This window comes from Pectobacterium hainanensis, assembly GCF_046237015.1.
Classification (GTDB): domain Bacteria; phylum Pseudomonadota; class Gammaproteobacteria; order Enterobacterales; family Enterobacteriaceae; genus JBJYIN01.
Genome location: NZ_JBJYIN010000001.1, coordinates 53,838 through 110,237, shown reverse-complemented (window position 1 = coordinate 110,237; position 56,400 = coordinate 53,838). Strand labels below are relative to the sequence as shown.

The window sequence follows — 56,400 nt, the reverse complement described above, 5'->3', positions numbered from 1 at the left end:
ACGTATAATACGGCAATAAAATTAGCCGAACATAAGCGCGAGTTGATGGAAGTCAGTATTCATGACGGAATGACCAATTTATTCAACCGTCATTATTGGGAGCACCTGTTGAGTAACGGGTTTGAGCTTTGCCAACGCTATCAGCGAACCGCGACGCTCGTACTGATCGATATCGATCATTTCAAAGCATTTAACGATAATTACGGTCATCACGTTGGCGATCAGGCTATTTTATTGCTGGCGAATGTGCTTAAGCATGAATTTCGTGAAACAGATATTATCGGGCGTTTTGGTGGGGATGAGTTTGCCGTTATTTTACCTGAAACGCGTGTTGCCGATGCGTTGGATAGGGTTAACCGCATTCGTCACAGTCTGGCGTTAAAATCATTAGATAGAACACCGCCGCTCCCGGTTTTTATTAGCGTGGGGATTGCTGAGTTTAAGTCTGAGATGGGGCAATATATTGACTGGTTAACGGCGGCGGATATGGCGTTGTATCGGGCAAAAAATCAAGGTCGGCGCTGTACAGAAGTCGCTTGACGTACCATTAACGTACGCCGCCGGTAATCATTGGTAAGAGATAGTAGTTGGGGTAATGATGAAAAATGCCACGCTGCTGTAGTACCCAAATAAGTTTTTCCACATCGTGTTTACGCCTGTCGAGTAATAAGCCCACCACGCTGCCGCTATGTGCGACATTCAAACCATAGACTCCCTCGTCTTCAACGATGGTGAGTAACTCATTGAAGGCCACCTTGTTTAACGTTTGCTGACTAGCGATAGCGCTCAACGTACAGGCTTCACCCAGTTTGACATGGTTGTCTTCATTGGCCGCAGTACAAAACAGCCTCCAGGCTTTCTTCAACACGTCGGCATTATTCAAGAGCGATGACTGGCGATCGAGACGGTGATAATCGGCGGTATTCAGCGTATGCGGGCTTTCCAATAGCAGGATATCTATTGACGGTTGCCAGTTACAGGCGATTTGTGTCTTGGCGGTTTGATGATCGAACAGCGTTAATTGGTGAAATAGCGTGCTATCTGTTGGTTCCAAGTGAACGCATAGCCTAGCCAGTGTTGCTTCATCCAGTGAGGTACCGAAATGGCGAGCGGTTGCCTGTGCGGTGGCGGCAATATCGGCAGTGCTGCTTGCCATACCTTTGGCGATGGGGATGGTAGAGATGTATTCGATACGTAAGGCATCTTGACTGTCGATAGGCAAGTCCAGGTAAGCAATGACGCTATTTAGCATCTGCCGCATCCGGGGACGCTCGTTAACCATCGGCGTGCCATCCGTAACGGATACGTGGCTGAACCAATTTACCGGGCAGGAAATCAGTTTTTCTCCACCAAGAATCCATCCTTGAATTAACTCACCACAGGACGCCGGACAGTAAGCGTCAGCCATGGCTGAATACCTGCTGGAGTGCTGTAACCAAACGTTGGTTATCTGCGGTACTTTTGATCGCGACCCGATAATGATTGGCTGTCAGGCCGGGGTAGTTAGCGCAAGAACGAATTAATAGCCGATGTTGCAATAACGCAGATTGAAGATTGATATCCGAGCGCAGGCAGTGCAGAAAAATATAGTTGGCTGTTGGCCGCCAGACCTGTAGCTCGGGCATGGCGTTCAATGCCTGATAAAGCCACTGTTGCGCCTCCGCCAGCCAGCGGTGGGTTGCCGTAATGTAAGGGACGTCACTCAGTATGATTTCGCCAGCCAATGCAGCAAACGCGTTGATGGTCCACGGTTCTCGCGTCTGTTTCATCGTCTGGATCGCCGTTGTATCGGCGCTGAGCAGGTAGCCTAGCCGTAAACCGGGGATCGCAAAAAATTTGGTCAGAGATCGCAGAATATATAAATGAGGCGAGTGATTAAGCTGTGGAGCCAGACCCGGTTCGCCCAGCAGGAAATCAATAAACGCTTCATCAACGATCAGCGCGGTATTCCGTTGATGACAACGTTCTACCAGCGCCTGTAAGAGCGATTGTTCCGGCATCAGGCCGGTAGGATTATTCGGGGTAGCAATAAACAGGCAGTCGTAGTGAGTGTTGTCCAGTGCTGTTAGCAAGCGCTCGTCTGGTTGGAACCCGTCCTCTGGTGACAGAACATAATCATCAATGGTGCAGCCGATGCGTACCAGTGCCCGCCGATATTCAGCAAAACCGGGTGTTAACAGCAATGCTCGGCGAGGCTGGAGATACTGAACCACCGCATAAATCAGTTCTGTTGCCCCATTGCCAGCCATTATTTGGTTGGGTTCACAGTTATGAGCATGCGCGAGAGCCGCATGAAGTGCTCGATATGTCACATCCGGATAGCATTCTGCACGTTCGAGTTGGGTGACGATTGCGGTTTTCAAGGAGGCTGGCATGCCCAGAGGATTAATATTGGCGCTGAAGTCGATAATGTCGTTGGCATCGATACCTACTTTCAGCGCCATTTCCAGCACATTGCCGCCATGTTCGCTCATGATATTTTATTGAGATCCCAGATGTTAATGGGGGTCAGCATAGCATAAGCAAAGAAATGGTCGCCATGTCCTGGATTGAGCGGCGTGGTTTTTACTCAGTGAAACTGGCTTTTAGTGAGGCCATATCGATAACAAACCGATAGTGCACGTCACTTTTTAGCATCCGCTCATAGGCCGTGTTGATATCCTGCATGTCGATCATCTCAACATCGCAACTGATACCATGTTCAGCGCAAAAATCCAGCATTTCCTGAGTCTCTTCAATACCACCGATCAGTGAACCTGCAATAGATTTACGGCCCATCACCAGCGGAGCGCTATGCACCGTCGGTTCAATCGGTTCGATCAGACCAACAAGAATCAGCGTGCCATCGCGTTTCAATGTGGTCAGATAGGGATTGAGATCGTGCTGAGTCGGAACGGTATCCAGGATAATATCGAAATGATTCGTCACTGCCGTCATTTGTGCTGGATCGGTAGATATGACCACATGATCGGCTCCCAGTCTGCGGGCTTCCTGTTCTTTGCCCGGTGAACGGGTAAAGAGCGTGACATTCGCGCCCATCGCCTTGGCAAATTTCAATCCCATATGTCCAAGCCCACCCAATCCGACAACCGCAACCGTGTCGCCAGGGCCAACATTCCAGTGTTTTAGTGGGGAATAGGTAGTAATACCCGCACACAGTAACGGCGCGGCAGATTTCATATCCAGCTTGTCTGAGAGGCTTAGCACAAATTTATCGGAGGAAATGATGCGCTCAGAGTAACCGCCAAAGGTGGTCAGACCATCATGCCGGTCAACCGAGCCATAGGTCAGGGTCATGCCTTCTTCACAATACTGCTCTAATCCTTCTTCACAGGCGTCACAGTGTTGACATGAATCCACCATACAACCGACACCAACCCAGTCACCCGTTTTAAAACGCTTGACCGCGCTACCGACGCTAACGACTTTCCCGATGATTTCATGCCCCGGCACAATTGGATAAAGGCTGTTCTTCCATTCGTTACGAGCCATATGAATATCGGAATGGCAGACACCGCAATAAATAATATCGATAACTACATCGTCTTCCCGCGGATCCCGGCGAATAAACTGATGGGGAACCAGCGGACTGGTTGAATCAAGAGCAGCAAAGCCACGTATATTTTGCATTGCGATTTTCCTCTTCATTTTATGCACAACATCAAAAGATCGACGTCAAAATTCAGTATGATGCAGTTTAACAGCTCTGCTTTAATGATTTATGGCTAAATTAGCGAGTGTAAATAAAGCACAGAACGAATAAATACAGACTGTTGTCAGGTTTGAATTGAGTACGACGCAATTCAGTATGTTGTCATGATGCATGATAACTGGGAAGGGGGTGCCAATCCCCCGCAGCCCCCGCTGCTGTGATGCTGACGAACCCGTGAAGCCACTGATCGAAAAGATTGGGAAGGGACGGGCGAGAGTGATGCTAAGCCAGAAGACCGACCTGACAATAATAAACACAACTCCTTCGGTGGGAAGCGGTTGTCATTGGATATGTACAGCGGCAATGCCGTTGTAGCGTAGCTTATGGCATAACGTCCCGACCGATGATGTCGGGATTTTTTTATGCCGTGTGTGCAGGAACACGATAATCATGCCTCTGCAGGGCAGGGACGACACAACGCCGCGTTTGTTATTGCTGGCACCAGCAGCGGTTGCGGCAAAACCACGCTTACCCTTGGGCTTTTGCGAGCACTCATGCGGCGCGGGTTAAATGTTCAACCCTTTAAGGTTGGACCGGACTATCTCGATACGAGTTGGCACAGCGCGATATGCGGCGTGACATCACGCAATCTTGACGCCTTTATGCTTCCCACGGCAACACTTAACGGCCTGTATAAACAGCGGATGCGTCATGCGGATGTAGCGGTTATCGAAGGTGTCATGGGGTTGTTTGATGGTTATGGTACGGACCCGAACTATTGCAGTACGGCAGCGATGGCAAAACAGCTTGGTTGCCCGGTCGTGCTGCTGGTGGATGGTAAAGCGATATCGACATCAATTGCGGCAACGGTAATGGGTTTTCGCCAGTTTGATCCTCATCTGACCATTGCGGGTGTGATCGTCAACCGGGTGAATTCGGCTGAGCATTATGAGTTGTTGCGCCATGCCATTGAGCATTATTGCGGCATCCCGGTACTGGGTCGCTTACCCGTCATGGATGACATTGCATTGCCATCCCGTCATCTTGGGTTGATCCCCGCCAGAGAACACCTTCAGCAAACGCCATCGCATCAGGTTTCGGAACAAGAGAAACCCCAAACCGGTGATGATGCGCGTTGGCAAAAACTGGCGCAGCAAATAGAAGAAACCATTGATGTTGATCGCTTACTGCGTTTATGCAGTGGTGTTTGCCTGCCGGAGGGGGAGATGCCAACGCTGTTTACGCCAGCATTGGCCGAAGGGCTGACGCTGGCTTTGGCGGAGGACGATGCTTTCAACTTTTACTATCAGGACAACCTCGATTTGCTGGAGCAGGCCGGTGTGCGTCTCCAGCGTTTCAGTCCGATTCATGACCGCCGTCTTCCTGATAGCCAGATGATTTATCTTGGCGGTGGATATCCCGAAATTTACGCTGAGTCCCTCGCCGCGAATACGTCGATGCACCGTGCTTTGCAAGCCGCTCACCAGCGAAATGTACCGATCTATGCGGAGTGCGGTGGACTGATGTATTTAGGTGAAGGTCTGACAGACGCCAGCGGGCAGCGGCATCGTATGAGCGCGGTGTTGCCCGGAGAGAGTCGGATGGGGAAACGACTGACACGTTTTGGCTATTGTGACGCTCAGGCCATGACGGACACGCTATTAGCCGCGCGCGGCGAGATATTGCGAGGCCATGAATTTCACTATTCCGATTTTTCCACTTCACTGCTTCCTGGTTTTAATTGCACGAAATCTCGTGATGGTTCGGTTATCAAACAGTGGCAGGGGGGATATCAGCTTCGACAGACCTGTGCCAGTTACCTTCATGTGCATTTTGCCCAGCGTTCGGGTTTGCTCGACCGTTGGTTTAGCGCCGCCAGGTGTGTAGATGAGAGGTTCATCCCGTGATCCTGTCCGCCTGGTTTGTCGCCTTTTTACTGGATTATTGGCTTGGCGATCCACCGCATTGGCCGCATCCGGTGCGCTGGATCGGCAACCTCATCTCATGGTTGCAAAACCGAATTCGTCTCTGTTGCCATCATGAGCGCTCGTTACGATGGGGAGGGGCGTTGTTGTGGCTGGTGGTAGTGGGTCTGACCTGGCTGCTGAGTTGGGGTGTGATTGCGTTGACGACCCACATTCATCCGTGGCTAGGGTGGCTGGTGGAAGTCTGGATGATTTATACCGTGCTAGCGGGTCGTTGCCTGAGTGATGCGGCGATGGCGGTTCACCAGGCGCTACAACATGGTTCATTAGACGACAGTCGTCGTCAGCTTTCGTGGATTGTTGGTCGCGATACTTCCCGGCTTGAAAAACCACAAATTACCCGTGCCGTGGTGGAAACGGTGGCGGAAAATAGCGTGGACGGCGTCATTGCTCCGCTGTTTTTTTTGCTGCTTGGTGGCCCGCCGTTGGCGATGGCTTACAAAGCAGTGAATACGCTGGATTCGATGGTGGGTTACAAGAACCTGAAATATCGTGCCATCGGCTATGTATCCGCTCGGATGGATGATGTGGCGAATCTTATCCCTGCACGACTGAGCTGGCTTTTATTAAGTACGGCAGCATGGCTGTTGAAAGCGGATTATCGGCAGGCGTTGCGCATCGGTTGGCGTGACCGCTATCAGCATGCCAGTCCAAACTGTGGCTGGTCAGAAGCAACAGTCGCGGGGGCGCTAGGCGTACGTCTTGGTGGTCCGAATGATTATTTTGGTGAGCGGGTAGAAAAACCGTGGCTTGGTGATGATTGTCGGGAAATCGCGTTAAGCGATATCCCCCGTAGTATTCAGTTGATGATGGTGGCTTCACTTTTGGCACTGTTGCTGTTTGCACTGATATCGCTGCTGCTGTCTGCCGTTGTTATCGCATAGCGTGCCTGGTTTTATAACGTAAGGAAAATGAATGAACTATCTCCAGCAACCACAGCAAATTGAGCAACGCAGCTTTGAGATTATCAGCGATATTATCGCCAGTGATTACCCGAATTACCGCTTTGCCGATCGCGATCGGGAAGCGGTGATTAAGCGCGTTATCCACACGACGGCGGATTTTGACTGGCTGGATGTGCTGTGGTTTTCTGATGACGTTCTGGCGCGGATTACCGATGGATTACGAGCAGGTTGCATCATTTATACCGACACCACGATGGCGCTATCGGGCATTAATAAAACGCAGCTGGCTCAACTGGGGAGTGAATGCCGTTGTTTTATCAGCGATCCTCGCGTAGTCGAACGAGCCAGGGAAGAAAATATTACACGTTCAATGGCGGCAGTGGATATTGCGTTACAGGAAGACGGTAAAAAGCTGTTTGTATTTGGTAACGCGCCTACTGCACTGTTTCGGCTCCTTGAACGCTCACAGGGTGGACAGACACCGCCGTTGGCGGTCATCGGCGTTCCCGTTGGTTTTGTCGGCGCCGCCGAGTCAAAAGAGGCGTTAATTCAAAGCGATTTTCCCTGTATCGCGGCAAAAGGACGCAAAGGTGGCAGCAATGTTGCTGCCGCCATCGTGAACGCCATTCTATATCGAATGCGGGAGTCGCGGTGAGCCTCGATACGCAGATGGATACCGTCTGGCATAACGGAAAACAATACCGTAAGGGCTATACCACGGGGTCGTGCGCGACGGCAGCCGCGAAAGTCGCTGCACTGATGATACTGCGTCAGCAGGTGATTGATCAGGTGTCGATTGTCACACCGTCAGGCGTCACATTGTATCTCAACGTAGAACAACCGCTGATCGAAGGACAGCAAGCGACGGCGGCAATTCGTAAAGATGGCGGAGATGATGTAGACGCCACACACGGTATGTTGATTTTTGCTCGCGTCACGCTCTGTGACCACGGTGAGATTCACATCACGGGGGGTGAGGGCGTCGGCAGAGTGACGCGAAAAGGGATTGGTTTACCTATCGGTCATGCAGCAATTAACCGCACGCCGCTACACACCATTGAAGCCGCAGTCCGTGAGGTTATCGGGCCGGCACGCGGTGCAAATATCACGATTTTCGCGCCTGAGGGCGAAGCGCGAGCCAAAAAAACCTATAACGGACGACTAGGGATACTCGGTGGTATTTCCATCATTGGCACAACCGGCATTGTGACGCCGATGTCGGAAGAGAGCTGGAAACGCTCGCTGGCGCTTGAGCTAGAGATGAAGCGGGCTGCTGGGCAAGATAAGGTGATTCTGGTTCCTGGCAACCACGGAGAACGTTTTGTGCGTGAACAACTGGGATTGGACAGTCAACTGGTTGTCACCATGAGCAATTTCGTCGGCTACATGTTGCAGGAAACGGTGCGACTCCAGTTCCGGCATGTCGTACTGATTGGTCATCCCGGCAAGTTGGTCAAAGTAGCCGCCGGGATTTTTCACACCCACAGCCATATCGCAGATGGTCGAATGGAAACCCTGATCGCCAATCTGGCGCTACTCGGTGCGCCGCATGATTTACTGCTGGCGGTGAATCAGTGTGATACCACCGAGGCTGCGATGGAATTGATCGCTGAACAGGGCTTTCAACGGGTCTATGAACGCATTGCCCAACGCATTTGCGAACGTATTAACGACATGTGGCGCTTTTCTGACGAGGCTCCTCGCGTCGATGCAATCATGTTTGCGTTTGATAACCAGGTTATTGGGGCTAATCGCCCGGTGAGCGAGATCGTGGAGGCATTGCGATGATTACGGTTGTCGGCATCGGGCCGGGGACATTTATGCACATGACGCCAGAAGCTCAGCATTGTATCGCCATGGCCGACATTCTGGTCGGTGGTGCTCGGCATCTTGCGCTATTTCCTGATTTCCATGGCACAACCCGCAAGTTGGATGCCGATCTTGCCGGATTGGTTTCCTGGCTTGCCGGACAATGTCAGCAGAATGTCGTGGTACTGGCATCGGGCGATCCTCTGTTATTCGGTATTGGTAAATTGCTCTCTGCTCATTTCGGTTCTGAATGGCTACGAATTATTCCCGGCATCAGCGCCATTCAGTATCTGTGTGCCCGTCTTGCACTGGATATGAACGATATCTACCTCACCAGCAGCCACGGGCGTGAACCGGATTTTGACTGGATCTTGCAACATGACAAAGTGGGCATGGTTACGGATGGGCGTATTGGACCACGCGCGATCGCTGACGCTATTTTGCAACGCCAACTCACCCGAACGCTGATTATCGGTGAAAATTTGTCCTTGCCGAATGAACGATTCTACCGTCTTCAACCAGATAACGTCGCGCAGCACTATGACATGAATGTGGTGGTAATTCTCAATGAGAGATGATGAGTTTTTACGTGGTCAACGCGTACCCATGACCAAAGAACCAGTACGCTTGCTGGCGCTGGAAAGGTTAGCGCTGAACGGGGCGCAGCACATGATTGACGTTGGCGCAGGAACGGGGAGCGTCGCGCTGGAGGCGGCATTACGTTTCCCCTCGCTACGGGTTACGGCCATCGAGCGTAATCCGGCAGCACTCTCGCTGATCGCGGAGAACTGCCAGCGTCTGGCGTGTCGTAACATCGATATCATTGCGGGAGAAGCGCCGTTAGCGCTGACGGGAACCGCGGACGCTATTTTTATTGGCGGAAGCGGTGGGCAACTGACTGCGCTTATTGATTGGGCGTTGGCACGACTGGTGCCCGGTGGTCGTTTGGTACTGACGTTTATTTTGCTGGATAACCTGCAAATTGCACTGTCGTACCTGCAATCACGGCATGTTGCGTTGTTGGAGTGCTCGCAATTACAAACGTCCATCCTGACATCGCTGGGCAGCGGGCATTACTTTAAACCCGGTAACCCCACCTACCTGATTTCCTGCTGCAAGGAGAAAGAACATGGCTGAGCAGGCTGATGTATGCCGCGAAAATAATCCGGGAAAAACATTTGATACGCAAAAAGTCTGGTTTGTTGGAGCTGGGCCGGGCGATCGCGAGCTGATTACGTTGAAAGGCTATCGCTTACTGCAACAAGCGGATGTGGTGATTTACGCCGGTTCGCTGATTAATCCTGAATTGCTCAGCTATTGTCGACCGGGGACGGCCTGCCACGATAGCGCAAGTCTGACGCTCGAACAGATCATCGAACGGATGGTAAACGGCGTGCGTAGCGGGAAATTGGTGGTTCGGCTGCAAACTGGCGATCTTTCGCTATATGGATCGATTCGTGAGCAAGGCGAAGCCTTAACGGCGCAGGGCATTGGCTTTGTTTCGGTGCCAGGGGTCAGTGCGTTTTTAGGGGCGGCTGCACAACTTGGGGTGGAGTACACCGTTCCGGAAGTGTCGCAAAGTTTGATTATTACCCGTATTGAAGGCCGAACGCCAATGCCGCCGCTGGAGCAGCTTGAGGCGTTTGCCGAGCATCAGACCTCTATGGCGATCTTTCTGTCGGTACAGGATATCCACGGTGTCGTTGCGCGATTGCTTGCAGGCGGATATCCGGTAACGACCCCCGTCGCCGTGGTGTACAAAGCAACCTGGCCGGAAAGTCGAACGATACGCGGCACGTTGGCTGATATCGCCGAACAGGTTAACGCCGCGGCCATTCGTAAGACGGCGTTGATTCTGGTCGGGGCTTTTCTGGGGGACGAATACCACTACTCCCGACTCTATGACGCAGGGTTCAGCCATGAATATCGCCAGATCTGATGAGGTCGCGGTGTTTTGTCTGACGCCCGGTGGTGTTCGTCTGGCTCAGCGGTTGCGTGCGCACATGCCGCTGACCTGCTTCACTAGCGAAAAGTTGCTGGCTCCTGGTTTTATCGCCTTTGACGGGAGTTTCGGTGAGACGTTGCATGAAGCGTTTGGGCACTATCGTGCGTTGGTCGTAATTGGTGCTGTGGGCATAACGGTACGAACGATTGCGCCGCTGCTTAACGACAAACTGACCGATCCAGCCGTGGTGGTGATTGATGAGCGTGGTCAACACGTGATCAGTCTGTTGTCTGGCCATGTCGGCGGGGCCAATGCCTTAACGTGCCATCTGGCGGGGCTACTGGGAGCCGATCCGGTGATTACGACAGCAACGGATGTTAACCAGATGGCTGCACTGGATATGCTGACGACGCAGTTGGATGCCACCATGCAGGATTTCCGCCATACGGTAAAAACCGTGAACCAAATGCTGATTAGCGATCGGAAGGTAGGGCTGTGGTGGGATGCGCCTTTTCATCACGACCGTGAGCGCTGTGATGTGCGTGGTTTTATTCCGTTGGACTCGCTGGATACGCGACCCGAACTGGATGCGCTAGTTTGCGTCAGCCTGCGCGATAGTTTGCCCGAGTGTCTCTCGGAATGGGCGTTGCCGGTTTACAAGCTGGTGCCGCGCCGCGCGATCGCAGGTATTGGTTGTCGCCGGAATACAACCTTGCCGGTGTTGATGACGCTTTTAACGCAACAGTTGGCAGAAAACCACCTTGATCCGCTGGCGTTACGGGCTATCGGTAGTGTCGACATCAAAAAGGACGAGCCAGCGTTACAGCAGCTCGCACTTCGCTGGCACATCCCTTTTGAATTATTCAGCGTTGAAACGCTGCGTCGCCATGAGTCGCGTTTTCCCGCATCTGAATTTGTTCGTCAAACCCTTGGTGTCGGTAGCGTATCGCAACCTGTCGCCTGGCTGATGAGTGAAGGCCAACTGGTGGGCACGACGCTGCGCCAGCAAGGCGTCACGATTACTTTGGGAGTATTGCATTAATGTTAACCGTGATAGGCATTGGGCCGGGTAGTGAGGCCATGATGACGCAGGAGGCGATTGATGCCATTCGTGAAGCGGAGATCGTGGTGGGTTACAAAACCTATACCCATCTGGTGAAACCGTTGACCGGTGACAAGCAGGTCATCAAAACCGGGATGTGTAAAGAGATTGAACGGTGTCAAACCGCTATCGATCTGGCGATGACCGGACAAAAAGTGGCGCTGATTAGCAGCGGCGACGCCGGTATTTATGGCATGGCAGGATTGGTGTTAGAGCTGGTTAGCCAGCAAAAACGGGATCTGGAAGTTCGTCTGGTGGCGGGCATCACGGCCAGTATTGCCGCCGCATCGCTGCTGGGCGCGCCGCTGATGCATGATTTTTGCCATATCAGCCTGAGTGATTTGCTGACGCCGTGGCCAGTCATCGAAAAGCGCATTATTGCTGCCGCACAGGCGGATTTTGTGGTGTGTTTTTATAATCCGCGCAGTCGTGGCAGGGAAGGGCATTTAGCGCGAGCGTTTGAACTTATGCAGCCATGGGTTGCACCTGACAGACCAGTGGGCGTGGTGAAAGCAGCAGGTCGGAAGAAAGAAGAGAAGTGGATCACCACCTTTGGCAACATGGATTTTACGCCAGTGGATATGACCAGCCTGGTGATCGTTGGTAATCAAACGACCTACTGCCGTAATGGTTTGATGATCACTCCGCGAGGTTACGAACTTTGAACCAGCCGGTCATTCATGTTTTTGGCGGAACTCGCGATGCACGGCTGGTTTGTCAGACGTTGGATGCTGCGGGAGAACGCTATCGGCTATCGGTTGCGACGGATACGGGTAGCCAACTGGCGGGAAAGATTACCGGTAAGGTCGTTGTGGGGCGTATGGACGCGGACGAGATGGAGAGTTACCTGACGGCGCATCCGGTACGCTGGGTGATTGATGCCTCTCACCCCTATGCTGACGTCTTACACCGTAATGTGGTGGAGGTTTGTCGCCGTTTGCACATACCGCTCACACGTTACCAGCGACCGAGCGATATTGATGTTATCGAACATCCTCTGCTGCATAAAGTACCGAGCCTGGAGGCGGCCTGTGCGGTTGCCCGTACCCTTGGCCCAAGAGTGTTACTGACGACGGGCAGTAAAGAACTGGCGGAATACCAGCAAAAGCTGCCGGGTAAACATTTACTGGTACGCGTCTTACCAACGGCGGCGGTATTGGCCCAGTGTGAAGCATTGGGGCTGGGGGTAGAGCAGATAATTGCTCACTGTGGACCCTTTAGCGCAGGGTTTAATCAGGCACTGTATGAGCTATGCCAACCCGATGTGGTGATCACCAAAGAATCAGGCGCGGAGGGGGGCTACCAGCAAAAGGTGGCGCCAAGCCTGGCGTTGAATATTCCCTGCATTGTCGTATGCCGCCCGACGGTGGTAGCGGAAAACGCAGTTCAGGATCGTGTGGTTTCCATTGAGGCGTTTGCTCATCGTCTGGCCTGCTGGCAGGCGCAACGAGGATAAGAAATGAAGAAAGCACTTTTGATCATCAGTTTTGGTACCAGCTATCAGGATACCCGTCAGAAAAACATTGATGCCTGTGAGCAGCATCTTGCAGCGAACTGTCGCGATCGCGACCTATTTCGTGCGTTTACCTCTGAGATGATTATTCGCAAATTGCGTAACCGTGATGGCTTGTTGATTGATAATCCCTCTCAGGCGTTGCAACGACTGTTGGATGAAGGCTATCAGGATGTGGCGATCCAGTCTTTGCACGTTATTAACGGTGACGAGTATGAAAAAGTTGTGAGTGAGGTCAGAGCCTTCCGTGGGCGGTTTGAGCGCCTGGTACTGGGCACACCGCTGTTAAGCTGTTTTGATGATTATCAACAACTCATGACGGCACTAGAGGCACAGATGCCGCCGCTAAAGGCGGACGAAAGAGTGGTTTTTATGGGCCATGGTGCCAGCCATCATGCCTTCTCGGCCTACGCCTGTCTCGATCATCTGATGACCGCTCGGCATTTTCCGGCACTGGTGGGGGCGGTAGAAAGTTATCCTGAAATTGAACACATCATTGCGCGATTGCAATTACAACGAGTGCGTAAGGTACACCTGATGCCATTGATGCTGGTTGCAGGCGATCACGCGACTAACGATATGGCATCGGATGATGAAGATTCGTGGAAATCCCAGCTTGAGGCGGTTGGGATTGCGACGCAAAGCTGGCTGCAAGGTCTGGGAGAAAACCCGCTGATCCGCGATATGTTCTCTCAACATCTGGCTACAGCTCTGCGTCAGGAAAAGACTGAGGTGATGGCATGACCGGTCGACTTTATGCGTTAGGTGTTGGGCCCGGTGCCAGTGATTTGATCACCGTGCGTGCCGCCCGGTTGCTCGGCACGTTGGATATTCTGTACGCCCCGGCCGGACGTAAAGGAGGGGACAGCCTGGCCTTATCCATCGTGCGCGAGTACCTCTCACCGGCGACGCAGATTTGTACCCGCCACTTTCCTATGCGAGCTGAAAATGATGAAAAAGAGGCCGTTTGGGACGAGATGGCCCGGCAGTTGACAGACGATGTTGCTAACGGCAAACGAGTCGGCTTTATCACGCTGGGCGATTCGATGCTGTTTAGTACCTGGGTGTTTTTGCTGGCTCGTATAGGACAACCGCCATGGCTGGAGATTGTGCCGGGCGTGACGTCATTTGCGGCCATCGCTTCACTGGCAGCTTTCCCGCTGGCCATGGAGCAACAGTCACTGGCAATCATGCCTTGCACTGCGCCAGAAGCTGAGCTGGAACACGCATTACTTACCCATGATTGCGTGGTGTTGATGAAGGTTTATGGACGTTTCGCCAAGGTGCGTGCGCTACTGACAAAACTCGACCTGTTGGACCACGCATTGATGATGTCTGATGCCTCGTTACCAAGTGAACAGTGTTGGCGGCATCTGGAGTCGATCGATGACGAACAGAAACTGCCGTATTTTTCCACCATCCTGGTGAACAAGAAAATCGCGGTATGAGACGCAGTATGAAAGATGGATTCGATAAATCATGTGTCATGTGTATTGAGGAACAACAAATGGAACAACAGCTAAAAAAGCTCTCGTTATCAGGGCTGGCTATGGGACTACTCATGATGTTGGCACCGCAGGATGCGTTTGCCATGCATATTATGGAAGGTTTTTTGCCTCCGCTGTGGGCGCTGGCATGGTGGGTGTTGTTTCTGCCCTGTCTGTTTATGGGGCTGGTTCGGCTACGAGCCATTGTCAGCGAAGACAGTAATCAGAAAGTGTTGCTGGCGTTGTGTGGCGCTTTCATTTTTGTGCTGTCAGCGTTGAAAATTCCCTCGGTGACCGGTAGTTGTTCTCACCCAACGGGGGTGGGATTGGCGGTAATCCTGTTTGGTCCATCCGTCGTTGCCATATTGGGGGCCATCGTGTTGCTGTTTCAGGCATTGCTGCTGGCGCATGGCGGATTAACGACGTTAGGTGCTAACGGCATGTCGATGGCGGTCATCGGGCCGATGGTTGGCTATCTGGTATGGAAACTGGCTTGTAAATTCGGTATCCGGCGTGATGTCGGCGTGTTTCTATGTGCCATGTTAGCCGATCTGGTGACCTACTTTGTGACGTCGGTTCAACTGGGCGTGGCGTTTCCCGATCCTCAATTGGGAGCGATGGCCTCCGTGATCAAATTTATGGGGGTATTTTGTCTGACGCAGGTGCCGATTGCGATTGCTGAAGGGCTACTTACCGTCATGATTTATGACCAATTAACCAAACGTCAACTTATCCACGCAGGGAGTCACTGATATGAAAAAAACGATCATTTTGCTGGCGTTGGTTATTGCGCTGGTGATCCTGCCATTCTTTATCAATCACGGTGGTGAATATGGTGGATCGGATGGCGAAGCTGAAGCGCTGATTACACAGACCGCACCGGATTATGAGCCCTGGTTTGAACCACTTTATGAACCGGCCAGCGGTGAAATTGAAAGTCTGTTGTTTACGCTGCAAGGTTCGCTGGGCGCGGCGGTAATTTTTTATATCCTCGGTTATTACCGTGGGAAACGTCGCGACCATGTTGGGCATTGATAAACTGAGTTACCAGAGTCGGTGGCGGCAGGTCGATCCTATGCGCAAGCTGGCGCTTTATGGACTTTTCCTGCTGCTGGCGATGGTCAGTTCCCCCACCTATCAAGCTTTATTGTTATGCGGCATTGCCATCCTGACCTGCTGGCTGTTGCGTGTTGGGCCTATTCGTTATTTGAAGTGGTTATCTGTGCCATTGGGATTTCTGGCGATCGGACTGGTAGCCATTATTTTGTCGATATCCCGCCAGCCGGATGCCTTACTGTGGAGTATTCCTCTCGGTGCCTATCGATTGGGCATTGATCCACAAGGTTTGATTATGGCTAACCAGACATTTTGGCGAAGTTTGGCGGCATTGGCTGCGACGTTCTGGTTTGTTTTGAATACGCCGTTTCCGCAATTGATCCAGATATTACAGCGCTGTCGCGTACCGACGCTATTGACGGAACAGATCCTACTGACCTGGCGATTTATCTTTATTTTCCTTGATGAGGCGATGGCGATTTATCGTGCACAATCGCTGCGTTTTGGCTATATCTCGCTGAGGTGTAGCTATCGCTCACTCGCGATGCTGATCGGTATGTTGTTCATGCGCGTGATGATTCGCTATCAACAGATGGTGACGTCGCTGGACATCAAGCTCTATCAGGGAAAATTTCACCTGTGAGAACCTAAAATCCATGTTATCGACTCGACAGCTAAATTTTTGTTATCAGGATGAACCGATCCTGCACGACCTTTCGCTGGATTTTGGTCAATATGCGGTGACCGGCGTGATTGGGGCCAACGGCTGTGGGAAATCGACGCTGTTTATGAATCTCACCGGTGTGTTACGTCCGCAACATGGTGCTGTTTTGTGGCAAGGACAGCCGATTGATTACAGTAAATCGGGATTGCGTAAGCTACGTCTGCAGATTGCTACGGTTTTTCAGGATCCCGATCAGCAGATTTTCTATACCGATATCGACAGTGATATTGCGTTTAGCCTGCGTAATTTAGGCGTGGATGAAACGATTATCGCTGAGCGAGTGGATCGGGCGTTAACACTGGTGGATGCACAAAGCTTTCGGTGTAAGCCGATCCAATACCTGAGCCACGGTCAGAAAAAACGCGTGGCGATCGCGGGGGCGCTGGTGATGGAAGCCCCTTATCTGCTATTGGATGAACCGACAGCCGGGCTCGATCCCTCTGGTCGGGAACATATGATTGATATTATTGAACGTATTGTCGCTCAGGGGAAACACGTCATTATTTCCAGTCATGATATCGATTTGATTTACCGAGTGTGTGATTACCTGTATGTGCTTTCTCAGGGGAAGCAAGTTTGTGCGGGGGAGACGGAAGCGGTCTTCTTACAACGCGAACCATTACATCAGGCCGGACTGGTCCAGCCTTGGTTAGTCAAATTGCACAGTGAGCTGGGGTTGCCCTTGTGTAAAACCGAACAACAATTGTTTGCGCTATTGCGTCAGCGCCATGAAGGAGAAACGGCATGACGTTATCCATTATGTTACAGGGCACGGCGTCGGACGTGGGGAAAAGCGTGTTGGTCGCGGGGCTATGCCGTATCTTTGCTCAAGATGGTTATCGCTGTGCGCCGTTTAAATCGCAGAATATGGCGCTGAATTCTGGTATTACGCAGAACGGTGAGGAAATGGGGCGGGCACAGATCTTTCAGGCTGAAGCCGCTGGTATTGAACCAGATGTACGCATGAATCCGGTATTGCTTAAGCCAACCAGCGATCGACGTTCACAAGTTGTGTTGATGGGCAAGGTTGCTTGCAATATGGATGCCGTAACGTATCACCAATATAAACCGCAGCTACAGCAGCAAATTAATGAGGTCTACCACAGTCTTGCCAGCGAATATGACGTCATGGTGTTGGAAGGCGCGGGCAGCCCGGCGGAAATCAATTTGCGTGACCGAGATATCGTCAATATGGGGATGGCGGTGATGGCGGATGCACCTGTGTTATTGGTCGCGGATATCGATCGTGGCGGTGTCTTTGCGTCGATCTACGGTACGCTGGCGCTTTTGCCGCCGGAAGAAAAAGCCCGGGTGAAAGGGGTCATTATCAACAAATTCCGCGGTGATGTGGCGTTGCTAAAACCGGGATTAGTGCAGATAGAAGCGCTAACGGGCGTCCCAGTGATTGGCGTGATGCCGTGGTTAAATATTGAGTTGGAAGATGAAGATGGCGTGGCGTTGCAGACGGGAAAGTATATGAAGACGTCGCAAAAAGCGTTGGATATTGCCGTTGTCCAACTGCCACATATCGCAAACTTTACCGATTTCAATGCGTTGGCAGCCCAACCTGACGTGTGTTTGCGTTATGTCACGACCCTATCTGCGCTGGAAGGGGCAGATTTAATCATTTTGCCTGGCAGTAAAAATACATTAGGTGATTTGCAGTGGCTGCAACAAAGTGGTTTTGCGAATACGCTACATGCCCGCCATCAGGCGGGTGTCCCCATCATCGGCATTTGTGGTGGTTATCAGATGTTGGGAAAAGAAATCATTGATGGCGTGGAGTCAGGCGTCGCTCGCATGGAAGGTCTGGGGTTGCTGGATGTGGCAACGGTGTTTGCCGAGGAAAAGGTGACTACGCGGATGAAAGGGCGCTGTCTTCCCCATTTGCCGGGGTTACTGGCGGATTGCAGCGAACTCTCCGTTGATGGCTATGAGATTCACATGGGGCGATCGGATCTTGGTGCAGAGGCGACGCCGTTTGCTAGCCTGACTCAGCGTAATGGGCTGGCTGTCTCGTGTTATGACGGTGCCGTGAGTGTGGATGGTAGCGTAATGGGCAGTTATCTCCATGGCTTGTTCAATAACGGTGAGTTTACGCGTGCGTTGCTCAATGGCTTACGCCAGCGCAAAGGATTGCCCGTGTTTGAAGGGGAAGTATTGGATTACGTTCACTATAAGCAACAGCAGTTCGATGTTTTAGCCGATGCGATGCGGGAGCATATTGATATCGGCGCGATATATCGGTTTATGAAAAAGCAATAGAAGCTTGTTCTGTACCTTCTGGCGTAAAAGGGGCTGAGCGGTGAGATGCCTTTAGGATGAGACGCATGGATGCGTCTCAAGCCAGTGCCGCGTAGGGAACGCGTCACTGTCGGTCCGTCAGAAGGCATCTCTCAGCGAAGGTATCGCGTAGCGACCCCGTTTCGCCAAAAGCCAAGGTCAAGGAGCGCGGCGATTGAGCGCTCCTTGTCGGGCGCGTGTGACTACGTCGCATGAGAATACTTTTATTTTGGCGCACGAAATGTTCACTGAATTTTTATATTTCATTATCCATGACTCGGTGATTAAACAACCATAGAAACGAGTTTCAGGGCTGGTAAACCCAGCAGGTTTGAAGGAATTTATCACGTGATTTTAATAACGGGTGGTGCTCGTAGCGGCAAGAGTGCGCTGGCGGAAAAGCTGGCTGCGCACGCTGGTAAACGGGTGCTGTATATTGCCACCTCGATGGTGACCGACAGCGAAATGGCTGAACGTGTGCGATTACATCGTGAAGCCCGTCCGACACACTGGCGGACGTGGGAAGGTTACCGCGATGTGAGTAAGATAATCGCAGAACAGCCCGAGGATGAGGTCATTATTCTTGAGTGCATCACCACCATGATTGCCAATCTGCTATTCGAACAGGCAGGCGATACATTACCGGAACAGATGGATTTTGTGGCGATAGAGGCCGACATTCAACAGCAGATTGAAGCATTAATTACCGCCTGTAAACCACGCTTGTCGCCGATTTATCTGGTGACCAATGAACTGGGGATGGGCATCGTACCTGAGAATCGTCTTGCCCGACATTTCCGCGATATCGCCGGACGTGTCAACCAGCGTCTGGCCGCGGCTGCGGATGCCGTCTATCTGGTGGTGTCAGGGATTGAGGTAAAAATTAAATGAGCCTGCGGTTGTTTCTCGCCACGTTGCAATTTATGACGCGCATTCCTGTGCCTGAACGCTGGACGCAAGGATTGGTGATGTCGCAATACGCGCGCGGTGTTGTCTATTTTCCATTAATCGGATTGATTGTTGGGGGGATAGCTGGCGGCGTGTTTACGTTGCTTGCGCCGTGGTGCGGATTACCGCTGGCCGCGTTAGCCTATGTTCTGACACTCGCGTTGATTACTGGCGCATTTCACCTTGATGGATTAGCGGATACCTGCGATGGCGTCTTTTCTGCTTGCAAGCGTGAGCGAATGCTAGAGATCATGCGGGACAGTCGCCTTGGCACAAATGGCGGATTAGCATTGATTTTTATTGTCGTCGCTAAAGTCCTGGTCGTGAGTGAACTGGCACAACGTGGTGTGTCGATGCTGGCGGTGCTTTCGGCTGCATCTGTGGTTGGGCGTACTGCGATTGTGCTGTTGATGTATCGGCAACACTATGCCCGAGAAGGCCAGGGATTGGGCAATGTATATATTGGACAGGTGGGAAAATGGGCAACAGGGGGGACCTTGCTTATTGGTGCGTTGCTGACGGGGGGATTGGGCTACGATAAAGCATTATTGGCCCTGATAATAACGCTGGCCACTGTCTGGCTAATGGGCATGTATTTACGACGTCGATTGGGTGGGCAAACGGGGGATACACTGGGCGCGTCGGTAGAGATCGGGGAGCTTGTATTCCTGCTGACGCTGTTACCAAGCGCGACATGAATGTAACGATGGAGGAATAACATGCGACTGTTTCTTGTCAGGCACGGCCAGACAGAAGCAAACCTTAGCGGTGTTTTTTGTGGCACGACCGATGTTCACCTGACGGAAACTGGCATTGAGCAGGCCAAGCAGGTTGCTCAATGGTTGCAGTATATCGATTTTTCATCAGCGACTCACAGCGGTTTGGCGCGAGCCAGACAGACTGCTGACATCATTCTTCAGCCTCATACGCTGACTGCCGTTGTCGATATGAACTTGAACGAAATGCATTTTGGCGATTGGGAAATGCGCCATCATCGTGATTTACAGCAGGAAGATTCAGAAAATTGGGCTCGATGGGTGGCTGATTGGCAGAGGGCTCGTCCAACGGCGGGAGAATCCTTTCCTGAGTTCTCAGGACGTATCGCGCGTGTTGTCCAAACATTGCTGGCATCGGATGCTCAGGGTAACCATCTGTGGGTCGCGCATCAGGGCGTACTGAGCTTGTTGTTGGCACAGTTATTCGCTATGCCAGCGGTGGGAATGTGGCATTTTCATTTTGAACAGGATGCCTACAGCGTGCTGGATATTCAGGATGGTTTTGCCACGCTGCGGGCTTTTAATCATCAGACGAATTGGCCAAAGGAGCCACAAAAGTAACCCATGTATACACATTCAGACCTCACACTTTCAGGATTGGTTGATGCCATTATTCCGCTGGATAATGATGCGATGAGACAAGCTTCGGCTAAAATTGATGGATTACTAAAACCATTAGGGAGCCTTGGTCGTCTGGAAGCACTGGCGATCCAATTGGCAGGTATGCGCGGTTTTACTGCCAACCCAGCGGGACGTAAGCAGATCATTGTGATGGCTGCCGATCATGGTGTGTATGACGAGAAGGTGACGATCTCACCGCGGGCGGTGACGGCTATTCAGGCCGCCAATATGGTTAAGGGAAACACGGGGGTTTGTGTTCTTGCCGCTTGTGCGGATACTGATGTTAAGATTGTGGATGTGGGGATCGATAGTGAACCCTTACCCGGCGTGTTGAATATGCGTGTTCAGCGGGGAAGTGGCAATATTGCCCACGAAGCTGCCATGACACGTCAGCAGGCAGAAGACTTACTTTGTGCCAGTGCACAACTGGCGTTAGAGCAGGCTGCTGGCGGCGTTTGCGTATTTGGTGTCGGTGAACTCGGCATGGCGAACACTACGCCTGCTGCGGCAATCATCAGCACTATCACCGATAGTGATCCAGATAAAGTTGTGGGGATTGGTGCTAATTTTCCCAGTGATTGTCTGCATCATAAAGTAGCGGTTGTGCGCCGGGCGATTTCGGTTAATCAACCCAATCCTGAGGACGGTGTTGATGTTTTGGCTAAAGTGGGGGGATTTGATCTTGTGGGCATGTCGGGCGTGATGCTCGGAGCGGCTGCATCGGGGAGACCTATTGTGCTGGATGGTTTCTTGTCCTATGCGTCCGCGATGGCTGCTTGCTTGATCGCGCCAGCAGTGCGCCACTACCTTATCCCTTCCCATATCTCAGCGGAAAAAGGAGCCACTATCGCCTTGAAACATTTGCAACTTGAGCCCTATTTGCAACTAGGTATGAGGCTTGGGGAAGGCAGCGGCGCGGCTATCGCGATGCATTTAATCGATGCCGCTTGTGCCATGTATAACAATATGGGCGCGTTGGTGGACGATGATATCGTTCTGCCTGACTAATTTGAAATAAATTACTTTTTAATAAGTAGCAAACTAATTTATTTTATTTAAATAGGTGTAATGGAAAGTTATTTAGCTTATTAATTATGCTTAGTTTGCTATCTTTATTATTTTGTTAAATTTCAATGCATTGGATGTTTCAATCTGTTCGGTGAGATGATTTTTTTGTGATTTTGAATTTATTTCATGAAAAACAGGAAATTTATTGTTGCAAACACAACATGTTTGTAATTTACTGTAGTGGCTGAGTCATATGAGGTCTATATGGATTTCTCTAAGCTGGTTGGTCAACATTTTTCGAGCCTGACGCCGTCACAAAAAGTTATTGCGCGTTACATTGAACGTAATAAAGAGCGTGTCGCGTTTATGTCGGCCAAGCAGTTGGCGAATGCCATCAGCATCAGTGATGCGGCGGTTGTGCGGTTTTCTCGTGCGTTAGGTTATCGCGGTTATGCTCATTTACGCGAAGACTTGGGCGAGGCATTAATTGAAAATGTTGGGTTAAGCGGCGTATACCAACAGATTCAGATGTCATCAAGCGATGTTGAACTAAAAGAACATGTTTTTGCCAATGGCAGTTTGTTAATGAGCCAAACATCGGCGTTGAACCAACCTCAAACGGTGGTTCGTATTGCGGAGAGGATGGTTGCTGCCAGACGCATATGGGTGACCGGCCACGGTACAACGCACGCACTGGCTTCCTATATGGCAATGCAGCTCAATGTGTTAAAGGATGCCGAAGTTTTTGATATAGGGCGTGGTGATATCGCCGATCGCATGCGGCATATCAAAGAAGAGGACGTGTTCATTGGTATTGGGTATGAACGTTATATTCCTTATACCATTGAGATGATGCAACTTGCTCGCAACCGAGGCGCGTATATTGTTGCTCTGACCGATCGTCCTTCTTCCCCGTTGGCGGCTGAGGCGTCGGACGTTCTGTATATTGCTCGCACTGTGTCACAGGTCGGGCGCTGGTCCCAGATTGGCACCATGATTGCTATCGACTGGTTGATTTCGCAAATGGTTGTAATGGATAGGGAAAATATAAAGAAAAGAACACAAGAATCAGACAAGATATGGGAATTGCTCGGTCATTGGAAAATGACAACACCAGGGAAACACCAATAAAAAAATATAATACTTAATAAAAAGTATTAAAAAATAGTAGTAATTTTTTGATAAAACTTGTACCCGCCGTACTTTGAGTTGCAGATAAATTGATATATGCGGCTTGAAGTATGGCGGAGTATATTAACAACACCAGAAAGGAGCGCTCTTCGTCATATATACATCAGAGGATGGTGAGTATGAGTAGTAAAAAAGAAAGCCTGCTTTCCGCTACACCAGTTTTAATGGGGGATGATGTTAATACCTCCAGACGTAATTTAATCAAGAAAGGTTCGATCCTCGGCGCAGGTATGGCGCTAGGTGCTTTCTCTATACCTTCCGCTTTTGCGAAGGGTGATAAGGAAGTGATCGTAAGAGGGCTAGGGGGGGCTTATCAGGACGCAATGGATATTGCGGTTCATAAGCCTTTTACCGCAGCCACCGGTATTAATGTCAGAGTGGTACCTGCAACGGGATCACAAATACTGGCGATGTCAAAAACCGGTAAAATGGGTATTGATGTTCTGGATCTAAGCGATATTACGCAGTTTAATTTTAATAATGCGGGAATACTCGCGCCAATTAATTATTCCGCGATGAAGTTTAGCAATCCTGATGACATTATGCCGGAACTACGTCATCCCAATTTAGTCGGTAATCTGCTTTATGCATCAGTGATGGTTTATAATACAGATGTATTCAGTAAAGAATCTCATCCTAAAAACTGGGTAGAATTCTGGGATGCCAAACAATTTCCGGGGGCGCGAACCTTAGCGGATATGCGAACCAGCTCGACTGAGTTAGAGTTTGCATTATTAGCCGATGGGGTGGATAAAGACCAACTGTATCCGATTAATCTTGAACGTGCATTTGCTTCTCTGAGTAGGATCAAACCACATGTTTCAAAATGGTGGGATACTGGCGCACTGTCTGCTGAGTTACTGGAGCGCAAAGATGCGGTACTTGGCGGGGTGTGGAATGGACGCGTTCAGACGTTGATTGATCAGGGTGCACCATTGGCGATTGAATGGAACCAGGCAAAACAGCAGGTGCAGTACTGGAGTGTGGTTAAAGGTGCGCCAAACCCGGAAAACGCCCAGCTGTTTATTGATTTTGCCTTACAGCCAGAAGTACAAGCCAAGATTACCCAGCATATTGCTTATGGCCCGACAAATAGAAAAGCTTTTGAATTTGTTCGCCCCGAAGATTTGGTTAAATTACCGTCAAATCCGGAATATTATTCGAAGACGTTTGTGCGAAACGCACAGTGGTGGGCTGATAATATAGAACAAGTAGGTAAAACTTGGCAGCAATGGTTTTTGGGCACGGCTTAATGAGTATTGCCAATCTGTCATTCCGTTCCCCGTCTGTGGGAACGGAAATTCGTTTACAAGGTATTACCCGGCATTTTGGTCAGTCTGTGGCTGTCGACAATATTGATTTGACCATCGAACCGGGTGAATTTGTTACCTTGCTGGGGGCGAGTGGATCGGGTAAAACCACGACGCTCATGATGGTAGGCGGATTTACCGCGCCTTCTTCGGGGCAAATTCTGTTAGGTGGAAAAAATGTCACCAATATGCCGCCTGCGAAGCGGAATTTAGGCGTGGTTTTTCAGAACTATTCGCTATTTCCCCACCTCACTGTCGCCCGTAATCTCGCCTTTCCGCTAGAGATGCGGGGAGTATCGCGAGCAGCGATCGGGAAGAAAGTCGCCGATGCGTTAGACATGGTACAACTCGCTGATAAAAAACATCAATTTCCACGTGAGCTTTCCGGTGGTCAACAGCAACGAATTGCGCTGGCACGTGCGCTGATTTTTGAACCGCAGGCGTTATTAATGGATGAGCCGTTGGGGGCTCTGGATAAAAAGCTGCGCGAACATATGCAGTTGGAAATTAAACGATTGCATACCTCTTCTGGCTCTACTGTTTTGTTTGTTACCCACGATCAGGAAGAAGCACTCACGCTTTCCGATCGCGTTGCGGTCATGCAGGATGGCAGAATTGCACAGATAGCTTCTCCCCAATTTTTATATGAGCAGCCGGCTAATCGCTGGGTTGCCGAATTTATTGGGCAATCTAATTTTATCAGTGGCCGAGTGCATGCGATTAAGGCTGATGGCTACGATGTCATATTAGATAGTGGCGAATCAATAACGGGTCGTGGGGTAAAACATCTTATTTGTGGTCAACGAGTTCTGGCAGTATTACGGCCAGAGAAAATCCGTTTGGCTGCGCCAGAGATATTGCCTGTGAAGGCCGTCGTTACAGACGTACTCTATTTGGGGCATACGGTAAAAGCGACGTTACGGCTCAACGATGGCTCGGTACTATTGGTTCAGACTCAGAATAACCATTTGGAAAAAACGTTAGTACCAGGAATGGATCTTTCTCTTGGCTGGCAGCCGGAAGATTTATGGTTTGTTTCTGGAGAACAGGCGTAGTGAAGATCTCACTGGTGCATAGAAATTGGAAGCTTTGGCTGTTATTGGCGCCGTCACTTCTGGCTCTGTTAGCATTTTTTCTTTACCCATTGATAAATATGCTGAGCTTTAGCCTCTATAGTCCGACTTTTACCTGGAAACACTACCTGCGTATTGTGCATGAACCTGTCTGGCTCAACGTCTTGTGGATTACCCTGCGTATTTCGGTATGGGTGACGTTTATCACGTTGTTATTGGGGTATCCGCTTGCCTGGTTTTTAGCGAGATTAAAACCCCGGATCGCGAATATCTTTCTGATTATTGTCATCATTCCTTATTTTACTAGTGTGCTGGTTCGAACCTATGCCTGGATGGTTCTGCTGGGGGCGCAAGGTCTTGTCAACCGCAGTTTGATTGCGATGGGGTTAGTGGATGAACCGCTCAAATTAATGTATACCTCAACGGGTGTGCTGATTGGCATGACGTATATTTTGTTGCCTTATATGGTGCTAGCGCTCTATAGCGTGATGCGCGGTATCGATCTGACTTTACTTTGTGTGGCTGAGAGTTTGGGCGCTTCACGTATTCGTGCTTTTTGGCGGGTGATTGTGCCGCTCTCACTACCTGGCGCCGCGGCTGGTGGGTTACTGGTATTTATTATGGCACTTGGTTTTTTTATCACCCCGGCGTTGATGGGGGGGCCACAGCAGACCATGATTTCCATGGTTATTGAAAGCCAGATCGAAACGTATTTTGACTGGGGGTTTGGTTCTGCGCTGTCATCGTTATTATTAGCCTGTACTTTACTCTTGTTCTGGTTATATCAACGACTGGTTGGATTAGAACAGTTGTTTGAGGCAAAACGATGAATCAGAACAAACTCGGTTTTTTTTCGGTCACATTATCAATATTGGTGCTTTTATTTTTGGCTTTACCCATCATTATCGTTTTCCCGTTGGCGTTTAATGATGCGAACTATCTGGCTTTTCCCCCTCAAAGTTTTTCCTTTCGTTGGATGGAGAAGGTATTAGGCAGCACAGATTGGCTGAGTTCTCTGTGGTTAAGCTTTCGTATCGCAGTTGTTTCAACCCTTGTGGCAATGGTTTTAAGTATTTTGATGGCAATGGCATTAGTAAGATTCCGCTTTAGGGGAAAGGCGGTTATCTATGCGTTAATATTACTTCCCATGATTGTTCCGAATGTTATTTCGGCACTTTCATTGTTTTTCTTTTTTTCCTCTGTAGATATTATTGATAGCGTCAGTGCGATCATCATTGGACATGCCATCATCTCATTCCCGATCGCCACTATTATCATTTCTTCAACATTACAGGGTATTGATAGCCAGCTTGAATATGCAGCGATGAGCTTAGGTGCGAATGATTTTACCGTATTGACGCGTATTACATTTCCACTTGCAGCACCAGGCATGATATCCGCTGCGATATTTTCTTTTCTTAGCTCATTTGATGAATTACTGATTTCCATGTTTATGGCTGGACATGATGTTCAGACACTCTCTGTTCGGATATGGAATAATATTCAATTTGAGTTGGAACCTTCTATTGCTGCGGTAAGCGTATTATTAATTTTGGTGACAGTTAGTATGCTGTTGCTCGCAAATCTAATAACAAAACGATAATTATTAACAAAGAATTAATGGGGATAAAATGATAAATCATAATGAAATAGTTTTTGCACCAGGGGAATATCGTCAGCGTGTTGAAATCACCCGTTCTTATATGAAAGAAAAGGGGATTGAATTATTAATCATTGATCAGGCAGAGTTCTTATATTATCTGACTGGGTTCGGTATTTCTGAGAATTTGTATCGTGCGTGTTTGCTGACATTACAAGACGATCCCGTCATGGTCTTCCGTGCTATGGATGCCCATACTTTTCATGAAAATAGCTGGGTAACGGATACGGTGACTTTCGCGGACTGGCAGGATCCGGTTGATGTTCTTGTCGACACTATCGTCGCGCGTGGGTGGGATCGACTAAACATCGGGATGGATTTTGATTCATATAATATGTCAGTAAAACGTTTTCATCGCTTACAGCACCGTTTTCCTGAACATGTTTTTCGGGATTTTTCTGGCGTATTGGAATGCTTGAGGGAATGTAAAACATCTCAGGAAATTGCTCATCTTGCTACTGCGGCAAAGGCGTGCGATTTGGCATTATCTGCTGCTGTGATTGAAGCGGGTGAGGGGAAAACAGGGCGTGATGTCGCTAATATTGTTCATCAAGTCTTTATGCGCAATGGTGTAGACTCCAATCGCTGCGGCATCCTTACCCAAGGGGTGGGAAACAGCTTTCTGCATGGAAGCTTATATGATCATCCATTAGTGACCGGTGATATTTTGCATATGGAGCTTGTAGCCTTCAAACATGGTTATAGCTCCCGACTTATGCGCCCTGTCGTGATTGGACATGCCACACCAGAACAAAAGCGTTTGGCTGAGCAGCTTATTGCTATTCAGGATAAACAATTTGCAGCAATGAAGCCCGGTATGGTTGCGAAAGAGATTGATGCGTTGGCTCGCGATGCCGTCATTGCCGCTGGTTTGCGAAAAGATTATGCCGGTATTACCGGTTATGCATTAGGCTATTATCCGCGTTTTTCACCAAAGACCAGTGATTTCAGCCGTGTCTTTCTTCCTAATGCTGAGTGGCGTTTGAAAGCGGGAATGGTGTTCCATATGTATATTTATGCGGAAGGATTGGCGTTTAGTGAAACTATCGTTGTGACTGAACAGGGTCATGAACGTCTGACTCAGGCACCGCGTCAGTTGTTTATTGCTGGCTGATGTTTATAGCTTCCGTTTCTGCGTAAGAACCCGTCGAGAGACGGGTTGCTTGATTTGTCCCGTCTGGATTAGTGCTGCTCTGTACCAGCAACAGGATCCATCAATAGCACATCGCACGCCTGTCGTTGATGGTGATTGATCATAGGAACCAGACGTCGAAAATGCTCGGTCTGACAGTGCTTATCCAATGCCGCCTGATTTGGCCAGCTCTCAACAAAAATAAAATGCCCGGGATCTTTTTGATCGATAAAAAGCTCGTATGAAATGCATAAGGGTTCCTGTTTGGTTTTTTCAACCAATTCGCGATAAAGCGGCATAACGATATCGATGCTTTCGGGTTTGATAAAATCCTGAGCGATGACTTTTAGCATGAATGGAGCTCCCTGAATGGTGGAGGTGGTGGGGATAACGAGTAGCATAATAACCTTGTTTAGACTCAATGCTATTTTCTTTCGCGTTTTCGAGCGGTATGCATTGAGGTGTTCTCAGACGATTGTTCTATTATTAATCAGTTATCCCTTCGTTATGGAACCGCTTGCTGTAGAGGACGGGTCTGAACGTTATGTTGCCACCTCGGGTATTCTTGTTTGCCGCTAATTCGTCGTTGATTCCCCGATAATGCAAATTTATTAATGTGTCCGGGGTCATGAAATGGTCGTTCGCTGCCGATAACAGAAAGTGATCAACGTTGAAATACGCGGTGATCAATTTACGCGATTATCCATGTAAAACGGTATCGCAATTATCTAACTGATTTGTAAAGTGATTGAACATCTGGCTGTGGGTCATGTGCCTCACATCTACTTTGTTTTGTGGCGGTGGATAAGATTTGAAGGGAGCTATTGATCGCGTACAGTGGGGGAGTCGATGACCATCCTTATTTGATCGCATCGCGAATGTCGCCTTGTTACCGTATATCTATAATTATTCGTATTGAGGAAAGCATGGATAATTTTCAAAAAGAGATTGAGGAGAGAACTAACCTCACCTCAGCTAACAAGTTTGAACTTTTGTTGTTCCGGTTAGGTTCTGCCCCCTCTGCGTCAAATGACGAACAATCTGAATTGTTCGGTATCAATGTGTTCAAGCTTCGCGAAATTGTTCCTATGCCCTCGTTGACCAAGGCTGCGGGTATGAAACCGCCCATGCTTGGTATGGTCAATATTCGTGGTCAGGTCATTCCCGTCATTGATCTTCCCGCTGTGGCTGGCTGTGTACCAGAAACCGGCCTGAATATCCTTCTTGTGACAGAATATGCGCGCAGCACACAGGCTTTTGCTGTGGAGTCGGTCGACGACATTGTACGTCTTGAGTGGAGTCAGGTTCTCACGGCAGAAGCTAGTGTGAGCAGCAGCTATATCACGAGTATTGCTCGCCTTGATAGTGATAGCGCAAGTAACCGTTTGGCCCTGGTATTGGATGTTGAACAGATTCTGCATGACATCATTCCGGTCGATCGCGATATTCGGATCGATAACGTGGAAACGAAAAAATTTCCTATGAAGCCAGGTGCCGTTGCGATTGTTGCGGAAGATTCAAAAGTTGCCCGTTCGCTGCTTGAGCAGGGGTTGAACATGATGTCTATCCCTTACAGTATGCACATTACTGGGTTAGAGGCCTGGAATAAAATCAAGGCGATGGCTCAAGCTGCGCAAACGGAAGGTGTGCCTATTTCGGATAAGATCGGATTTGTGTTAACCGATTTAGAAATGCCGGAAATGGATGGTTTTACGCTGACACGTAATATCAAACGCGATGAGTTTCTGAAAAATATCCCGGTTATTATCCATTCTTCGCTGTCAGGCAGTGCGAACGAGGATCATGTTCGTAATGTCGGGGCGGATGCTTATGTGGCGAAGTTTGAAATTAATGAGTTGGCTGCGGCTATTCAGGGTGTATTAGATAAAGTATCCCGTTAACGATAGCTACCTGAATGTTTTCTACATTTTTCGCCTTATGTTTTAAATCGACACGGCGTTGACTGTAATGGTGAAGCAGCGATCTGTCCATTCAAGATGTGAAGCGCTTTTGTATTCTTAATCCCCCAGATAATTGGGGGATTAAGTCAATGCGGGGAAATACAGCAGGGAATAATTTCCCTGATATTAAAATGAAGTCGTCACTCCAGCGTAATAGGCACGACCGGGTTCGTTATAAGTTGATGCGCCTTCTGCTGCACGATAAAGCGTTTTGTTCAGCAGATTGCTGATGCCAGCGTTAACGCGCAGATTTTTATTAAGCTGATAGTTTACACCAGCACCGAATACCGAGTAGCTGCCTACTTCACGAGAAGAAAGCCCACCGCCGTTCGAAACCGGTGTCTCCGACCAGTTTGTCGCGTATTGACGTGGCTTTTGCTTACCGTACATCGTCCAATTTATATTGGCGGAAAAGCGATCTGTGGCCTGCCAGTCCAGCATGGTGTTAATCGTGTATTTCGGGATAATAGATAACGGATTACCGGTATCCTTATTTTTCGACTCAATCATATAGGTAGCATTGGTGCTCCAGTCCAGCGAGTCTTCAATCACGGGTACGAGTAGGTTGGCTTCCAGCCCTTCCACTAGCGCTTTACCACCATTTTCCCAACGTAATACGGCAGGCCTTTGTCCTGGATTTAGCACCTCCGTTCCGGAAACGATCTTGTTTTTATAGTCATTACGAAAATAGGTTACCCCGGCTCGCCAGCCTGAGTGTTTGAATTCCAGACCGATCTCTTTATTAACACTGATTTCGGGATCCAAATTGTCATTGCCAGCCAGATAGCAGCCACCACCGTTATTATAATCCACGCCAAACGGGCAGCCGTTACCACGTGAATAGAGCAAATAGCCCGCAGAGGATTGATACAGGTTTGGTGCTTTAAAGGCGCGTGCGATACCGGCTTTCACGCTGAACATTTCACTCAATTCCTGTTGGATGTTCAGGCTGGGGCTGTAATTACCGCCAAATTTGTCATGGTAATCGAAGCGCAGACCGGGAATGACTTTGGTGCCAGGGGTAACTTCGATATTATTTTCAAAATAGAGTGCGCTGAGTTCGGCGCTGTTTTTACTGCTGCGCTGGGAAGGATCGGGGGAGGTGCCGGGGATGATATCACCGGGAGTTCCCGCGTAACTGCTAGATGCCGGGTCGTTTAGCTGTTCACGACTCCATTCTGCGCCCAGCGTGACGGTTTGTTCTACCCAGAGTTCAAATGGAATGTTTAATTCGCCACTGAGACGATAGTTTTTCAGTCGACTGGTATTATATTTTCCTGCCGAAGTAATACTTCCTTCATTACGACCATATAGTCCTTCTTCTAAACGGGTATTGTTAGTCTGATCGTAAGCAAAATTAAAACGTGATTGTCCCCAATCCCAGATACCATTATGTGTGATGGCATAATTCTGTCGATATAGTCTATTGGTTTCCGCACCGCTCTTTGCCAGATTTTCAGGGATAGCACCACCGCCGCTAAACTGTGTATCACCGGTGTAGATATTTCCCTGACGGCTATAGCCTGCTTCGATATCAATAATTTGCTGTGGTGAGAGTTTCCAGGATAATAATGTATTGAGGTCTTTATTGCGCACGCCTTCGCGCCCGGCAGCGGAAGAACCGTTCTGGTTACGGTTGATATCCCAACTGTCGGCATCGGTTTTATTCATATTGCCATACAGGCGCATCGTAAGTGCATCACCCGCTAATGGGCCACTTAGATTAAAATTGGCCCGACGCGTAGCACCTTCTTTACTATTTTCCGGCTGGTTGCCATAGAGTGAGAATGAACCCGTCCAGGTGTTGGACGGACGTTTAGTGATGATATTCACCACGCCACCTGCCGCGCCAGAACCATAGCGGGCCGCTGCTGGGCCGCGTAACACTTCAATGCGTTCTACTTCTTCTACTGGTACCCAGTTGGTATCGCCTCGAGTATCGCGCTCACCGTCCCATGCATAACGAATTGCGTTTCGTGAGGTAACCGGGCGACCATCAATGAGGATCAGTGTATTTTCCGGTCCCATACCGCGCAGGTCGATCTGACGATTGTTTCCTCTCGCTCCCGTTGCACTGTTTCCGGTGAGATTGACTCCTGGCATTTTACGAATGATCTCTGACAAATCATTGACCGGTGGCGTTTTTTTGATGTCTTCCGCGGTAATGATAGACACGCCAGGCTGCTGTTTTAATTCTTGCTCAGCCGTAGTGCGGACCGTGATGGTGTCTTCATCTGCTGCGTAAGCGATACATGCTTGAGTACTGATGAATCCCGCGATAATCAGCGCCAGCGGTTTTATTGTTAATTTTTGCGGCTTATACATTTTTTCATTCTCATCCCATAGCAATACATATTCAGGTGAATGCAAACGATATCTATTTGCGTTTGGTAATTTGGCAAAAAATAGTACATATGTACAGTTTTTTGTTGTGGGATGAAATAATAGTTATCAGATAATACGAAAGGTTGAGAGGTGTCTTTGTCAGGAGAGCATATCTTGATTATTGGAAAGCGTCGTACAAAGCGGCTATAGCCTGATAGACTTGCTCACGGGGGAGTGTTCGCTCATGTTTTTCCAGCATAGCCCGGATAAAAAAACCATTCATCAATGTGCCCAGTGGCAAGGCGGCGGCGTCAGGAACCACCATCTTGAGTATAGCCACCACGGTATTTGACCATTCTAATGCAATCGGTCGTAATGAGGGGCGTGAAATAGCTGCCGTAAATAGAGTGTATTCGCGTGCCAAGTCATCAATATCTTCTGCACCGCGCATGACGAAATCGGTTAAAACATCACGCGGATCGGTGTGACGACGCTGGTAGAACCAGCAGAACATATCATCTCGAAAAAGTGCAATAGCATGGCGCATGACGGCATTTAGCATATCGTCCATACTATTGAAATGATAAGTCGTCGACCCTAGCGGTACGTTGGCCTCCATCGCGACGGCTCGGTGTGTTAGCGCCTCAATCCCTTCACGTTTGATGATAGTTGTCGCCGTATCGACAATGTGAGCAGCACGTGCATGAATTTTTTCTTGTCCTGTTTCATCCGAAATTACACCTTTCTCGACTAGCCATGAAATCACACTTTTAGAGCCAATTGGGTTATCAGCTAATGGCGTCATGTTCTGACGAGACGTTGCTAACGATTGAAATGAGACATTATCTGGTGAGGGGAGGAGAGGTGCGCCATCATCCTGATTAGACTGACACAATGCATGGGCGTCAGCCAATATGGTGTGTTGTTCTTCTCGGCTCATTACTGAGAACCCCATCCCGTGTAACAGGAAAACCCCCTCAGTGGCGAGGAAGGCTAACCGAATACGTCGTGTTATCAAGGTATTATCACTGAGTCGATCTAATTTATCGCGGTAAAATTTGCGTATGGGTGCTAGCATCTCGGGTGAATGGATCAGCGCGGTTAGCAGACCTATCGCGTGAGACGTCGTTTCTTCATCCTCCTGACGAATAGCCGCGATATGGCCCAATACATCGGCATATTCTCGATCGGTGTATTGGGTTGAACGATACTGAACTTCCTGTTCGAAACGAGTGAGTTCACGGCATAAAATGGCCTGAATCAGTTGGTCTTTACTGGGGAAACGGTATACGAGCCCGCCTTTGCTGATACCCGCTTGAGCTGCGACGGCATCCAGTGTGAAATGATGTACCCCATCTTGCAGTAACACCTTTTCAGCAGCATCCAGAATCAGGCCATTATCAATTGTTTTCTTACGTGCCATCACATCGCCTTGTATTTCCGACTGAGCAGTCTTATATTGCGCCTAGCAATATGCATCTTAGCCGATTAGCCATTTTTTTGCCGTCGGTTATTCATCACCCAATGTTTGGTCGAGGTTTTACAGATGTCTGATTCACCGCTGCTGGCTTCACGCAGCTTTCTTCTGATCGGCATTTTAGGGATTTTGTGTGCCTTTGATGCAATGTCTATCGATATGTACCTTCCCGCGTTTCCGTCAATCCAGCAGTATATTGGCACGGATGCGGCTGGGATGCAGACATCGTTATCTGTCTTCCTAATCGGTCTGGCGCTCGGGCAATTGATTTACGGTCCGCTGACGGATCGCTATGGTAGGAAGGGGCCGTTGCTGGTAGGAATAATATTATTTGCTTTGTCTTCAATGCTGCTCGCTCATACTTCCACATTTTTCGGGTTTGTTTCTTTTCGCTTGCTACAGGGAATCGGAGGAGCAGCAGGATTGGTTATTCCACGCGCGATCGTGGCAGATTTATACGCAGAACGCGATGCTGCTAAAGTATTCTCATTGTTGATGCAGGTGATGGCTATCGCGCCGATCGTGGCCCCCCCATTCGGGAGCATTTTGTTGGTGGCTTTCGGTTGGCCATCAATTTTTTGGGTACTCACGATAGTAGCAGTACTGATGTTGTTGGCGACATGGAAGTGGGTACCGGAAAGCCTTTCTCGTCGTCAACGAACACATGGCGGTATATTGTCGGCACTAACGGATTATATGTCGTTGTTACGGCAGCGGGAATTTATGGGGTATACCTTCTCTGGCTCGTTTATTATGGGAGGGCTATTTACCTATATCGGATCTTCCGCCTTTATTTTTATAGAATATTTCCAACTATCCCCGACAGCCTATAGTTATATTTTTGCCACGAATGCGTTTGGTATGGTTGTTCTCGGGCAGATTAATATCTTCTTACTTAACCGCTGGCGTGAGTATCGAATCTTACCGGTTGGCATTGCTATGCATGTTGTGGGAACGCTGATCTTGCTGGGCATACTAATGGCTGGCATCACCTCACTGTGGACAATTGCAACGTTGATTTTTTTAATGATGAGTTGTCTGAGTCTGGTGTTTGGCAATGTGGTGGCGGTAGCCATGGCCTCGGTCTCAAAAAGTCAGACTGGCGTGGCATCATCACTGTTTGGCGTACTGCAATACGTTTTTGGTGGTGTTGCGGGTGTGATTATGGGGGTAATCCATAATGGAACTTTGTTCCCGCCAGCACTCTTACTGGTATGTTGTGCCTTGGGCGCGTTGTTGTGCTGGTGGTATGCGGCCCGGCAGATGAACGATCGTGGATCGGTTAATTTTGATAGTAATTGCGCTCAGACAGAGTGCGAGCGCTGACATCAATTTGAGAATAAAAAAGAAGAAAGACCACCCGACTTCCCGATAGTCGGGTGGTCTAGGAGGGTTAATCCAGATCGGATGCCTGATGGCGCTCTGCGGCTTGTTCTGATTCCTCACCCCAGGTTCGATTGACTTTACGGCCTCTTATGACGGCTGGGCGAACCGCAATTTCATCTGCCCAGCGTAATACATGTGTATATTCATGCGCTGAAAGAAATTCTGCCGCCGAGTACACGTTGTTCTGTACCAGTGCGCCGTACCAGGGCCAGACGGCAATATCCGCAATGGTATAGGTGTCACCCGCCAGATAGCGATGTTCGGCCAGTCGGCGATTCAAAACATCTAATTGACGTTTTGTTTCCATTGTAAAACGGTTGATAGGGTATTCGTATTTCTCAGGTGCATAGGCATAGAAATGACCAAATCCACCGCCGACATAAGGGGCTGAACCCATCTGCCAGAAAAGCCAGTTCAGGGTTTCTGTGCGTTTAGCGATATCATCTGACAGCAAAGCACCGAACTTTTCAGCCAGGTATAAAAGAATTGAACCGGATTCAAAGACGCGGATCGGTTTCTCCGTGCTCTGATCGAGCAACGCCGGGATTTTGGAATTTGGGTTAACGTCAACAAATCCGCTGGAGAATTGATCTCCCTCGCTTATCCGTATCAGCCAGGCGTCATACTCTGCTCCCGTATGCCCGAGCGCTAATAATTCCTCAAGCATAATCGTGACTTTCACACCGTTAGGTGTTGCCAGCGAATAAAGCTGGAGCGGGTGTTTACCAATAGGGAGTGTTTTATCGTGCGTTGGGCCAGCAATCGGCCGGTTAATATTCGCGAAGGCGCCACCTGAAGAGGCAGGTTGCCATACTTTAGGTGGTACGTAGGTTGGGGAATTGGCCATTCAACATCTCCACGTAGGATAGTAATAAGTCGACTCGAACTTTTTACTGTTGAGTAAAATCGTCATAGAGTCAACTATTGCTATGGCGTGAGTGAGCTCACGAAACGGGTGAATGTCAGTATTGCACTGTAATATAAGATTTTTTAGCCTTGCGATTCTCCACCGAGCAGCGCTTTTTTCGCGGCATCAAGAAATTCATCGGACAACGTATCGCCAGCGGTAGCGCGGGCTAATGTTAACGCGCCGGACAAAAGAGCGAATTGTGCCAGAACGTGTTGCCTGCGTTGCTCGGCATCTTCTATATCGGATAGGGATGCTAATTTGTCCAGCATCGTGCTGACACCATTAAGATATACGTCGTGCACGGGTTTATCCTCAGCTTCGCGAGCAACATCGCTGGCTAATGCAGTAATTGCACATCCGTCTTTCATATTGTCTCGATGTGCGGGGGATAGATAGCGCTCAACCAGCGCCCGTAAGCCATGCTTATCGGGCTGGTTGCTGATCTCTTGCCAGAGGGCGCAAGAATCTTCCAGTGCTTTGTCGCTAGCAATCGCAGCTAATTCATCTTTGGACGCAAAATGTCCATAAAACCCGCCGTGGGTCAGGCCAACAGCCGCCATTAAATCGTTGACGCTGACACCGTTTAAACCTCGAGCACGAAAGAGTTGTGAAGAAGTCTGCACTATCGCTTCGCGATTGAGCGCCATCTGTTGCTTTGATACACGAGCCATGCGTTTTTCCTTAATTGAACTGGCGGCATCATAAAGTATAGAACGCGGGCACTTCAATAGATGTTACCTTTCATCAATACATTGCGTTACGCACGTGGTAACCACGGAGCAAAAATGTTAGCGCTATTCCCTCCTTGAGCACGAGCCAGACTGCTTGCAATCTGGTTGTGCGGTGTTCCCAGAGAGATTGCGCTGACTTTATCAAGGCGAGCCATTTGCTCATCGCTTAATACCACATCTAGTGCCGTCAGCGTGTCATTCAATTGAGCCAGCGTGCGTGGGCCCAGAATAGGGATCAGACTGGTACTCGAACGCGCCGCCTTGTGGCGTAACCAGGCAATGGCAATGTGTAATGGTTTCACCTGATGTTCTTGTGACACGCTAATGACCTCATCCAACAACGAGGTGTCCTGTTCGGTATGCACCAATCTACCTGCAAACCCAAGTAGACGGCCTTCGTTGCTTTGTCGATACTTACCTGTCAACAGGCCCCCCCCTAGTGGAGACCACAATGTAGCCGCTAGGCCCAGCGCTTCAGCCATTGGCAGTAATTCTCGTTCGGCGGTACGTTGCACCAAACTATATTCGACCTGGATTCCGACAATTCGAGACCAGCCACGCAACTCTGCCAGTATGTCAGCCCGAGCGATGCGCCAGGCTGGGAAATTGGAAAGCCCGGCATACTGGATCTTGCCAGCACGGATCAGATCGTCAAAAGCGCGAACAACCTCTTCGAGCGGAGTGAGTTGGTCGTCAACATGTGCCCACAGTAAATCGATACGGTCGGTATTTAACCGCTTAAGACTACTTTCTACCGAGGCGATCATATTCCGGCGGCTGTTTCCTGTTCGGGCAATGTCGGGAGTCGGAAAGGCACCAAGCGTATATTTGGTGGCAACCACAAAACGATCGCGTTCCGCCGCAATGCATTCTCCAACGATCTGCTCTGATTGACCAAACTGGTAAGCATCGGCGGTATCGATGAAGTTGCCACCAGCCTCGGCATAGCGATCAAATACCTGCCTCGCTTCTTCTTTTTCCGAACCATATCCCCAACCAGTACCGAAGTTGCCAGTACCAAGTGCCAGCTCGGAGATGCGTAGGCCGCTGTTTCGGCCAAATAGGGTGTATTTCATAGAAAATCTCCTGCCTGTGATTATGGATGATCGGTAAAACGCATGATAAATGATGATAATAATTTATGATCTTACAACTGCTCTCCATCATCTCATTCCGCGTGTTGACACTTAGATGATGATGGTCATAATATTTCATAATAAATGATGGTTGTCATTTATAAATTAACCATAAGAGAGCTAAGCTATGAATTCACACACTTCCGTGCTTATTACTGGCGCTTCATCTGGCATTGGTGCGACTTATGCTGAAAGATTCGCCCAGCGTGGTCACGATCTGGTACTGGTTGCTCGTGACGTTACACGAATGACTGCGTTGGCAGCGCGTTTGCGACAGGACTATGGTGTCGCTGTTGATATTCAGCAGGCCGACCTCACCAGACCCGATGAACTTGCTGTCATTGAGGCTCGGTTACGTGACGATCCTCGAATCTCTATCCTCGTAAATAATGCGGGTATGAATATCGGTGGGCATTTTATTGAACAATCAACGGATGATATTGGTCAGCTTATTGCTCTCAACACGACCTCACTGGTCCGGCTTGCCAGCGCTATCGCTCCACGTTTAGCGGCGGCTGGTCATGGAGCGATCGTTAATATCAGTTCAGTCGTCGGCCTGGCTCCAGAATTGGGTCTGACCGTTTATGGCGCGACAAAGGCATTCGTACTGTTTCTTTCTCAGGGGCTCAGCCTCGAACTTGCCCCTAAGGGAGTTTACGTCCAGGCGGTGCTACCCGCCGCGACGCGGACGGAAATTTGGGCGCGTTCAGGTATGGATATCAATACGCTTCCTGCGATGATGGAGGTAGACGAATTAGTCGATGCTGCGTTAGTGGGATTTGATCGCCGTGAGCCCGTTACCATTCCACCACTCCATGATGTTGAGCAATGGAATACTTATCAGATGGCGCGTCAGGCTATGTTGCCTGGTTTCTCGCAGATGCATGCCGCAGAGCGTTATCATAAGGTGTGATCGCTGACGCTGTGATGACATCAATATCAAAAAATATCAAAAAAGGAAAAATCTATGTCTGACAATATCCTGTTTAGCCCCTTCACGTTGAAAGGTTTGACACTAGCTAATCGCATCGTCATGGCGCCGATGACAAGGGGCATGGCTGAAAATGGGATCCCAGGGCCTGCGAATGCTGAATATTATCGACGCCGTGCTGAGGGTGGTGTGGGATTAATTCTGACGGAAGGCACGGTGATCGATCGTCCTGCTTCGCGCAATATGGCGGGGATTCCTTTTTTTCACGGTGAGGCGGCTTTAGCGGGGTGGGAGACGGTGAGCCAAGCGGTTCACGATGCCGGTGGGCGTATTGGTCCGCAAATCTGGCACACGGGTTCAACGTATGGGCAAGGTTGGGAACCGGACGCACCAGTAGAAAGCCCTTCAGGTTTGGTTGGGCCTGATGAACCTCGTGGTGTGACGATGACGGAGGAAGATATCGCTGATACTGTGGTTGCTTTCGCCCGCGCGGCATCTGAGGCCCAGCGGTTGGGATTTGATACGGTAGAATTACATGGTGCGCATGGCTATTTGATCGACCAATTCTTTTGGTCGGGCACCAACAAGCGTACGGATGCTTTCGGTGGTGCAACGATTCGTGAACGTTCGCGCTTTGCTGCTGAGATTATCCGCGCCGTTCGTCAGGCTATTGGTCCAGATTTGCCACTTATTCTGCGCGTCAGCCAGTGGAAGCAGCAGGATTACCAGGCTCGTCTCGCCACCTCTCCACGGGAGATGACAGAATGGTTAGCACCGTTGGTTGAGGCGGGTGTCGATATCCTCCATTGTTCCCAGCGTCGTTTCTGGGAGCCGGAGTTCCCTGAAATTGATGGAACTGGAGGACTGAATTTTGCTGGTTGGGCAAAAAAATTGACAGGGGCAGCGACGATCAGTGTTGGTTCTGTGGGGCTGAACTCGGACTTCTTCACCGCATTTGGCGGGGAAGGTGCTGGTACAGCAGCGTTAGACAATCTCTATGCTCGGATGGAACGAGAAGAGTTTGATTTGATTGCCGTGGGGCGAGCGCTGATCTCTGATCCACAATGGGTGAAAAACGTTAGAATGGGACAGACACAGGCGCTAAGAGGTTTTAACGCTGCGGATCTGGCGGTACTGGCGTAATGCCTGATGAGAATATTGCCTATTTTTCGGTATAGGTATGGGGACATGATGGAATGTATCCTACATCGATTCCAGATGATTAGGTATTTTCATTTGGTATAACGCAGTGAACTTGATGTTAACAGGTTCGGAGAGCACCGAGCCTGTTAGCTAACTATCTGTTTAGCGCTAGTAATTTTTCGTTTTTCCCAACGTAATGACAATATGTGAACTCACTCAGTGGTGGTCTATAACCAGAGAAATGATTTGTGCATTTTATTTGATGAGACTGTTTTAACTAAGGCTGCGATTGGCTATTCGTATCGCGCATGTCAGCACATCAATACTGAAGTTATTTCTCATGATTACCACAGCTTCAATACATGATTTTTCAAAATGCCAGTAAAAATATCCAGTGCGTCCTCTTTTTCCGGTATACCGCTTTCTTGCCCATTATAGTGGTGGAATAACCAGTAGATAATCATACCGAATATACGACGTGTTTTCAGCACAGGTAACGGAATGGCTTGTGAAACTCCATCTGACAATTGGTTGGTAAGTTGCCAAAAAATCTCGGTATAACATGGCATTGCATTGCTAAGTATGTGTGCATATTCATGCTGAAAATGACCTGATGTTGATTCCACGAGATAAAGGTAAAACAGTTGGGCCGGATCTTTCTTTTTATGATGGATAAACCAAGATATAGTGTGTTTTTTAAGCATATCGACGGACTTATCGGGCTCCTCGGTAATCATTGCTTGGGTCATCATTTTCTCCTGTCCATTTTCCTTCTACTACACCGCCCAACATTGCATCTTCATGTTAGGTTCATTCTCTATGATTCTTACTCTGGCTCAGACATCGTCGAGCAGTTAGTCTTGTCTAAGGTGTGTTGCTGTACTCTTTAGGTACACACACTGTGAGCCTGAGTGTGTATTATAGATATGAGTACACTATGATATATTGTGATTGATTGTGCAATATTGTGTTTATTTGAGGGCGTAATGTGACAGATTATGATGCATTGCCGGATCAGCGGCAGTCTCTGATTCAGCAGATTCTCATTGAGACAGGACGAGTTATTGGTACTGACCTGGCAAGTAAGTTAGGTGTCTCAGAACACACTATTCGCAGGGATTTACAAGAGTTAGCAAGGCGGGGAGTGTGTAAAAAAGTGTATGGTGGAGCCGTAAGTCAGATTAAACAATCGGCCAGTTTTGAGGTCAGGATGTCTCAGAACCCTACGGAGAAATCTCATGTTGCGAGAAGATGCGCACAAATGATTAAGGCTGGCACCTGCATTTTTATTGATGCGGGCTCAACCTATCTAGCGATGGTGGAATTTATTCCAGAAGAAATGGAACTGACTGTCGTCACGAATTCACCTCAGATAGCCGCGGCGATGAGTAGCCGTCATAAAGGTGAACTGATTATGCTTGGGGGGAAAGTAAACCCACTAACGGGGAGCACATTGGGCTCAGATACGGTTAATCAAATTAGAGACATGGTTTTCGATCAGACATTTATTGGCGTTTGTGGACTGGATCCTCAGGCTGGCCTTAGCGCTGTTTATTATGAAGATGCTTGCTTTAAAAAGGAGGTGCTTAGTCAAAGCAATGAAGTTATTGCAGCTGTCACGGCGGATAAAATGCCCCAGATTGCCAGATACAAAGTCGCTTCTTGTGAAGATATTGATGTTGCAGTAGTGAGTAGGAACACGAATATTTCAGATTTTCGCCATGTAAGCATGCGAATTGAGGTGGTTGAATAGTGGGTGTGCTTTAATGTATTGAGTTTTATTGTTTTTTTAATGTGATTTCTTGCGTATGCCGTTATCGACTATATCTATCCAGGTAGATTCGGGCGTGATGATGTAGACTTCATTCTCACCCGGAACCTGATGCGTTCTGACACTTTTCTTTACCCACGTTTTTACCGGTTAATACTTTCATGCTCGGTTATGCTCTTTTTTGCTGAGTTAGGAAATCGTTCAGAATGGTTTGTATTGTGGAGATGTGTGCTCGCCCCGTTTTAGATGAGGGTCACCCCGTTATCGAACCAACGTGACCCCAAATCTGACCACCAAATTCTCTTGATGCGGAGGGTAAACTGAAAATGCATCGGAGATATTTTTTCACGTGAACGCATTGAATAAAATGATAAAAACAAAAATCCCGCTTAAGTTGCCTTAAGCGGGATTTTCTAAATTTGGCTCCTCTGACTGGACTCGAACCAGTGACATACGGATTAACAGTCCGCCGTTCTACCGACTGAACTACAGAGGAATCGGTTAAGTGCGATGGATGATAGCGGGAGCGTTTCAGGTTGTCAAAGGCTGTTATCGCTTGGCGCGCTTGATTGCCGAACTAATAACCAACGTATTGAAATTATTGCTCAAGTTGAACACAAAAAAGTCATGAAGGGCACGGATTATCGGGCAGGGCCGCACCTTAAAATAGCAGGCTTTGCTTTAGGATGGTGCAGATGAGCCTTGGCCTGGTCACTGATTTCTCATGCTAAATCAGGTGTTTTGGTTAGCAGAATCATTGCTTTTCCTTATTTTACCTGTGGCTTATCAATGAGGTATCACTTTTTCTTAGGCATGAAAACATAATATGGCGCGCTTTTTGCTACCTCTTTAGAGTAACTACTCAGGAGGCAGACATGAATCTTAGACGGCTCAAGTATTTTGTGAAAATCGTTGATATCGGTAGCCTGACGCAGGCTGCTGAGTTGTTGCATATTGCACAACCCGCGCTGAGCCAACAGGTTGCTACGCTGGAGAGTGAACTTGAAAAGCAGTTACTGGTACGCAGCAGACGTGGAGTTACCCCAACAGAAGCGGGGCGGATTCTTTATTCGCATGCACAGACTATTTTGTCTCAGTGTGAGCAAGCGAAAAGTGCGGTCAATGGGGTACGATAATCTGTAAACATATAGATCTAATAGCCAGTCATGATGTCAATGACTGGCTATGTGAAATGGTGTTTTAATAATTATAATCAATGAGGGCTTTTTTTTATTTATTTCATTTTAATTACTGTAGCTTGAATAGATACTCTTAAAATTGTGATATGTGCTAGCAGTACAAGAGGTTCCAGTGTTACATTAATCCTCGTTATGTTTTCTCTACCTCTTTGTGTCAACTCAATGTTGGCGATTTGTGGTGTGTATGACGATGGTTTTTTAACCAAGGAGTTAAAATGAATAATATTCTGTCTCACCTTCTAATAAAGTTGGCAGAAAAGGAAATTAAAGAAAAAGAGCTTGATGCTAAAATTAAGTCATTGGAAACATTAGTTTTTACGATTGTTTCGACATTGGACGATGATAAACTGAGTGCGCTGGCAAAGAGGATGAAAAGTGAGTTAGGGAAAGATACTCAGTGTGCAATGGATCATGGCTACTTAGCCGACGAATTATTAAGTCGCAACATAAACCTGAGCACAACACTTTCATTAAGAGATTAATTTAATTATATCGTTGGTATGGAGAGTTGCAGCATAGCAATATTTTCTCTTTATCATTTATTGATGATAACCATCTTTTATAAAATAATCGGATACTTTTTTGATTAATATGACTTTTAAATAAAAGACGCCGATTATTAACCAGCGTCTTTGTTGAGTGATGTTTATTCTTGTGTTCTTATAAGATGTGCTTCTTTCTGCGAATAAACTGATATGTTATTGCTAAAATAACAAACCAGATCGGTGTGACGAGTAGCGCTTGTAGCGTATCTGGCTGTAGTGTAAGTAAGACAATAACAAAGGCAAAAAATGCCAGGCAAATCCAACACATGAAAATACCCCATGGCATCTTATATTGTGAGCTGGCATGTAAATGAGGTCGTTTCTTGCGATACGCCAGATAAGCACTGAGGATAATGCTCCAGATAAACATGAATAAAATGGCCGAGACCGTAGTGACCAAAGTAAAGACCGTCATTACATTTGGGATCAGATAAATTAATACAACCCCAGACAATAAACAGATGCATGAGAATAGCAGGCCAGCGGAAGGGACTGCTCGTTTGGATAACATACCAAAGCGTTTTGGTGCATCCCCTTGTTTTGCCAAGCCAAAAAGCATTCGGCTGGTAGAGAAAACCCCACTGTTGGCTGACGATGCTGCTGAAGTGAGCACGACAAAGTTAATGACGCTGGCCGCTGCTGGTAAACCCACTAAGACAAACATTTCAACAAATGGACTACGATCGGGGGCGATGGATCTCCAAGGCGTGACCGACATAATCATCACGAGTGAAAATACGTAAAACATAATGATTCGAATAGGAATGGCGTTGATAGCTCTTGGGAGTACGACGCGCGGGTTCTTTGTCTCTGCCGCAGTAGTGCCGACAAGTTCAATACCGACAAAAGCAAATACGGCTATCTGAAAACCGGCAAAAAAGCCACTGAGCCCCTTGGGAAACATTCCCCCGTCATTCCATAAATGACTAAATGATGCGGTTGAGCCCGAGGGGGAAGGAAAATGCATCATCACTAACACTGCGCCAACAATAATGAGTGCCACGATCGCCACGATTTTTATCATAGCAAACCAGAACTCCATCTCGCCAAACAACTTCACGGTGGCGAGATTCAGTGTGAGTAACAAGAGAACGCACAGTAGTGAGGATATCCACTGGGAAAGATCAGGGAACCAGAACTGGGCATAAGCACTAATAGCGACGACATCTGCAATGCCAGTGACAACCCAGCAAAACCAATAGGTCCAGCCAGTGAAAAAACCAGCCCAGGGACCAAGCAGGTCGGCTGCGAAATCACTAAATGATTTGTAATTTAAGTCTGATAGCAACAGTTCGCCCATTGCTCTCATGACAAAAAACAACACGAAGCCAATAATCATATAAACGAAAATGATTGAAGGACCCGCAAGACTGATAGTTTTTCCCGACCCCATAAATAGCCCAGTGCCGATAGCACCGCCGATGGCAATCAATTGAATATGTCGGTTGGTTAAGTTGCGCCTCAACCCTTCATCTTTGCTTGTGTCGGCAAGGCTTGATGCCTCTTTTGGTTGGTCTGTCATTTATTACCATTTCCTGTTTTTATTTGTGATGTTGTCGCGAGCTCTTGAGTGGCTCTCGTTAGTATCGTCATAGGTAAGATAACGTAATCGCAGCATTCATTATAGAGAATGCTTTACATTGATAGTGTGAACAATTGAATTGCACGACATAATTCTGTCTGTTTTTTGCCCTGAATAAACGGAATATTGAATATGAGGGAGAGTTAGGGGTATTCGGCGCGTAGACTATCAAAGTCAGGCATGGCTCACAATGTAATTTGTAGCAATAATAAGCTAAGAAAAAAATTAGAATGAACTATTTGACAGTTGCCTCTAAGAAGAGAATAATCCGTCCCCGTTGGGTCGTTAGCTCAGTCGGTAGAGCAGTTGACTCTTAATCAATTGGTCCGGGGTTCGAACCCCCGACGACCCACCAACAATTCTAGTGTTTTTTTATTTTAATGAATTATTTCCTCTCTGTTATTCGTTGTCGTTTTTTATTCACATTATTTTTGCATAAATTCTTTATTCTATTCTCATCGCGGTATTAAAAAACATTCTGACATAAAATGTTTTTTAACTATTCTGATGTTTTTCCAAATTAAAATTACTACTGTTGAGCAAATGGCAAAAGGACAATTTTACCTGTCAATTCATTTTGGTAAGAAACTGAGATCGGAAGTATAACACGATAGCCTTATTTCAATCGTATTGAAATTAATGAGTGTCCATATCGTTTCGGCATGATCATTGAACCAGTCTGAGAACTTATGCTTGGATAACCGCTTCCTTTCTACCGCTTTACATTGATAGCGAAGTGCTATACTCAATGTGGTTTAATCTTCACCATGCATCTTGGTTGTAAATATTACCGATCGGATTTGAAATAATTGACGGTTATGAATCTGGAGGCTACATGGGATTTGACAGATTGCTAGCTATCGTGGAAAAAAGTCATCAGGATCCAAACTCCATCATCTCATTGTCTGAACTGAGCCAGGCAATCCATGAGATTATTTGCTCGGAGAAAGCCAAAGAGTACAAGATCAATGAATGTTTCACTGAACTAAGGCATCTGGTGGATGAAAGGAAAGCGATTGCCCGAAGACAGTTTATGGATAAGGCTCTGGTAAGTGAATTGACGCAATATAAGAAAATGGAAAGAGAGCTCTTAATCAAGTTGCAGTATTTGAAAGATCAGATGTAACACAAACGTTACTGTGTTGTGTATCTATCACCAGCTACTGATTTGTGTCGTTTTCTGGCAAGGGCATGCTGTTTTATGGCCTTGCCGTACATAAAGATACAGCTGACGGTAAGAAAAAATGCCAGCAGATTATAAATGGGTCACTTATTGACGATAAGCATGTTTGATCTGTTTGATCGTGTTATCAAATACAGCTGCTTGCTCGGCATCTTCCAATTGAGTGATGTATTTTTCCATATTGATGATGACTTTTCCTGCATCTGCTTGACCTATGGCTTTGAGCAACAGTGTTACGGTTGCTTTCAGGCAGGTTACTTCGTGTGACAAGGTTTCTACGGAAGCCGTAGTAGAAAAATCGATGTCGCTCATGTTCTCTCCTCAACAATAAATAGCGCAAAGTACGGTGCTGGTTGCTAGTCTGGCAAATCTACCTGGAGCAGATTTGAACGCTGCGAGCAGCGGCCCCAACGGGCGAGTAACGAACGTAGCCAACGCACAGGCAGCTTGAAGTATGGCGGGTATAAATGGATGCTGGCGAGTATAGCATAGTGCATATTCCTAGCGGTGATTATTAACTCATGAACATATGTAGTGGCGGTTTTTTATACGCTTAACTTAAATTTAATCACATTTAATGGTTCATTTTTATAGATTAAATCAATGATGAAATTTTCTTTGAGAAATATGCGGAAATTTCAACATGCATGTTTTTTAAAGATATGTTATTCATATAACGTAAGCATGATTGGTATAAGTTGTTGATGAATAATACGATTACAATAATGTTTTTTTATTGACATATGAGAACCAATGCCAATTGTATGCCACTGTTTGGCATCAGTTTTTTGTCAATGATATGAGTTATAAACGACATAGGGTTAACAAACTTAAAGTTATCATCCGAATGTTAAGAATGTGATCAATATACACGTTGAACATAACCGTATATTGTTATCATTATGCTGTAGTATCGGTCCTTTATTACTTCATGGCATATTTAAAAATACATATTCATATAAATCAGTGTTCATTATTTTTTAAAACCAACGTAGTATCACCTGCAAGCAACTCTTTATGTAAGTGTTACTCTCTTTTTTGGAGAATTATTCTTTGATTAGCGTTTTTCTTGTTGATGACCACGAACTGGTGCGGGCAGGGATACGGCGCATTCTTGACGATATCAAAGGTCTTAAGGTTGTTGGTGAAGCGTCATGCGGAGAAGATGCCGTAAAATGGTGCCGTAGCAACACGGCTGATGTTGTCTTGATGGACATGAACATGCCGGGAATTGGAGGTCTTGAGGCAACCCGAAAAATTTTGCGATTTTCTCCTGATATAAAAGTTATCATGCTAACTATTTATACAGAGAACCCTTTACCTGCTAAAGTCATGCAAGCGGGCGCTGCGGGATATGTGAGTAAAGCTGCTGCTCCGCAGGAGGTGATCTGTGCTATTCGTGCAGTGCATGCCGGTAAGCGCTATATAGCTTCAGATATTGCTCAGCAAATGGCGTTAAGCCAGTTGGAACCACAGGCAGAAACACCGTTGGAATGTTTGTCTGAGCGCGAATTGCAGATTATGCTAATGATCACCAAAGGGCAGAAAGTGACTGAGATTTCGGACCAGTTAAACCTTAGCCCTAAAACGGTGAACAGCTATCGCTACCGGATGTTCAGTAAGTTGAATATCAGCGGCGATGTTGAACTTACGCACCTGGCAATTCGCCATGGTTTGTTTAATGCGGAGACATTGTTAATTAGTGAGTAATAGCTTTGACGCTTCTGCGTTTCTAAAAACCGTAACTAGCCAGCCTGGTGTCTATCGGATGTATGGTGCAGATGACACAGTTATCTATGTTGGCAAAGCGAAAGACTTAAAAAAACGACTTTCCAGCTATTTCCGCATCAATGTTGCCAGCCGTAAAACGGAGGCTTTAGTCAAAAGTATTCAGCAGATTGATGTGACTATCACACATACTGAGACTGAAGCCTTACTGCTGGAACACAACTACATCAAGCTCTATCAACCACGTTACAATGTCTTGCTGCGTGATGATAAATCATATCCCATGATCTTTCTCAGTGCCGATCTTCATCCCAGATTGGCTGTGCATCGTGGTGCTAAACATGCCAAAGGCGAATATTTTGGACCATTCCCAAATGGGAACGCTGTCCGTGAAACGCTAATGCTGTTGCAGAAGCTTTTCCCTGTTCGCCAATGTGAAAACAGCGTCTATCGTAACCGTTCTCGTCCTTGTTTACAGTACCAAATCGGCCGATGCCTTGGGCCGTGTGTGTCTGGATTAGTCAGTGAGGAGGACTATCAACAGCAGGTGGACTATGTTCGTCTGTTTTTATCTGGAAAAGATCAGCAAGTTCTTAATCAACTGATATCTAAAATGGAAGTGGCTAGCCGGGAATTGAAATTTGAGGATGCAGCACGTATTCGCGATCAAATTCAGGCTGTTCGACGCGTGACGGAAAAACAGTTCGTCTCGGGTGATGGCGAAGATCTTGATGTTATCGGCGTTGCCTTTGACGCGGGTACTGCGTGTGTATATGTGCTATTTATTCGTCAAGGGAAAGTGTTGGGCAGCCGTAGCTATTTTCCCAAAGTGCCTGGCGGGACAGAATTAGGTGAAGTGGTCCAAACGTTTGTTGGGCAGTTTTACCTGCAAGGAAATCTGGCTCGGACCTTACCAGCAGAAATTTTGCTTGATTTCACACTTCCCGATAAAGATCTGTTAACGGAGTCATTAACTGAAGTTGCAGGTAGGAAAGTGCAAATTCAGAGCAAACCGCGCGGCGATAGAGCCAGATACTTAAAGCTTGCCCGTACTAATGCTGCGACGGCTCTGGTGACGAAGTTATCGCAGCAATCTACTATCCATCAGCGATTGAGTGAGCTAGCCCGCGTTTTACAGTTACCCGAAATTAAGCGTATGGAGTGTTTTGATATCAGTCATACTATGGGGGAGCAGACTGTGGCATCCTGTGTCGTGTTTGATGAAAACGGTCCGCTTCGTTCTGAGTATCGTCGCTATAATATTAGCGGTATTACGCCTGGCGATGATTATGCTGCGATGTCGCAGGTACTCAAACGTCGATATGGGAAAGCATTGGATGACAGTAAAATCCCAGATGTGATTGTTATCGACGGTGGTAAAGGGCAGTTAGGGCAAGCGCAGTCCGTATTTGATTCGCTTCAGGTTCCATGGGATAAGAATAAACCTTTGTTGCTCGGTGTTGCAAAGGGGAGCGATCGTAAAGCCGGGCTTGAAACGCTATTCTTTGAGGCGACAGGAATAGGTGTAGCCTTGCCCCCAGATTCACCTGCTTTGCATGTTATTCAACATATTCGTGATGATTCTCATGATCATGCCATTGGCGGACATCGTAAGAAGAGAGCAAAAGTTAAGAGCACCAGTACATTAGAGCTCATTGAAGGGGTTGGTCCCAAACGTCGGCAGGTTCTGCTGAAATATATGGGAGGGCTACAGCCTTTGATGAATGCCAGCGTTGAGGAAATTGCAAATGTACCTGGTATTTCACTCGCATTGGCAGAAAAGATCTTCCATGCATTGAAACACTAGGGACAATGTAGCAACATACTCGTAATATTCACTCCAGCCAAATAGTTACCTAAGCACTATGCAATTTAATATACCGACGTTGCTTACCCTGTTTCGTGTTGCTTTGATCCCGTTTTTTGTGCTGGCGTTTTATCTTCCATTCGTCTGGGCGCCGCTAGTATGTGCATCGATTTTTGTCTTCGCTGCCGTGACCGATTGGTTTGATGGATTCCTGGCTCGTCGCTGGAAGCAAACTACGCGATTCGGCGCTTTTCTCGATCCGGTTGCGGATAAGGTAATGGTCGCTGTTGCGTTAGTTTTGGTGGCGGAACATTATCATTCATGGTGGATTACGTTACCAGCAGCAACCATGATTGCCCGTGAAATTATTATTTCTGCACTGCGAGAATGGATGGCTGAGATTGGTAAGCGTAGCAGTGTGGCGGTTTCATGGATTGGAAAAGTGAAAACTACAGCACAGATGCTTGCGTTGGTAGCCTTGTTATGGCGACCAGAGCGTTTGGTTGAAGGGGCTGGCGTTATTGCTTTGTATATCGCTGCCGTTCTGACTTTTTGGTCAATGTTTCAATATTTGAACGCTGCTCGGCATGATTTGCTTGAACCTTGATCGAAGCGTCTTAAAAACCAGCAAACGAACGAGTTTCGTTGATAATTTTATTGACTCATTCCGCCATGTCAGTAGAATGCACCGCATCAACAGCGGCACTGGTTTGCTGAAAGTTAGCAAAAAAATCAGCGTGTTCTGTGTAAAGCGGGAATAGCTCAGTTGGTAGAGCACGACCTTGCCAAGGTCGGGGTCGCGAGTTCGAGTCTCGTTTCCCGCTCCAAGATTTATCAGTTAAAGTAAGGCGCGTTGGCAGAGTGGCCATGCAGCGGATTGCAAATCCGCCTACCTCGGTTCGACTCCGGGACGCGCCTCCAAGATTCAAGCCCGGGTGGTGGAATCGGTAGACACAAGGGATTTAAAATCCCTCGGCGTACGCGCTGTGCGGGTTCAAGTCCCGCCCCGGGCACCATTGATTTAAGTTAGTAAAAACAACTAGTTATCTAGTGACATCAAACCACCTCGCGGTGGTTTTTTTGTGTCTGAAAAATGACAAGTGGCGGCAAAATGGCGGCAGAGTGGCGCCAGCTTTTTTGAATGATTGGTTTTTTAGGGGCTTAAGGATTGGACGTTCGTAGCGGCCGCATTAAAAATGCGGCATATTTATTCAGGTTGGATAATTAAATCCACATTTGATATTGCTTATCGACGGTAGGATGTGGTGTTACTGGGGTTATCTTTCCTGGCTCAACAATAGAACGCGTAACACTCTCCAGTGTCACAAAGGTATGACCGCAATTTATATTGGTACATTGGTGATAGCGTTCTTTGGTTGACTCACTTAGGTAACGACTGGAACGTGCATGTGCGGCGTGGCGGCAAATCGGACAGTGCATCATAAAAGTACCTCCTATTTTTCGCTTTATTGTATCACTTAATTCAAATATTTGAATTTTGTTGTTATTGACTCTCATATTCCACATTGGACAACAACACTTCCAGCTCTAACTTCGTGGTATAGCCGCCATTACTCAGGGAATGCGTCACTTTTGAGATAGTCCACGGCTGTTCGTCGATCACCTGTTTAAAGCCGCTGACCTGAACGGGGGTTTCTGGGAACAGGTCAGCACGCCCCATCGCCAGTGTGATAGAGAACTCGGCGACACCGCGCTGTAACTTGTCCCATTCTGCCGTTGCCTTACGAATGGCCTGTTCTTTGGTCGCAAAAACCGTGGTGAGTGCCAGTACGTTTTCATCCGTGCCGACCAGATAATCCCCCTCGCGGGATTCTGGCTCCTTCTTGGCCTTTTTCGCTTTAGGGTGTGGCTGTTGGGGTTGTACCCCTTGATGCAATAGCACTTTTTTCTGGCGTTTTACCGTTACCGTTTTCGGCTTTTCAGGCTTTGGCTCTTTGGTATGCAGCCAGCTTGCCGTGACGCCTGTGTACGCGCCCCGGTCAACCAGACTAAAGCTATGCTGATCGCCGTCGCTGCGCTCAATCATCTGCTCCGGGATAGGCTTGCCGCTGGCCGTCTTTCCCGTTCCGGGACGGATAAACAATAAACGCCCGGCCTTGATTGCCACAATTGCCCCGTTTAACTCAGCCAACCGCTTAATAAATACCGCGTCGGTTTCCTGCGTCTGGTCGATATGGGGAATTTTTATCCCTGCGAACCCGTCGGCCAGCATCGGGGCAAGATTGTTACGCTTCGCTACTTGCTCAACAATCGCCCCCAGCGTGGTATCGTGGTAGGACAGCTCACGCCGCGAGTTCAGTGACCCGCGAAAATCAGCACTCCGCGCCCGGATAGTAAGCGTATCCGGCGTGCCACGATGTTCTATTTCATCCACTGTAAAATCACCTTTGCCGATCAGCGCTTCTCCTTCCCAGCCTAAAAACACCGACAGCACCGCGCCCCGGCGAGGTAACTGCAACTGTCCGTCACTGTCGTCCAGCTCAATGTCGAGTTGGTCGGCTTCAAAGCCCCGGTTATCCGCCAGGCTCAATGACAGCAGGCGTGGGCTGATAACGGTTGTGATGTCTTGCTCATTGAGTCGCAGCAGGTACGCGGGAGCGGTTTTACTGCCAGCGCGAACATTCAGCGGGTTAATCATGCGAATAATCCCCCGATGGCGGATTGCGCCTTGTTCGCTATTTCCCCGGCGCTGCCGATCAAGCCCTCCGCCTGCTGGCGTAAATCACCCAGCATCGCAGACAGTGACGAGTCAACGCGGGTCAGCGTGATGGTGAATTCAATTCGTCGGGCGCGACCGTCAGGAAAAAAATCGGTTTTCGTCTGGCTGATACTGTTCACCACGAATACGCCGTAAATGGTGCCGCTGCCTTCAATCAGCGGCCATGCACGCCCCTGATCGGCCATTGTTTCCAGCATCAGCAACGACAGCGTGCCGCCAGTGATTTCCGGCAGCAGTTCCCCCGATAACGTGATTTTCTCTTCTTCAATGCCTAAGAACTGCAACGCGGGGCGCTGACCGACTCGACTGTTTGACGGCCAGCGGTAATCAACGTTGCGCTGCATGTTCTGGTACGGCAGGGTCTGGAGATGGAACACAAACAGCCCTAATGTGAGCATCATCGGGTTAGCCTCCCTGATAACTGTATTGACTGAATGCGCGTGACCGTGCCGCCCGTTCCCGTTGCTCGAGCTGGCGCGTCACTTCCTGCGCGATGTCCTGCGCACTCTGGCCGGGCTGGGCAACGATACTGATGGGTGCGTGAATGCTGATCGGGGATGATGACGTGTTGGCCTGAACCGTCGGCGCGATGGGACGATAAGCCGACATATTCATCGCAGCGGACGCCATCGCCGCCGTGTTCCGGCGACTGGTGACATTGACCGGACCTTCAACGATTTCCGGGCCATGTTCACCGACGACAGCAAATTTCCCCAGCGGGATGCGTCCGCCGTTGTCATACGCGCCGCTGTATCGGGCAGCAATGGCTTTAGCATCATTGCCTTGTGGTGTCGGGGCGTTAATCACGCCCACCTGCAATGCAGCCGCTTCTTTGGGAACCTTATCACTGAGTCCGTCTGATTTTTTATCAATGACGCCCAGTTTTTCCAGTACCCAATCAATGCCGCCCCGTAACAGATTCAATGCCTTTACAGGCATGGTCAGCGCATTTGCCAGCATCTCACCGAATGCCACCCCGGCATTACGGCAACTGTCTAACGTTTCCTGTGTCGATTTAACCGGAGCGACCAACTGTTTAAACCACTCCCATGCCGCTTTTAATTTTTCACCCAACCAATCAAATACGGGTTTCAACGGGGCAAATAGCTCGGCAATTGGCACAAACGCAATTTTCAGCCCTTCCAACACGCCGCCAAAAAATGCGCTAATGGGCTCCCAATACTTACGGATCAGCAATGCCCCGGCGACGATAGCGGCCACAACGGCGACGATAGGCCATGTCAACGCCCCGATAGCGGTAGCCATCGCTCCTCCCGCAATGCTGAATCCGGTACTCAGCAGCCCGGCTCCTGCAATCAGAGCATTAATACCAGTCATGACAGGCCAGACGACCAGCCCGATCCCGCCGAGCACCGCTATTAATGCCGTCGTCGCACCTGCAACATTTACAATCTGGCGCGTCAGCTCCGGGTTAGCCTTGACCCATTCATTGACGCGGGTTAACCATGCCGCCGCAGCCTGCGTGAGTTTACGCAGAGCGCCGTCATCGTCATTGAATAGGTTAAAACGCAGGCTTGCCATTGCGCCCTGTAACCGCCCGATATCGCCTTCGAGGTTATCGCGCAGGGTATCGCCCATGCGATCAGCCGCCCCGGACACATCACCCAGCTTGTTTTCGGTTCCGGCCAGCGCTGACAGAAATTTCGGTATCTGGTCAATCGACAGGTCTTCAATCGGCGTACCAAACAGGGCGATAGCGGCATTTGCCCGTTCCGCCGGATCTTTGATTTTCAACAGCCCGTTGGCGGTTTTCTGCATGGCGACCCGCGCTTTGTCGCCCCCGCTGGCAATCGCATTCGACATTTTGGCGGCGTTGAGTCCGGCGGCGTCATAGGCTTCAATGCTGGCCTTTGACATGTCCGACCCGCGAATACTGAACTCCTTCACCGCGTCGCCTGTCTTGTCCAGTGCAAACTTGCCTTGCTGCGCCATCTCTACTAACAGCGTCATGGCTTCCGAACCGCTGAACCCCATATTGCGGAAGTGGGTCGAATACTCATGCAGGATTTCCGGCAGTTCGCCGCGCATCTGCGCCGACACGCGCTGCATCCCGGATACCATCAAATCAAACGCCTCATCGCTGTTTTTAGCGAGGCCGTTTTTCATCATGATGGCGGCTATCTGTATACTCTCCGACGCGTCACCGCCGAGCGCCGTTTGCACGTCCAGCGCTTTACGCGATATCCGCGCCAGTTCGTTTTCGCCCACATCCCCTAACGCACCTAACGTGCTGCGTGCGGCGGCAACCGCATCGGCTATCTGGTTGATGTCATTGCTGACACCTGACGCGTTAACCGCTTTGATAACGCGAGTGTACTGCTGCCCGTCTGCCGTATTCCCGCCCGTTTGCGCGGCGATGCGTGCACCGTGTCCGTCCGCTTGCACCGACGGTGCAATCAGTTGGCTTCCGGCATACAGTGCTGCTGAACCCAGACCAAACGCCGCCGCGCTGGTATTACGTACCCCGGCAGTAATGGCCTTCCCCCGTTCATAGCGTTGATTCACCCGATTTAGCCGCTCTTGCTGCTGGCTTACACGTGCCAGCGCCGCCCGTTGACGGTTTAGCGTATCGTTTGTGGCAGCAATATCCGTTCTGAGTCGGCGCTCTGCGCCCGCCAGATTGCGCGTATCGATACCCGCATCACGCAATGCGCCGCGCTGCTGTTGAACCGATAACCTCAGTCGGTTTTGTTGCACCTGTAATTCAGCCGCTTTTTTACGGGCATCTTCCAGCGCTTTAGTCTGGGCGCGGGTCGGGTTGGCGGTATTGCGAAACGCAACGGCCAACGCGGCGGCGTCTGCTTTTGCCTTTTCCAGTGCCCGGCCTGTACTCGCCAGTTGGGCGCTGGTTTTCCTGAATCCCTCAATGCGCCCAGCCTGTGCCTCAAGTTTTTTCAACTGCTCCTGTGAACCGTTAATTTCACCCGACAGTGTGCGTGCCGCATCCTGCACCGCCCGAAAGGGACGGGTTGCCTGATCAACGGCGCGCAGTAATACACTGAGTTGTAGACTGTTACTCATTGGCATGTCCGCTGCGTTTGAGCGCCTTGTCGCGCCACAGGATTAACTCGGTTAATGTCATGGGGTACATGTCTGACGGCGACCAGTGAAAAATTACCGCGATATCTGCCATCAGCTCATCGACCGTCAGGCTTCGGGGGAGGTCGCTTGCGGTGATTTCGGCGTCAAAAAACCGATCACCTTGCCAGCAACGGCAATCATATCCGGCAATTCCATGCGGGTGATTTCGGTTTCTGTCAGTGCCGGGACAGTCATACGCGGTAGCACTTTAATCATCGCGTCCACGTCCGAATTCGCCACTGCCGCCAGACTGACGCCGCGCAGCGTTCCGGTATTCGGTTTAATCAGGGTGATAGTGTCGATGACGGTTTCGCCACGTTGAATCGGGGTTTCCAGTGTGACCACGTTGTCGTTTTTGTTCATGATAATTCTCTGTATTTAATGTGAAGAATGTCGGCCAGCGTCGGGCTGGCCTGATAGGGTTACGCCAGACCGATTGCCCGACGCTGCTGCTCCAGACGATCAACGCCGTTGACACGCTCAATCATGTTGATGGTGTCAATCTCGATCATTTCTTTGCCGTCAATGGTCAGCTTGTAATACGTGCATTGAGTGGAAATTTT

The 56,400-nt window shown here is 48.7% G+C and carries 57 protein-coding genes, 5 tRNA genes, 1 pseudogene and 1 riboswitch (2 of these 64 running past the window's edge); of the genes and pseudogenes, 43 read left to right on the top strand and 20 right to left on the bottom strand.

Annotated features, from left to right (window positions below; genetic code table 11):
- On the top strand, positions 1-540 hold the 3' portion of the coding sequence (locus tag ACKPVM_RS00660; protein WP_409306225.1) for a diguanylate cyclase. 534 nt of this gene lie to the left of the window's left edge; 540 of the gene's 1,074 nt are visible here — the last part of the coding sequence; its start codon lies beyond the left edge, outside the window; it ends in the stop codon at positions 538-540.
- 7 nt (positions 541-547) lie between these two features.
- On the opposite strand, the gene ACKPVM_RS00655 is transcribed toward ACKPVM_RS00660, so the two are convergent.
- The 3 genes from ACKPVM_RS00655 to ACKPVM_RS00645 form a co-directional block, all read right to left on the bottom strand.
- Complete coding sequence (locus tag ACKPVM_RS00655; RefSeq protein WP_409306224.1) at positions 548-1,408, bottom strand: GHMP family kinase ATP-binding protein; 861 nt, start codon at positions 1,406-1,408, stop codon at positions 548-550.
- Positions 1,401-2,474, bottom strand: a complete 1,074-nt coding sequence (cobD, locus tag ACKPVM_RS00650) for a threonine-phosphate decarboxylase CobD (RefSeq protein WP_409306223.1) — start codon at positions 2,472-2,474, stop codon at positions 1,401-1,403. Before cobD ends, ACKPVM_RS00655 begins: the two co-directional genes overlap by 8 nt.
- Before the next feature lie 91 nt (positions 2,475-2,565).
- Complete coding sequence (locus tag ACKPVM_RS00645) at positions 2,566-3,630, bottom strand: NAD(P)-dependent alcohol dehydrogenase (RefSeq protein WP_409306222.1); 1,065 nt, start codon at positions 3,628-3,630, stop codon at positions 2,566-2,568.
- 136 nt (positions 3,631-3,766) lie between these two features.
- Positions 3,767-3,970, top strand: a riboswitch (cobalamin riboswitch).
- Between the two features lie 104 nt (positions 3,971-4,074).
- On the opposite strand from ACKPVM_RS00645, the gene ACKPVM_RS00640 reads away from it, so the two are divergent.
- The 27 genes from ACKPVM_RS00640 to ACKPVM_RS00510 all read left to right on the top strand — a co-directional run bounded on the left by ACKPVM_RS00640 (position 4,075) and on the right by ACKPVM_RS00510 (position 28,162).
- Positions 4,075-5,559, top strand: coding sequence for a cobyrinic acid a,c-diamide synthase CobB (locus tag ACKPVM_RS00640; protein WP_409306221.1), 1,485 nt, complete (start codon positions 4,075-4,077; stop codon positions 5,557-5,559).
- A complete protein-coding gene (gene cbiB, locus ACKPVM_RS00635; protein WP_409306220.1) occupies positions 5,556-6,521 on the top strand; it encodes an adenosylcobinamide-phosphate synthase CbiB in 966 nt (321 codons plus the stop codon). Before ACKPVM_RS00640 ends, cbiB begins: the two co-directional genes overlap by 4 nt.
- A 31-nt stretch (positions 6,522-6,552) precedes the next feature.
- A complete protein-coding gene (locus ACKPVM_RS00630; protein WP_409306219.1) occupies positions 6,553-7,197 on the top strand; it encodes a cobalt-precorrin-8 methylmutase in 645 nt (214 codons plus the stop codon).
- Positions 7,198-7,211: 14 nt separating this feature from the next.
- Complete coding sequence (gene cbiD / locus ACKPVM_RS00625) at positions 7,212-8,330, top strand: cobalt-precorrin-5B (C(1))-methyltransferase CbiD (protein ID WP_409306488.1); 1,119 nt, start codon at positions 7,212-7,214, stop codon at positions 8,328-8,330.
- Positions 8,327-8,929 carry a cobalt-precorrin-7 (C(5))-methyltransferase gene (locus tag ACKPVM_RS00620; RefSeq protein ID WP_409306218.1) on the top strand — a complete coding sequence of 201 codons (603 nt, stop codon included), beginning with the start codon at positions 8,327-8,329 and terminating at the stop codon, positions 8,927-8,929. The genes cbiD and ACKPVM_RS00620 overlap by 4 nt, the downstream gene beginning before the upstream one ends.
- Positions 8,919-9,488, top strand: coding sequence for a decarboxylating cobalt-precorrin-6B (C(15))-methyltransferase (locus tag ACKPVM_RS00615; RefSeq protein ID WP_409306217.1), 570 nt, complete (start codon positions 8,919-8,921; stop codon positions 9,486-9,488). Before ACKPVM_RS00620 ends, ACKPVM_RS00615 begins: the two co-directional genes overlap by 11 nt.
- Positions 9,481-10,290, top strand: a complete 810-nt coding sequence (locus ACKPVM_RS00610; protein WP_409306216.1) for a cobalt-precorrin-4 methyltransferase — start codon at positions 9,481-9,483, stop codon at positions 10,288-10,290. The genes ACKPVM_RS00615 and ACKPVM_RS00610 overlap by 8 nt, the downstream gene beginning before the upstream one ends.
- A complete protein-coding gene (gene cbiG, locus ACKPVM_RS00605; RefSeq protein ID WP_409306215.1) occupies positions 10,271-11,338 on the top strand; it encodes a cobalt-precorrin 5A hydrolase in 1,068 nt (355 codons plus the stop codon). The genes ACKPVM_RS00610 and cbiG overlap by 20 nt, the downstream gene beginning before the upstream one ends.
- Complete coding sequence (locus ACKPVM_RS00600) at positions 11,338-12,063, top strand: precorrin-3B C(17)-methyltransferase (RefSeq protein ID WP_409306214.1); 726 nt, start codon at positions 11,338-11,340, stop codon at positions 12,061-12,063. Before cbiG ends, ACKPVM_RS00600 begins: the two co-directional genes overlap by 1 nt.
- Complete coding sequence (locus ACKPVM_RS00595) at positions 12,060-12,854, top strand: cobalt-precorrin-6A reductase (RefSeq protein ID WP_409306213.1); 795 nt, start codon at positions 12,060-12,062, stop codon at positions 12,852-12,854. The genes ACKPVM_RS00600 and ACKPVM_RS00595 overlap by 4 nt, the downstream gene beginning before the upstream one ends.
- A 3-nt stretch (positions 12,855-12,857) precedes the next feature.
- A complete protein-coding gene (cbiK, locus tag ACKPVM_RS00590) occupies positions 12,858-13,655 on the top strand; it encodes a sirohydrochlorin cobaltochelatase (protein WP_409306212.1) in 798 nt (265 codons plus the stop codon).
- On the top strand, positions 13,652-14,359 hold the full coding sequence (locus ACKPVM_RS00585) for a cobalt-factor II C(20)-methyltransferase (RefSeq protein ID WP_409306211.1): 708 nt from the start codon (positions 13,652-13,654) through the stop codon (positions 14,357-14,359). Before cbiK ends, ACKPVM_RS00585 begins: the two co-directional genes overlap by 4 nt.
- 59 nt (positions 14,360-14,418) lie before the next feature.
- Entirely contained in the window at positions 14,419-15,150 is a 732-nt protein-coding gene (cbiM, locus tag ACKPVM_RS00580; RefSeq protein ID WP_409306210.1) for a cobalt ECF transporter S component CbiM, read from the top strand.
- A gap of 1 nt (position 15,151) precedes the next feature.
- On the top strand, positions 15,152-15,433 hold the full coding sequence (locus ACKPVM_RS00575; RefSeq protein ID WP_409306209.1) for an energy-coupling factor ABC transporter substrate-binding protein: 282 nt from the start codon (positions 15,152-15,154) through the stop codon (positions 15,431-15,433).
- Entirely contained in the window at positions 15,420-16,097 is a 678-nt protein-coding gene (locus tag ACKPVM_RS00570) for an energy-coupling factor ABC transporter transmembrane protein (RefSeq protein WP_409306487.1), read from the top strand. The genes ACKPVM_RS00575 and ACKPVM_RS00570 overlap by 14 nt, the downstream gene beginning before the upstream one ends.
- Positions 16,098-16,110: 13 nt before the next feature.
- Complete coding sequence (locus ACKPVM_RS00565) at positions 16,111-16,926, top strand: ATP-binding cassette domain-containing protein (RefSeq protein ID WP_409306208.1); 816 nt, start codon at positions 16,111-16,113, stop codon at positions 16,924-16,926.
- Positions 16,923-18,443, top strand: coding sequence for a cobyric acid synthase (locus ACKPVM_RS00560; RefSeq protein ID WP_409306207.1), 1,521 nt, complete (start codon positions 16,923-16,925; stop codon positions 18,441-18,443). The genes ACKPVM_RS00565 and ACKPVM_RS00560 overlap by 4 nt, the downstream gene beginning before the upstream one ends.
- Before the next feature lie 366 nt (positions 18,444-18,809).
- The gene (gene cobU, locus ACKPVM_RS00555) at positions 18,810-19,352 is read left to right on the top strand and encodes a bifunctional adenosylcobinamide kinase/adenosylcobinamide-phosphate guanylyltransferase (RefSeq protein ID WP_409306206.1); all 543 of its coding nucleotides are present in this window, start codon (positions 18,810-18,812) and stop codon (positions 19,350-19,352) included.
- A complete protein-coding gene (cobS, locus tag ACKPVM_RS00550) occupies positions 19,349-20,107 on the top strand; it encodes an adenosylcobinamide-GDP ribazoletransferase (protein ID WP_409306205.1) in 759 nt (252 codons plus the stop codon). Before cobU ends, cobS begins: the two co-directional genes overlap by 4 nt.
- A gap of 21 nt (positions 20,108-20,128) precedes the next feature.
- Positions 20,129-20,746 carry an adenosylcobalamin/alpha-ribazole phosphatase gene (locus ACKPVM_RS00545; RefSeq protein ID WP_409306204.1) on the top strand — a complete coding sequence of 206 codons (618 nt, stop codon included), beginning with the start codon at positions 20,129-20,131 and terminating at the stop codon, positions 20,744-20,746.
- Between the two features lie 3 nt (positions 20,747-20,749).
- Positions 20,750-21,814 carry a nicotinate-nucleotide--dimethylbenzimidazole phosphoribosyltransferase gene (cobT, locus tag ACKPVM_RS00540; RefSeq protein WP_409306203.1) on the top strand — a complete coding sequence of 355 codons (1,065 nt, stop codon included), beginning with the start codon at positions 20,750-20,752 and terminating at the stop codon, positions 21,812-21,814.
- Positions 21,815-22,078: 264 nt separating this feature from the next.
- A complete protein-coding gene (locus tag ACKPVM_RS00535; protein ID WP_409306202.1) occupies positions 22,079-22,945 on the top strand; it encodes a MurR/RpiR family transcriptional regulator in 867 nt (288 codons plus the stop codon).
- A gap of 179 nt (positions 22,946-23,124) precedes the next feature.
- Positions 23,125-24,258, top strand: coding sequence for a polyamine ABC transporter substrate-binding protein (locus ACKPVM_RS00530; RefSeq protein WP_409306201.1), 1,134 nt, complete (start codon positions 23,125-23,127; stop codon positions 24,256-24,258).
- On the top strand, positions 24,258-25,370 hold the full coding sequence (locus ACKPVM_RS00525; protein WP_409306200.1) for an ABC transporter ATP-binding protein: 1,113 nt from the start codon (positions 24,258-24,260) through the stop codon (positions 25,368-25,370). The genes ACKPVM_RS00530 and ACKPVM_RS00525 overlap by 1 nt, the downstream gene beginning before the upstream one ends.
- The gene (locus ACKPVM_RS00520; RefSeq protein WP_409306199.1) at positions 25,370-26,218 is read left to right on the top strand and encodes an ABC transporter permease; all 849 of its coding nucleotides are present in this window, start codon (positions 25,370-25,372) and stop codon (positions 26,216-26,218) included. Before ACKPVM_RS00525 ends, ACKPVM_RS00520 begins: the two co-directional genes overlap by 1 nt.
- A complete protein-coding gene (locus tag ACKPVM_RS00515; protein WP_409306198.1) occupies positions 26,215-26,991 on the top strand; it encodes an ABC transporter permease in 777 nt (258 codons plus the stop codon). Before ACKPVM_RS00520 ends, ACKPVM_RS00515 begins: the two co-directional genes overlap by 4 nt.
- A 28-nt stretch (positions 26,992-27,019) precedes the next feature.
- A complete protein-coding gene (locus ACKPVM_RS00510; RefSeq protein WP_409306197.1) occupies positions 27,020-28,162 on the top strand; it encodes a M24 family metallopeptidase in 1,143 nt (380 codons plus the stop codon).
- 68 nt (positions 28,163-28,230) lie between these two features.
- On the opposite strand, the gene ACKPVM_RS00505 is transcribed toward ACKPVM_RS00510, so the two are convergent.
- Positions 28,231-28,533, bottom strand: coding sequence for a putative quinol monooxygenase (locus ACKPVM_RS00505; protein ID WP_409306196.1), 303 nt, complete (start codon positions 28,531-28,533; stop codon positions 28,231-28,233).
- Positions 28,534-29,106: 573 nt separating this feature from the next.
- Between ACKPVM_RS00505 and ACKPVM_RS00500 the strand changes: the two genes are divergently transcribed.
- Entirely contained in the window at positions 29,107-30,081 is a 975-nt protein-coding gene (locus tag ACKPVM_RS00500) for a chemotaxis protein (RefSeq protein ID WP_409306195.1), read from the top strand.
- 186 nt (positions 30,082-30,267) lie between these two features.
- On the opposite strand, the gene ACKPVM_RS00495 is transcribed toward ACKPVM_RS00500, so the two are convergent.
- Both ACKPVM_RS00495 and ACKPVM_RS00490 read right to left on the bottom strand, forming a co-directional pair.
- A complete protein-coding gene (locus tag ACKPVM_RS00495) occupies positions 30,268-32,466 on the bottom strand; it encodes a TonB-dependent siderophore receptor (protein WP_409306194.1) in 2,199 nt (732 codons plus the stop codon).
- A 178-nt stretch (positions 32,467-32,644) separates the two neighbouring features.
- Entirely contained in the window at positions 32,645-33,889 is a 1,245-nt protein-coding gene (locus ACKPVM_RS00490) for a TetR/AcrR family transcriptional regulator (RefSeq protein ID WP_409306193.1), read from the bottom strand.
- A gap of 123 nt (positions 33,890-34,012) precedes the next feature.
- On the opposite strand from ACKPVM_RS00490, the gene ACKPVM_RS00485 reads away from it, so the two are divergent.
- Positions 34,013-35,269 (top strand): multidrug effflux MFS transporter, encoded by a 1,257-nt coding sequence (locus ACKPVM_RS00485; protein ID WP_409306192.1) that lies wholly within the window; start codon positions 34,013-34,015, stop codon positions 35,267-35,269.
- 67 nt (positions 35,270-35,336) lie between these two features.
- Here ACKPVM_RS00485 and yghU read toward each other — a convergent pair whose 3' ends face one another.
- From yghU to ACKPVM_RS00470, 3 genes are all read right to left on the bottom strand, one after another.
- Entirely contained in the window at positions 35,337-36,176 is an 840-nt protein-coding gene (gene yghU / locus ACKPVM_RS00480) for a glutathione-dependent disulfide-bond oxidoreductase (protein WP_409306191.1), read from the bottom strand.
- A 143-nt stretch (positions 36,177-36,319) separates the two neighbouring features.
- Positions 36,320-36,910 (bottom strand): TetR/AcrR family transcriptional regulator, encoded by a 591-nt coding sequence (locus ACKPVM_RS00475; RefSeq protein WP_409306190.1) that lies wholly within the window; start codon positions 36,908-36,910, stop codon positions 36,320-36,322.
- Positions 36,911-36,996: 86 nt separating this feature from the next.
- Entirely contained in the window at positions 36,997-38,046 is a 1,050-nt protein-coding gene (locus tag ACKPVM_RS00470; protein WP_409306189.1) for an aldo/keto reductase, read from the bottom strand.
- A 187-nt stretch (positions 38,047-38,233) separates the two neighbouring features.
- Between ACKPVM_RS00470 and ACKPVM_RS00465 the strand changes: the two genes are divergently transcribed.
- Positions 38,234-39,019: an SDR family NAD(P)-dependent oxidoreductase gene (locus tag ACKPVM_RS00465; RefSeq protein WP_409306188.1), complete on the top strand. Its 786-nt coding sequence runs from the start codon at positions 38,234-38,236 to the stop codon at positions 39,017-39,019.
- A 54-nt stretch (positions 39,020-39,073) separates the two neighbouring features.
- Positions 39,074-40,180, top strand: a complete 1,107-nt coding sequence (locus ACKPVM_RS00460) for an NADH:flavin oxidoreductase (protein WP_409306187.1) — start codon at positions 39,074-39,076, stop codon at positions 40,178-40,180.
- A 344-nt stretch (positions 40,181-40,524) separates the two neighbouring features.
- Here the strand turns inward: ACKPVM_RS00460 and ACKPVM_RS00455 are convergent, their stop codons facing one another.
- A complete protein-coding gene (locus ACKPVM_RS00455) occupies positions 40,525-40,932 on the bottom strand; it encodes a hypothetical protein (RefSeq protein WP_409306186.1) in 408 nt (135 codons plus the stop codon).
- A 236-nt stretch (positions 40,933-41,168) separates the two neighbouring features.
- Between ACKPVM_RS00455 and ACKPVM_RS00450 the strand changes: the two genes are divergently transcribed.
- Entirely contained in the window at positions 41,169-41,933 is a 765-nt protein-coding gene (locus ACKPVM_RS00450; RefSeq protein WP_409306185.1) for a DeoR/GlpR family DNA-binding transcription regulator, read from the top strand.
- Positions 41,934-42,371: 438 nt separating this feature from the next.
- Here the strand turns inward: ACKPVM_RS00450 and ACKPVM_RS00445 are convergent.
- Positions 42,372-42,447 (bottom strand) — tRNA-Asn (locus ACKPVM_RS00445).
- Positions 42,448-42,826: 379 nt separating this feature from the next.
- Between ACKPVM_RS00445 and ACKPVM_RS00440 the strand changes: the two are divergent.
- Positions 42,827-43,081 (top strand): annotated as a pseudogene (locus ACKPVM_RS00440) (LysR family transcriptional regulator); the annotation flags it as partial.
- Positions 43,082-43,365: 284 nt separating this feature from the next.
- Positions 43,366-43,632 carry a sigma-S stabilization anti-adapter protein IraP gene (locus ACKPVM_RS00435; RefSeq protein ID WP_409306184.1) on the top strand — a complete coding sequence of 89 codons (267 nt, stop codon included), beginning with the start codon at positions 43,366-43,368 and terminating at the stop codon, positions 43,630-43,632.
- A gap of 178 nt (positions 43,633-43,810) precedes the next feature.
- Here the strand turns inward: ACKPVM_RS00435 and cycA are convergent, their stop codons facing one another.
- Entirely contained in the window at positions 43,811-45,217 is a 1,407-nt protein-coding gene (gene cycA / locus ACKPVM_RS00430; protein WP_409306183.1) for a D-serine/D-alanine/glycine transporter, read from the bottom strand.
- Positions 45,218-45,556: 339 nt separating this feature from the next.
- Between cycA and ACKPVM_RS00425 the strand changes: the two genes are divergently transcribed.
- Positions 45,557-45,632 (top strand) — tRNA-Lys (locus tag ACKPVM_RS00425).
- Between the two features lie 480 nt (positions 45,633-46,112).
- A complete protein-coding gene (locus ACKPVM_RS00420) occupies positions 46,113-46,403 on the top strand; it encodes a hypothetical protein (protein WP_409306182.1) in 291 nt (96 codons plus the stop codon).
- A gap of 144 nt (positions 46,404-46,547) precedes the next feature.
- On the opposite strand, the gene ACKPVM_RS00415 is transcribed toward ACKPVM_RS00420, so the two are convergent.
- Complete coding sequence (locus ACKPVM_RS00415; RefSeq protein ID WP_409306181.1) at positions 46,548-46,772, bottom strand: DUF2594 family protein; 225 nt, start codon at positions 46,770-46,772, stop codon at positions 46,548-46,550.
- Positions 46,773-47,513: 741 nt separating this feature from the next.
- Here ACKPVM_RS00415 and uvrY point away from each other — a divergent pair.
- The 6 genes from uvrY (at position 47,514) to ACKPVM_RS00385 (ending at position 51,011) form a co-directional block, all read left to right on the top strand.
- Positions 47,514-48,170 (top strand): UvrY/SirA/GacA family response regulator transcription factor, encoded by a 657-nt coding sequence (gene uvrY, locus ACKPVM_RS00410; protein WP_409306180.1) that lies wholly within the window; start codon positions 47,514-47,516, stop codon positions 48,168-48,170.
- On the top strand, positions 48,163-49,995 hold the full coding sequence (uvrC, locus tag ACKPVM_RS00405) for an excinuclease ABC subunit UvrC (protein ID WP_409306179.1): 1,833 nt from the start codon (positions 48,163-48,165) through the stop codon (positions 49,993-49,995). Before uvrY ends, uvrC begins: the two co-directional genes overlap by 8 nt.
- A 58-nt stretch (positions 49,996-50,053) precedes the next feature.
- A complete protein-coding gene (gene pgsA, locus ACKPVM_RS00400; RefSeq protein WP_409306178.1) occupies positions 50,054-50,602 on the top strand; it encodes a CDP-diacylglycerol--glycerol-3-phosphate 3-phosphatidyltransferase in 549 nt (182 codons plus the stop codon).
- Positions 50,603-50,746: 144 nt separating this feature from the next.
- Positions 50,747-50,822: transfer RNA gene (locus tag ACKPVM_RS00395), tRNA-Gly, on the top strand.
- A gap of 20 nt (positions 50,823-50,842) precedes the next feature.
- Positions 50,843-50,916 (top strand) — tRNA-Cys (locus ACKPVM_RS00390).
- A gap of 8 nt (positions 50,917-50,924) precedes the next feature.
- Positions 50,925-51,011: transfer RNA gene (locus tag ACKPVM_RS00385), tRNA-Leu, on the top strand.
- Between the two features lie 208 nt (positions 51,012-51,219).
- Here the strand turns inward: ACKPVM_RS00385 and ACKPVM_RS00380 are convergent.
- The 7 genes from ACKPVM_RS00380 to ACKPVM_RS00350 form a co-directional block, all read right to left on the bottom strand.
- Entirely contained in the window at positions 51,220-51,438 is a 219-nt protein-coding gene (locus ACKPVM_RS00380) for a DNA-binding transcriptional regulator (RefSeq protein ID WP_409306177.1), read from the bottom strand.
- Between the two features lie 61 nt (positions 51,439-51,499).
- On the bottom strand, positions 51,500-52,654 hold the full coding sequence (locus ACKPVM_RS00375; RefSeq protein WP_409306176.1) for a phage late control D family protein: 1,155 nt from the start codon (positions 52,652-52,654) through the stop codon (positions 51,500-51,502).
- Positions 52,651-53,136: a phage tail protein gene (locus tag ACKPVM_RS00370; RefSeq protein WP_409306175.1), complete on the bottom strand. Its 486-nt coding sequence runs from the start codon at positions 53,134-53,136 to the stop codon at positions 52,651-52,653. The genes ACKPVM_RS00375 and ACKPVM_RS00370 overlap by 4 nt, the downstream gene beginning before the upstream one ends.
- Positions 53,137-53,140: 4 nt before the next feature.
- Positions 53,141-55,777, bottom strand: a complete 2,637-nt coding sequence (locus ACKPVM_RS00365; RefSeq protein ID WP_409306174.1) for a phage tail tape measure protein — start codon at positions 55,775-55,777, stop codon at positions 53,141-53,143.
- Entirely contained in the window at positions 55,770-55,889 is a 120-nt protein-coding gene (locus ACKPVM_RS00360) for a GpE family phage tail protein (RefSeq protein WP_409306173.1), read from the bottom strand. The genes ACKPVM_RS00365 and ACKPVM_RS00360 overlap by 8 nt, the downstream gene beginning before the upstream one ends.
- A 14-nt stretch (positions 55,890-55,903) precedes the next feature.
- Positions 55,904-56,200, bottom strand: a complete 297-nt coding sequence (locus ACKPVM_RS00355) for a phage tail assembly protein (protein WP_409306172.1) — start codon at positions 56,198-56,200, stop codon at positions 55,904-55,906.
- A 59-nt stretch (positions 56,201-56,259) separates the two neighbouring features.
- Positions 56,260-56,400, bottom strand: partial view of a phage major tail tube protein gene (locus ACKPVM_RS00350; protein ID WP_409306171.1) — the 3' portion only. Its footprint extends 381 nt past the window's final position; only the last 141 of its 522 coding nucleotides appear in the window; its start codon lies beyond the right edge, outside the window; its stop codon occupies positions 56,260-56,262.

What these genes read in the sequence shown, in the direction of transcription:
- ACKPVM_RS00655 (WP_409306224.1), bottom strand. Translation starts at nt 1,408, where the DNA reads ATGGCTGACGCTTACTGTCCGGCGTCCTGTGGTGAGTTAATTCAAGGA.
- cobD (WP_409306223.1), bottom strand. Translation starts at nt 2,474, where the DNA reads ATGAGCGAACATGGCGGCAATGTGCTGGAAATGGCGCTGAAAGTAGGT.
- ACKPVM_RS00645 (WP_409306222.1), bottom strand. Translation starts at nt 3,630, where the DNA reads ATGCAAAATATACGTGGCTTTGCTGCTCTTGATTCAACCAGTCCGCTG.
- ACKPVM_RS00640 (WP_409306221.1), top strand. Translation starts at nt 4,075, where the DNA reads ATGCCGTGTGTGCAGGAACACGATAATCATGCCTCTGCAGGGCAGGGA.
- ACKPVM_RS00630 (WP_409306219.1), top strand. Translation starts at nt 6,553, where the DNA reads ATGAACTATCTCCAGCAACCACAGCAAATTGAGCAACGCAGCTTTGAG.
- cbiD (WP_409306488.1), top strand. Translation starts at nt 7,212, where the DNA reads ATGGATACCGTCTGGCATAACGGAAAACAATACCGTAAGGGCTATACC.
- ACKPVM_RS00620 (WP_409306218.1), top strand. Translation starts at nt 8,327, where the DNA reads ATGATTACGGTTGTCGGCATCGGGCCGGGGACATTTATGCACATGACG.
- ACKPVM_RS00615 (WP_409306217.1), top strand. Translation starts at nt 8,919, where the DNA reads ATGAGAGATGATGAGTTTTTACGTGGTCAACGCGTACCCATGACCAAA.
- ACKPVM_RS00610 (WP_409306216.1), top strand. Translation starts at nt 9,481, where the DNA reads ATGGCTGAGCAGGCTGATGTATGCCGCGAAAATAATCCGGGAAAAACA.
- cbiG (WP_409306215.1), top strand. Translation starts at nt 10,271, where the DNA reads ATGAATATCGCCAGATCTGATGAGGTCGCGGTGTTTTGTCTGACGCCC.
- ACKPVM_RS00600 (WP_409306214.1), top strand. Translation starts at nt 11,338, where the DNA reads ATGTTAACCGTGATAGGCATTGGGCCGGGTAGTGAGGCCATGATGACG.
- cbiK (WP_409306212.1), top strand. Translation starts at nt 12,858, where the DNA reads ATGAAGAAAGCACTTTTGATCATCAGTTTTGGTACCAGCTATCAGGAT.
- ACKPVM_RS00585 (WP_409306211.1), top strand. Translation starts at nt 13,652, where the DNA reads ATGACCGGTCGACTTTATGCGTTAGGTGTTGGGCCCGGTGCCAGTGAT.
- cbiM (WP_409306210.1), top strand. Translation starts at nt 14,419, where the DNA reads ATGGAACAACAGCTAAAAAAGCTCTCGTTATCAGGGCTGGCTATGGGA.
- ACKPVM_RS00575 (WP_409306209.1), top strand. Translation starts at nt 15,152, where the DNA reads ATGAAAAAAACGATCATTTTGCTGGCGTTGGTTATTGCGCTGGTGATC.
- ACKPVM_RS00570 (WP_409306487.1), top strand. Translation starts at nt 15,420, where the DNA reads ATGTTGGGCATTGATAAACTGAGTTACCAGAGTCGGTGGCGGCAGGTC.
- ACKPVM_RS00565 (WP_409306208.1), top strand. Translation starts at nt 16,111, where the DNA reads ATGTTATCGACTCGACAGCTAAATTTTTGTTATCAGGATGAACCGATC.
- ACKPVM_RS00560 (WP_409306207.1), top strand. Translation starts at nt 16,923, where the DNA reads ATGACGTTATCCATTATGTTACAGGGCACGGCGTCGGACGTGGGGAAA.
- cobS (WP_409306205.1), top strand. Translation starts at nt 19,349, where the DNA reads ATGAGCCTGCGGTTGTTTCTCGCCACGTTGCAATTTATGACGCGCATT.
- ACKPVM_RS00545 (WP_409306204.1), top strand. Translation starts at nt 20,129, where the DNA reads ATGCGACTGTTTCTTGTCAGGCACGGCCAGACAGAAGCAAACCTTAGC.
- cobT (WP_409306203.1), top strand. Translation starts at nt 20,750, where the DNA reads ATGTATACACATTCAGACCTCACACTTTCAGGATTGGTTGATGCCATT.
- ACKPVM_RS00535 (WP_409306202.1), top strand. Translation starts at nt 22,079, where the DNA reads ATGGATTTCTCTAAGCTGGTTGGTCAACATTTTTCGAGCCTGACGCCG.
- ACKPVM_RS00530 (WP_409306201.1), top strand. Translation starts at nt 23,125, where the DNA reads ATGAGTAGTAAAAAAGAAAGCCTGCTTTCCGCTACACCAGTTTTAATG.
- ACKPVM_RS00525 (WP_409306200.1), top strand. Translation starts at nt 24,258, where the DNA reads ATGAGTATTGCCAATCTGTCATTCCGTTCCCCGTCTGTGGGAACGGAA.
- ACKPVM_RS00515 (WP_409306198.1), top strand. Translation starts at nt 26,215, where the DNA reads ATGAATCAGAACAAACTCGGTTTTTTTTCGGTCACATTATCAATATTG.
- ACKPVM_RS00510 (WP_409306197.1), top strand. Translation starts at nt 27,020, where the DNA reads ATGATAAATCATAATGAAATAGTTTTTGCACCAGGGGAATATCGTCAG.
- ACKPVM_RS00505 (WP_409306196.1), bottom strand. Translation starts at nt 28,533, where the DNA reads ATGCTAAAAGTCATCGCTCAGGATTTTATCAAACCCGAAAGCATCGAT.
- ACKPVM_RS00500 (WP_409306195.1), top strand. Translation starts at nt 29,107, where the DNA reads ATGGATAATTTTCAAAAAGAGATTGAGGAGAGAACTAACCTCACCTCA.
- ACKPVM_RS00495 (WP_409306194.1), bottom strand. Translation starts at nt 32,466, where the DNA reads ATGTATAAGCCGCAAAAATTAACAATAAAACCGCTGGCGCTGATTATC.
- ACKPVM_RS00490 (WP_409306193.1), bottom strand. Translation starts at nt 33,889, where the DNA reads ATGGCACGTAAGAAAACAATTGATAATGGCCTGATTCTGGATGCTGCT.
- ACKPVM_RS00485 (WP_409306192.1), top strand. Translation starts at nt 34,013, where the DNA reads ATGTCTGATTCACCGCTGCTGGCTTCACGCAGCTTTCTTCTGATCGGC.
- yghU (WP_409306191.1), bottom strand. Translation starts at nt 36,176, where the DNA reads ATGGCCAATTCCCCAACCTACGTACCACCTAAAGTATGGCAACCTGCC.
- ACKPVM_RS00475 (WP_409306190.1), bottom strand. Translation starts at nt 36,910, where the DNA reads ATGGCTCGTGTATCAAAGCAACAGATGGCGCTCAATCGCGAAGCGATA.
- ACKPVM_RS00470 (WP_409306189.1), bottom strand. Translation starts at nt 38,046, where the DNA reads ATGAAATACACCCTATTTGGCCGAAACAGCGGCCTACGCATCTCCGAG.
- ACKPVM_RS00465 (WP_409306188.1), top strand. Translation starts at nt 38,234, where the DNA reads ATGAATTCACACACTTCCGTGCTTATTACTGGCGCTTCATCTGGCATT.
- ACKPVM_RS00460 (WP_409306187.1), top strand. Translation starts at nt 39,074, where the DNA reads ATGTCTGACAATATCCTGTTTAGCCCCTTCACGTTGAAAGGTTTGACA.
- ACKPVM_RS00455 (WP_409306186.1), bottom strand. Translation starts at nt 40,932, where the DNA reads ATGATGACCCAAGCAATGATTACCGAGGAGCCCGATAAGTCCGTCGAT.
- ACKPVM_RS00435 (WP_409306184.1), top strand. Translation starts at nt 43,366, where the DNA reads ATGAATAATATTCTGTCTCACCTTCTAATAAAGTTGGCAGAAAAGGAA.
- cycA (WP_409306183.1), bottom strand. Translation starts at nt 45,217, where the DNA reads ATGACAGACCAACCAAAAGAGGCATCAAGCCTTGCCGACACAAGCAAA.
- ACKPVM_RS00420 (WP_409306182.1), top strand. Translation starts at nt 46,113, where the DNA reads ATGGGATTTGACAGATTGCTAGCTATCGTGGAAAAAAGTCATCAGGAT.
- ACKPVM_RS00415 (WP_409306181.1), bottom strand. Translation starts at nt 46,772, where the DNA reads ATGAGCGACATCGATTTTTCTACTACGGCTTCCGTAGAAACCTTGTCA.
- pgsA (WP_409306178.1), top strand. Translation starts at nt 50,054, where the DNA reads ATGCAATTTAATATACCGACGTTGCTTACCCTGTTTCGTGTTGCTTTG.
- ACKPVM_RS00380 (WP_409306177.1), bottom strand. Translation starts at nt 51,438, where the DNA reads ATGATGCACTGTCCGATTTGCCGCCACGCCGCACATGCACGTTCCAGT.
- ACKPVM_RS00375 (WP_409306176.1), bottom strand. Translation starts at nt 52,654, where the DNA reads ATGATTAACCCGCTGAATGTTCGCGCTGGCAGTAAAACCGCTCCCGCG.
- ACKPVM_RS00370 (WP_409306175.1), bottom strand. Translation starts at nt 53,136, where the DNA reads ATGATGCTCACATTAGGGCTGTTTGTGTTCCATCTCCAGACCCTGCCG.
- ACKPVM_RS00365 (WP_409306174.1), bottom strand. Translation starts at nt 55,777, where the DNA reads ATGAGTAACAGTCTACAACTCAGTGTATTACTGCGCGCCGTTGATCAG.
- ACKPVM_RS00360 (WP_409306173.1), bottom strand. Translation starts at nt 55,889, where the DNA reads ATGGCAGATATCGCGGTAATTTTTCACTGGTCGCCGTCAGACATGTAC.
- ACKPVM_RS00355 (WP_409306172.1), bottom strand. Translation starts at nt 56,200, where the DNA reads ATGAACAAAAACGACAACGTGGTCACACTGGAAACCCCGATTCAACGT.